Here is a 57,671-nt window from a genome sequence, read left to right as displayed (position 1 = left end):
GCTACCACTATATCCCAATCCTCGCTTTTGGCGTTTGGAATAAACTCGCGTAATTCTTCCATGCGCTTTTCATTCGATAACATAACTTGCTGGATCAGATATTTCGTCAATGCCATCTCTTTTACGCCTGCCGCCAACATAGTGAAGACATTATTCGGTTTTACGGAACCTATCAAATCAAAATTCGAACCCGTTTTTAAGAACTTTGGTGAGAAGCCGGCAAACGGTCCAAACAGCAATGTTTTTTTGTTGTCGATATATCTTGTATCAAGATGCGGAACAGACATTGGAGGAGCACCAACCTTAGCTTTACCGTATACTTTTCCATGATGCTGCGCTACAACTTCCGGATTGTTACATACCATAAATAGTCCGCTTACCGGGAACCCTCCAATATGTTTTGACTCAGGAATACCGGTTTTTTGTAGTAAAGGCAGACTTCCGCCCCCACCGCCGATAAAGACGAATTTTGCAGTATGGTATTCGATTTTACCGCTATCGATATCATGCACTTTCACTTCCCATGATCCGTCGCTAGTACGTTTAATATCCTGGACACTATGCTTGCAGTTTATATCGACCTTTTTACTCTGTAAGTGGTCAAATAACATGCGTGTTAAAGCACCGAAGTTGACATCCGTTCCAGAGTCGATTTTTGTTGCCGCTATCGGTTCATTCGATTTACGGCCTTCCATGATAAGCGGAATCCACTCCTTCAGTTTTTCAGGGTCATCGGAAAATTCCATCCCTTGAAACAGTAGATTGTTTGAAAGCGCTTCAAAACGTTTTTTCAAAAACGTTACATTTTTTTCCCCTTGTACCAAACTCATATGAGGTATTGGCATGATAAAGTCCTGCGGATTACGAATCAGATTACTGTTTACAAGATAAGACCAAAACTGTCTTGAAAGCTGAAACTGTTCATTAATTTTTATAGCTTTGCTAATATCTATAGATCCGTCAGATTTTTCGGATGTATAGTTAAGCTCGCACAGTGCAGAATGGCCCGTACCCGCATTATTCCATTCGTTAGAGCTTTCTTCACCTGCATTTGCGAGTTTCTCAAACACTTTGATTTCCCATTCAGGTGCTAACTCTTTCAGTAATGATCCCAAAGTCGCGCTCATGATTCCAGCACCAATTAAGATAACGTCTGTTTTTTGCTGCATGTTGCTCATGATAATCTCTCCATCCCCTATATTAGCAAAAAAGAGTAGGCGCTTCTGCTTAGATGTCACAAAAAGCAAAGCGTCACCTATTCCCCAAATACCTTTTCTGCCTCAATTATAACCATATCATAGTCTATTATAATAATTAATAGACTAAAATATCTAGTATTATCTGATAATTATTTATAGACTAAAATATATAGTATTATCTGACAATTAACAAGAAGCTTGTCCACAAGGCTTTAGGACACACAATAACCAAGGCCTTAACAGAAAAATAAAAAGGAAAAGCTGTTTTCAGCTTCTCCCTTCTTTATGATGCATGATCTTTTTTTTTCATTAATGCTCGTTTTTTCATAGCCTTTGTTAAATATCCACCTTTAAAGGAACGAATTTCATACGACGACATAAATGCTTTTGGCGCAATTCTATTAATAATCTCTAAAAGATCTTTCTCACGCGATCGTTTCGCAACAATATCTAAACGATATCGAATAGAATTTATCCCTTCTCCTTCAAAAACAGTTACTCCAAATCCTGAATGTCTTAATTCATCAACTAATTCATTACAACGGTCTAGTAAACTAACTTGGTACGTAATATATCCAATTGCCAATTTATTTTCTATATAACCACCTAGTAAAAGTCCAGCACTAAAGCCAATGACATAGGCTACAATGTTCATCCAATTTGATAAGTCTTGAAATACAATCCCTAAACTCACAATATAGATTGCACCTTCTAATAATCCCACACCCGCAGCGGATCTTGTTTGGTTCTTTACAAGCAAAATCGTCCGGATTGTTAAGATTGGAACATAAATAATTTGTAATACAAAAATAAGTAGTGCTTGCAACATTTTCATCCACCTCTTTCAAAAAGTCTTTTGTCATAATAACATATATCTCCTTTAGAAAGCGATGGGTTTTCTAAATTTTTTTAAGTTTTTCATGAAAAATAAATAAGAAATCCATAATAGATAAAATAGCTATATATATCTATATAAAAAAAGAGCCGTTTCCGGCTCTTTTTTACGCTATTATTTCGAATCCTGAGCAATCTTTTTCCTTTGTTCCTCTTCTTCTTTAACCAATTGCATATTTGCATACGCTAAATTCGCAATCATTAAAAAGTGGCCTCCTAAAATCCCCGTACCAAATGCCCACATTTCCATTTCATGCTCGATTTCATACATGATGATTGCACCTAATATAGCAGCTGCAAAACGATTTAAAACTCCAATACCAGGAACTTTCTCCTTAAGTACAATACTCCTTCCAATCTTTTCAACTCGACGAGCTAATAACCAAAGGCAATACGCACTTACAGCTAATCCAATGCCAAATCCTGTTACTTGTTTCGAAAACGGAGTAACACCCCACATAAGTAGTAAACCACTAAAAATTGTATACAATTGTAGTCGATATACACGTAAAGCTACTTGAATCAAAATATCCGCTCCTAATTTCAAGTTTTACTTTGAGTTAGAAAGAAAGCAGCAACTTACACAGTTGCTGCTTTCTCTTGTTGATGATCAATTTTTCGAATTTCAACGCGTTTGATTTGATAAGCATCTTTTTCAAGAACTTTAAACTCATAATTCTCAGCCTCAACGCATTGGCCTTCTTCAATTTCATGATTCTGCATCATAATCCATCCACCAATTGTATCCACATCATCTTCTTCAATGTGTAATCCAAATAGGTCTTTTACCTCTGTAATCAACACTTTCCCGTCAACAATTTTATGATATTCATTTACATGTTGAATTGGTGGATGCTCATCTTCATCATATTCATCACGAATTTCGCCGACGATTTCCTCCAATATATCTTCAAGCGTTACAATTCCAGCTGTCCCTCCGTACTCATCATATAAAACAGCCATTGGAATTCGCTTTTTCTGCATTTGCAGAAGTAAATCATGAATTGGAGTTGTTTCCATAACTTCAATAATCGGACGCATATACGTACGAATCGATGATAAATCTTCTTGATCGTTGTTCATATATCGAATAAAGAAATCTTTTACATTGACCATACCGATAATATCATCTTTATCTTCTCCAAAGATCGGATAACGTGTATATCGTTCACTTTGGATAACTTTCATGTGTTCTTCTACTGAATCTTCAAGATAGAAACCAACGATTTCTGTTCGTGGCACCATAATCTCTTTCGCGATGCGGTTATCAAATTCAAAGATATTATTTACATACTTATATTCTGCTTGATTAATTTCTCCACTTTCATAGCTCTCTGAAAGAATAAGACGTAATTCTTCTTCCGTATGTGCTACTTCATGTTCAGAAGCTGGTTTCAAGCCGAATAAGCCAGTTACGACACGCGCCGAACCATTCAGTATCCAAATAAACGGATACATCACTTTATAGAACATCATTAAAGGTCCAGCAAATAATAAAGTTACTCTTTCAGCCTTTTGAATTGCCATTGTTTTCGGTGCTAATTCACCTACTACAACGTGCAAATACGTCATTGTCATAAATGCAAGACCAAAAGTCAATACTTGTGAAATAGAAGGGTTTAGGTTCCATTTCTCAAATAATGGATGCAATAGCTTTTCTATTGTCGGTTCACCTAACCAACCAAGTCCCATTGCTGTAACTGTAATCCCTAACTGACAAGCAGATAAATATTCATCTAAATTCGTTGTTACCTTTTTTGCTGCTAACGCACCGCGTTTTCCTTCCGCAACAAGCTGATCAATGCGACTTGTACGTACTTTCACAATTGCAAACTCTGCTGCTACGAAAAATCCAGTAAATGCGATTAAAATCGCAACCATGACTAAATTAAATATTTCCAATGAATCCCCTTAGTTAAAAAACTAAGGTGTCCACCTCCTGTATACTATAATGTTTTCTGATTTCATTTCACTAGAAAACATAGCGCTATACAAAAATTAAAGAGGCCAGATACAATCCATTCTATAATAATAGAATAAGTGTTTGTATTAAAGCTGTCGTTTGACCAGATAAAGATTTCGATATTTTTTCACGTTGTGAATCAGTTAATCCATCTAGCAGAGGTTTCAATTCCGTTAACTCTGCTTCCAATCGATGAATATGGTCTGTCACTTCATTCATTTGTTTCGAAACGTGTTCATTGATACCGAGCAGCTTCTTCTTCTCCTCGATCCTCTCTTTAATCTCACAAAGCGGCATATGCATTTCTTTGCATTTCTCAATAAATTGTAGTGTTTCAAATGCTGTTTCGTCGTAATAGCGATAATTAGATTGAGATCGCTCCGCTTTTAAGATACCTAGATTCGTATAATAATCAATCGTTCGTTTCGACACGTGAGCCAAGTGAGCCAACTGTCCGATTCGATACACCTTCCCAACGATCTTCCCCCCTTGTTTATATTAAGAACATCATACAATACATAAACTGTACAGTCAAACGTGATGGTTTGCATTCAACTAAAATAAAGAAATCTGTATTACGCTACAGATTTTTTTACTCTTACATCCCTTTTTCTTTATTATATGTAGACTCTACACATTCTGCTAAACGTTCAATTTGATGCATATATAACCCTCGTGACATCCATCCTGTTAACTTATATATAATATTATAAAAAAGATTGCTAGGCTCATATTCTGCAATAAGTGTAAGTAACGTCTCATCTTCTTCTAAAATATATGTTGTGGTAGAATAACCTTGTTTCATCTCACCACCAACTGAAACGATGTATGGCGCTTCATATTCTAATAATTCCACTTCAAATTCATAAACTTTCTTTCCAATTTTTTGCACCGTAATATACTTATCCCCTACACGCGGATTTTCTTTTGCTACACTTGATGAATAACGATTTTCAATTACTAGCGTATTCCACTCTTTTATTTTTTCATCATCATTTACATAATCAAATACGACATCAATTGGTGCCCGAATTAATATTTCAAAAGCAAAGCTTATCCAACTTCTCCTCTCAAACACCCTTGTTTGTCTCTATTTATGTTGCAACAAAATGATTATTACATATTTTACATAATGAAATACAAATGTTATATTAAAATTATTTTTATTGTGCTTCATTTCACTATTTTTGTGCCTATTCTCCACACTTCGTAGTCAAAATATTCATTTAAGTTTATAAAGCAACCTTTTGTGGATAAGCATCATATAATTGAAATATTTTATTCATTTTTTAAAGGAGGGATTCTTATTACTACAACCTTAATTTCTCATTTTTATAACGAAGAATATTTGCTTCCTTGGTGGTTAAAGCACCATACACAATTATTCGATCATGGCATTTTGATTAATAGAGGTTCTACCGATCGTTCTGTTGAAATATGCCGTCAATTTGCACCTCATTGGGAAGTACGCGATTCGAAAGTACCAGTATTTGATGCAGTATTAGCCGATCATGAGGTTATGGAAATTGAAACAGAAGTGACTGGTTGGAAAATGGTATTAAACACTACTGAGTTTCTTTGCTGTTTTAATAAGGATGACTTTTTTTTATCACTTAACCTTTTGGGACAAAATATGTATGCAATACGAATGATTTTAATGATAGATGATCTTAATCACGGCTATACAGATCCTGTTTATCATCTTCCTTTAGTAAAGCAGCGACACCACGGGGTATTTCCTTACCATCCCCAACAAACCTATGCTTGGAGACTCATCCATAATTACGTACATGGCAACTATGTACCTGGTAGACATCGGTCTTCATACAAACATATTGTTTATAATTATCCTGTTTTCATTCTGAAGTTTTATTATAGTCCTTGGAATGATTCAATGCGAAAACGTAAACTCCAAATTGGACCCACTCTTTCACCCTACAGTATTCAAAGCGGTATGGGCCTTCACCATCTAACCTCATCAATACAACTAGATGAAACATTTTTACAACTTTCTAAAGCGACTCAAGATCTTCGTTTAATTCCAGAATATCAAGTATTACTTTCACATTTATAATAGTATGCATTCTTTATTTATAATAAATTAGAATAAACTTGAAATTCCCACAAACAAACTTCGATTCTTTTTACAGTATAATTTCTTCATAAAAATTGAAATATATTTTTTAAATACGAGATCATTTTAAATTTTTTCATTTTACAACTTTTTTGGATAAGCATCATATGATAATAGAGTTAATGTATTGAAATGTTTTATTCATTCTTAAAAGGAGGAATTCTTATTACTACAACCTTAATTTCTCATTTCTATAACGAAGAATATTTGCTTCCTTGGTGGTTAATGCACCATATACAATTATTCGATCATGGCATTTTGATTAATAGAGGTTCTACCGATCGTTCTGTTGAGATCTGTCGCCAATTGGCACCTCATTGGGAAGTCCGAAATTCAAGAGTTCCTGAATTTGATGCGGTAGAAGTGGATCGTGAAGTAATGGATATTGAAAAAGAGGTCACAGGTTGGAAAATGGCATTAAACACCACTGAGTTTCTTTGTTGTCAAAATAAAAGTGAGTTCTTTACATCCCTTATTAGTTTGAACAACCAGATACATGCAATTAGATTGATCTTAATGGTGGATCCCCTTGATTCTATTTATTCAAAACCAAGATACTCACTCCCATTAGTGAAGCAACGATATCACGGATATTTCCCCTACGATCCACACCCGGGATGTTCTTGGAGGCTTATTCATAATTATGAACATGGTAGCTATACACCTGGAAGGCATTCATCTTCATATAAGTTTACTGTTTATCCGTATCCTGTTTTCGTTTTAAAGTTTTATTTCAGTCCTTGGAATGATGCTATGCGAAAACGAAGACTCCAAATCGCTCCTACCCTTTCCGCACGCTGGAAGTGGTTAAAACCTCACTATACAACTTCATTAGAAGAATTAGAAACAAAATTTATAGAAGTTGCCCGCGGGACTCAAGACCTTCGATCCATTCCAGAATACCAATTATTATTTCCCGATTTATAATAACATTTTCCGTATATTTATTTCCTTTTATAATCATTACATTATTTAAAGAGCTTTTATGGATAAGCATCATATGCTACTAGAGTAAATGTTTGAAATATTTTATTCATTTTTTAAAGGAGGGATTCTTATTACTACAACCTTAATTTCTCATTTTTATAACGAAGAATATTTGCTTCCTTGGTGGTTAATGCACCATACAAAATTATTTGATCATGGCATTTTGATTAATAGAGGTTCTACCGACCGTTCTGTTGAAATCTGTCGACAGTTTGCTCCTCATTGGGAAGTCCGAAATTCAAAAGTTCCTGAATTTGATGCAATATTAGTCGATCAAGAGGTTATGGAAATTGAAACAGAAGTGACAGGATGGAAAATGGTATTAAACACCACTGAGTTTCTTTGCTGTTTTAATAAGGATGACTTTTTTTTATCACTTAGTCTTTTAGGAGAGAACATGTATTCAATCAGAATAATCGTGATGGTAGATGATCCTAATTATGGTTATAAAGATCCAATATATGAACTCCCTCTAGTTAAACAGCGCTACCACGGTTTATTTCCCAAAGATCTTACTTCACCTTATGTTGGTAGACTCATTCACAATCATGTACATGGCAGCTATACAGCTGGTAGACATTGGTCACCACATAAATTCATCATATACTTATATCCTGCTTTCATTTTAAAATTTTTTTACAGCCCTTGGAATGATGCTATGAAAAAACGGAAATTACAAATAGGTCCTACCCTTTCTGCACACAGTATTCAACATGGACTAGGAACTTACCATCTAGCCTTATCAAAAGAACTAGATGAAAGATTTCTAACATATGCTAGTGCCACTCAAGATCTTCGTTTAATTCCAGAATATAAAATTTTATTTCCTGATTTATAGCTCCTATTGAATATAAAAAAGAATATACTAAGATCCCCCTTCCATTCCTATAATCCATCCATTGCTGAAGCAAATTCTTTTATGAATACATTCATTTTTATTAGTTTCATTTTACAGTATGGTTTCCCATAAAAATGGAGAATCGTACTGTTTTTTTATCTTTTTACCTAAATACAACACCATTAAATAAAAAGTTGAATAATGTAAGAAGAGGAAATTCGTTCTAAAAATTCTTCTACAGTTATAGGAGGGAAAAAATGAAAGCCGTTATTCTTGCAGGTGGATATGGCACGCGAATTGGGGAAGAGACGCATCTAAAACCAAAACCGATGATTGAAATAGGAGCAAAACCAATTCTTTGGCATATCATGAAATTGTTTAGTCACTATGGAATTAACGACTTTATCATCTGTTTAGGCTATAAAGGACATGTAATTAAAGAATTCTTTTTAAATTATAACTGGTACATGTCAGATTTCACTATCGATATGAATAAAAACGAAATTACAAATCACTCAAGTAATACAGAACCTTGGAAGATAACACTCATTAATACAGGTGAAAATACAGAAACTGGTGGACGTATTAAAAGAATACAAAATTATGTTGGTGATGAACCGTTTTGTCTTACTTATGGAGATGGATTAAGCAATGTAAATATAAATGAACTCATTCAATATCATAAAAAACATGGAAAACTCGCTACCGTTACTGCTGTTCAACCTCCTGGCAGATTTGGTTCTCTTATACTTCAAAATCAAACGGTTTTGGAATTTAAGGAGAAACCTTTAGGAGATGGCGGCTGGATTAATGGGGGATTTTTTGTTTTAAATCCTGCCGTTTTTAATTATATTCTCGATGATAGCTCCGTTTGGGAAACTGATGTATTAGTTCAATTAGCTAATCATAAACAGTTACATGCCTATAAACATAATGGATTTTGGCAGCCAATGGACACATTACGTGATAAGAAAAAGTTAGTGGAGTTATGGGAAAATAAAAATGCACCTTGGAAGGTTTGGTAGTATGATCGATACATCTTTTTGGTATAAGAAAAAGGTTTTTATTACCGGTCATACCGGATTTAAAGGAACTTGGCTTACTTTATGGTTAGCATCACTAGGTGCAGATGTAAGCGGCTACTCTTTTCATCCGCCATCATCCCCTAATTTATTTGAATTAACACAAGCGACAACAGAATGTAAATCTATAAAGGGAGACATCACTCATTTCCCTTCTTTATTGCAAGCAATTAAGGATTACAAGCCTGAGATTATTTTTCACTTGGCTGCACAGCCCTTAGTGCAAACATCATACAAAAATCCGATTGATACATTTAAAACCAATGTTTTAGGTACCGTACATCTATTAGAAGCAGCAAAGAATGTACAAAGCGTGCACGTGATTATTAACGTAACAAGTGACAAGTGTTATGAAAATGATGGGTTTGGGAACCACTCCTTTGAAGAAAACGACCGACTAGGAGGACATGATCCATACAGTGCAAGTAAAGCCTGCGCAGAATTAGTTACAACCTCTTACCAAAAATCATTTTTTCATCTTAAAGACTCTTCTTCACCAAAGTTAGCCTCCGTACGAGCAGGTAATGTTATTGGCGGTGGAGATTGGGCTGAAGACCGACTATTTCCAGACATGGTGAGAGCCTATATAAATTCGAACAAACTTAGTATCAGAAATCCTAATGCAATTCGTCCATGGCAACATGTTTTAGACCCTTTACATGGTTATTTGCTCCTTGCTGAAAAAATATGGAAAACCCCTAAATATGCAGCAGCTTGGAATTTCGGTCCAGTCAATCAGCCTCATATGACAGTAAATGAGTTCGTCAATATGACAATGAAGCTGTGGAATAAAAAATTAGAAATTATCTCTCCTACTGACTCTTCCCCTTACGAATCATCTGTTTTAACACTTGATAGCAATAAATCGATGAAAGAATTAGGATGGGTTCCAAAATTATCAACTAAAGAATCTATTTCTTGGACTGTTGAATGGTATCAAAAATATGTCAATGAAGAGGATATTGCATCATTTACTCGTAAACAAATCGATACGTTTAAAACCATATAAGGAGTCTATAAAAAATGTCACATAAAAAATGTCGTTTTTGTCATTCATTGCTGACACATACCTTTTTAGATTTAGGTGTTTCTCCTCTTGCTAATTCATTTGTGCTCCAAAAAAATTTAGATAAAATGGAACCGTTTTATCCACTTCATACGTTTGTTTGTGACACTTGCTTGCTTGTACAATTAGATGAATTTGAATCACCACAGCACATTTTCAATGACTATCTATACTTCAGCTCTTACTCATCAAGTTGGCTATTACATGCAAAACAATACGTAGAAATGGCGATCAAACGGTTTAATTTAACGCCAAATTCACAAGTTATTGAGATTGCAAGTAATGACGGATATTTATTGCAATACTTCCAAAAACAAAAGATTCGTACGTTAGGGATTGAGCCGGCAAAAAATGTTGCAGAGGTTTCCATTCAAAAAGGCATTCCTACTAAAAGCGAATTTTTCGGAAGTGATTTAGCGAAACAATTACTATCCGAAAATTATCAAGGCGACTTAATTATAGCTAACAACGTATTAGCTCACGTTCCTGATTTACATGATTTTATTGCAGGTTTAAAAACATTGTTAAAACCAGATGGTGTAATCACAATTGAATTTCCACATGTATTAAACCTCATTTCTTATAAGCAATTCGATACAATTTATCACGAGCACTTTTCTTATTTTTCACTTATATTTCTTCAAAAAATACTGTCCCATCATAAATTACAAGTGATAGATGTAGAAGAACTTTCTACACATGGCGGCTCATTACGGTTATTTATCAAACATGAGAACAAAGATGAATTGATCCATTCTAATGTTACAAAATTGATTCAAAAAGAAACACACCATGGACTCCACAAATTAGATTGTTACCTTCTATTCTCTAAACAAGTAGAGCAGTTAAAAATAGATATTTTAAAATTTTTTATTACAGCAAAATCCTTAAACAAACAAATTGTAGGTTATGGAGCACCGGCCAAAGGAAATACGCTTTTAAATTTTTGTGGACTTGGTAAAGAGTTTCTTTCTTATACAGTAGATAAAAATCCTCATAAGCAAGGATTATATTTACCAGGTACTCGAATCCCTATTAAAGATCCTGAAGAAATAAAACAAACAAAACCAGATTACATTCTCATTTTACCGTGGAACTTAAAGGACGAAATTATGGAAGAATGCTCCTTTATTCATGAATGGGGCGGGAAATTTTTAGTTGTTATACCGAAAGTAGAAGTGATTTAAATATGAAAAAAATCCTTGTAACAGGTGGAAATGGCTGGATTGGTAAATACGTAGTAACGTCATTAATCAAAATGGGTTATGAAGTGCATGCCACTTATTACAGCAACAAACCTTCTAATATTTCATGTAATTGGCACAAAGTAAATTTACTTCATAATGAAGAAGTAAAAGACCTTATTTACGATATAAGACCTTCCCACCTCGTTCATTTGGCATGGGAAGCTGTCCCCCCACAATGTTATCAATCTATCAATAATTATTATTGGCTACAATCCAGCATTTCATTAATTCAATATTTTTCAAACTCTGGTGGCCAAAGAATAGTAGTAGCTGGTACAGGGGCCGAATATGAATGGATTAATGGTATCTTATCAGAAGATTCAATGCTCCTCTCCTATAAAACACCTTATTCATTGTGTAAAAACACATTACGCTCATGGTTACAATCTTATTCCGAACAAACTGGGCTAAGCATGTGTTGGGGAAGAATTTTTCATTTATATGGTCCTTATGAAGCTGGTAATCGTCTAGTATCTAATATTATCGTCTCTTTATTAAAAAATGAGGAAGCTTTGTGTACACACGGAAAACAATACAGAGACTTTCTCTATGTGAGCGATGTGGCTGACGCGCTCATTTCATTATTAAACAGTGATATACAAGGTACTGTAAACGTTGCTTCTGGTCACCCTGTTCAAGTTAAAGAACTGGCTTCTATTATTGCAAAAAAAATAGGGAAAGAACATTTAATAAAACTAGGAGCCATTTCTTTCCCAAAAAGTGAACCATTGTTTGTTGGCGCTAATATTGAACGGCTAAAAAACGAAGCAAAATGGACTCCAAAATATGATATAGATACGGGAATTAAAGAAACAATTTTGTGGTGGGATACTTTTTTGAATACTTCACATTAACAAGGTCAATATGTGATGATTAACTGTAACCTATGGAAAAATATTTTGATATTCAGTAGCGAATCGTAAATCTTTTGTACCTTTCGCTACGTTTCTATAAAGTTCTTCTAACTTGTCTGATGTAATTACATGATGTGTTCCCAGACCAGCACTTTTACTCGCCTCTGAAAGAGTTGGACCAATTTGTAATTTCCTCTTCCTTATCGCATCATTCCAAGGACTAAAACCGAACCGTAAAATAAAAGCAAGAGGTGGATATGACATAAATTCATGAGCTGCTAGATGCCTTTCTGCCATATAGTTACCATGTCCATGATTATGAATAAATCTTCCTCTTTTTCAAACTCCCCAATCGGCTGGTAAGTAACCATGATATCTTTGCTTTACTAAAGGCACTTCACACCGTGGCTCCTGATAACCATAGTTTGGATCGTCGACCATTATGATTCCTTCGATCCAATACATTTTTCCTCCTAATTTATTAAGAGATGCCTAAATTTTGTTTTGGAACCCATCCTTCTGCCTCCTTATCTACATTTTCACACCATATCCATCCATTCAACTCTTTAGAACCAACAAGAATCTCCCCTACATTGACATTCAATTCTTTCGCCGTATATCTTTCTATAATGAATCCTACACTCTTTGATTTACTATGTATGATTTGCTCTGGCACCCAGCCTTCCCGATTATTACGCTCTTCGTAGCAATATACCCAATTGTTCCAGTTTTCAGGGCCTACATATTTATTGCCGATTAAAACTGTATCCCCTTTTTCTAGAGAAATAGGATTGGGATAATTACTTACATGTGATTGAATGACAATATATTTCATAACACCCTCCATTAATCTGAAAATTAAGTTATAATCTTATTATATATTACTTCACACAGGAAGGAGAATACGTATGTACTTCAATCATTTATTCGAAAACGATCAGCCTGTTGGCCGTCTATAAACTAAGGCGGGCATTTGTATAACAATTAAAATATGCCTCGTCTTAGGGATCCTAATACAATCCTAAAAATAGACGGAGGTACTTCACTATGAAACAAACAATTTTTGGAGCTATATGTTTATCACTTGCAGCAAGTATTTGGGGTGGTATGTACGTTGTAAGTAAATATGTACTAGACTTTGTTCCCCCACTTACACTTGTCTGGCTTCGCTTTATCATCGCTTTTTTCGTTTTATATATGATTTTGAAAATAGCAGAACGAAAACATAAAAAGAAAATACGTATTCATAAACAAGACTGGTTACTTTTTGCTTGGATCGGTTTCATTGGTTATTTCATCTCGATCACATGTCAATTTATTGGGACGAAATTATCAGATGCCCACACAGGCTCTTTAGTTACATCAGCCACTCCAGCCTTTATGGTCGTATTCGCTACTTTGATTTTGAAAGAGAGACTAACTGCTCGTAGAGTATTCTCTACCATTTTAGCTACAATAGGTGTCATCATTGTCATTGGATGGGATATAGAAGTTGGTTCATATTTTATTGGAACACTCATTTTAGTTGGAGCTGCTATTACGTGGGCTTTACTATCTATTTATGTAAAAATTGCTTCTGCACGCTTTTCATCCTTAGTCATTACAACTTACGCAATTTTCTTTGCATTATTTTTCATTACGCCTTGTATGATTTGGGAATTACAATCAAATCCAGTTGAAAATTTGGATATCTATGTATTGTTAGGCGTACTATATTTAGGGATCATTTCCACTGCGGGTGCCTTTTTTCTGTGGAATAAAGGGCTAGAGCTCATGGATGCTAGCATTGGCTCACTATTTTTCTTTTTTCAGCCAATCGTTGGTTCCTTACTAGGATGGCTGTTATTAAATGAAACATTAAACCGCAACTTCTTTATTGGTGGTACTCTTATTATACTTAGCGTAATCATCACCACTCTCGAAAAGAAAAAGTAACATGAATAAAAACAACACGGGCCATGAAAACAGCCTGTGTTGTTTTTATTCTCTTCTACTAGAGAACCTATTTAATTTTCTCAAACAGACCAATGCGTTGGACGAGAAAGTATTTTGGGTAATTTCGTATGTGCATCACCCTTCGCTGCGTTAATTTGAACTTGAGTGAGAAAAATACTATCAGTAAAATTTGCTCCTCGAAGATCTGCATCTCGTAAATCCGCACCGATAAGATCAGCAGCTCTCAAATCGGCGTCTCGAAGATCAGCTGCAATCAGATATGTCCCTCTTAAATTCGCTCCCCTAAGATCTGCTTTTCTAAGCTTTGCACCCATCAAATTCGCTCCTCGATGATTAATCCTCTTATTCTTTTTCGAATTCTCATACTGCTGACACGACTCCTTCCATACTAGCTCACTTGTTTTTAGAAGAAGTTCATTTATACCAGCTCGATGTAATGGAACATTTACATCCATCAGTGAATCTGTGCTAAGCTGTGAAAGTCTCTCCGTCTCATCAATCGCAAGGCTAATCTCCCTATGAATTGTCCGTGTTGCTTTTAACATTAAAGCTTCATTCAAATACCAAAGCATCTCATGAAGCTGATGCATAATCGGAAAAACATCATACATTTTTTTCGCGTGTTCTGGGCTTTTACGCCAGTCGATACCTTCGAAGGTTACCTGTGAAACCTTTTGCCCTGCACCGAAACATTCGAAAACCGTACACCCTTTAAATCCTTTTCCTCTAAGATTTTTATGAATACTGCACCTAAAATCTGACTGAAGATTTGAACAAGGTTTCCCAGCATCCTTATTAACTGCAAAATCGACTGAAGCTGCGAAAGGTAGTGCAACGCAACATAAACCGAAGCATTTCTCACAATCAGCTCGTAGACTATTAAAACTCACACTATTTTTTGAATCTAAATACTTATTGTCTTCTAACAAAACATGGACCCCCTGTTGCTGTATTACTTGTGTAATTTTATATAGATAAGGATATAAAATAAATCGTTTTGTGTAAATTCACTTGTATTAAAAAATGTCTTTCATCAATTAAACATGAGCTTTTGTAAATATTTTAAAGAGTACTTTACCAATCTTTTCAGTTCTTGCAATCAAATAAATCGTTCTCTGTTTCTGAAAATCTCGAATTGGTATTGTACAAAGCGGCAAATGTTCAATACGCTCTGAAATCGTTCGTGGAACAATTGTAATTCCTGCCCCTGCAGCAACCATACCAAGAATAAAGTCTCGAAACGATACCTCAGAACTAATATTAGGTTCTGCTTTCAGTCTATCAAACTCTTCTGTAATCGCTCTTCGAATATCGCAACCAATCGGATACATAACTAGATTCTCTGATAATAATTCTCTTATAAATACATCTTCTCTTTTACTAAGCGGATGTGTCTTCTGGAAAACTACATCATACGGCTCTACAAATAATTTCCTATACCAAAGGTTTTTTGGCACCCATTTTTCATCTACTAAAGCAGCATCCAACTTCCCTGATAACATATCTTCCATAATTTCTTTAGACATATCGTACACTTTTGTTTCTATTTTAACTTTCCCATTCTTATCACCAACAAGTTTGTTAGGAAGATAAAACGCTGCAAGACTCGGTAGTAAGCCTAACATTACATGTGTGAATTCCCCCATAGCTTTCATTTCTCGCTTCATACCCTCCCATTCTTTAACAAATGGAATGATTCTTTTTCGAAAATAAATCCCTGCTTCTGTTAATTCTATACCTTGTGGGGATCTACTTAATAATTCTACTTCTAATTCAGCTTCTAACTTCTTTATTTGTTTACTTACTGCTGGTTGTGTCATATGAATATGCTCTGCTACTTTTGAAAAACTTTTATACTCTGAACAAAGTAAAAAACACCGTAACCATTCTATCTCCATCCTCTATATCCTCTATATCCCCTTGTTCAAACTTTTTGTTATACCCTTCAAAAATACTGGAAATTCTCTACTTTTGCAATAATTGATATCATTACCATATGGAAAATAAATCATTTTTGAAAAGGGGAATAACAAATGAATCGATTACCTAAAAATGCTGCACTTATTCTAGTTGACATTCAAAAAGGATTCGATGATTCTTACTGGGGACAACGCAATAATATACATGCTGAAACAAACATGGAGCTTATATTACAAACATGGAGAAAAACAAATCGTCCTGTAATTCATGTACAGCACATCTCAAATAAAGAAGATCACCCATTAAGAAAAGAAAGCAGCGGAAGTGAATTTAAAGATTTTGCTACTCCGCTTGTAGATGAACCAGTCTTTCAAAAAAATGTGAATAGCGCTTTTATCGGAACCAATTTAGAAATATATTTACGAGAACACAATTATGATACTGCCGTCATTATTGGTTTAACGACAGACTATTGTATATCCACTTCTGTACGTATGGCTGGTAATTTAGGATTTTTAACTTATGTTATTTCAGATGCCACCGCTACATTTGACCGTATTGCATACGATGAAAATTACTATCATGCAGAAGATATCCATAATATAGCATTAGTAAGCCTCCATGAAATGTTTGCTACCGTTTTAACAACCGATAAACTTATAGAATTGGTTTAAACTCCATTTAATCAATTAGTTCAAATTCACTTTATAAATAAAACATCACATTTCATTTCAAATGTTACTCTAACTTCCTAATATACTTTCATATGAAAAGGCGATATTCTCTCGTTTATATTATCATTAAATTATAAACATTCATACAACAGGAGGAACTAATATGGCATTAGAAATGAAAACGAACTGTCAAACATGCAATACTTCTCTTCAAACAAATTCAGAAGCTTACATTTGCACTTATGAATGTACATTCTGTGCACCATGCACAGAAAAAACGCATCAAGTTTGTCCAAACTGTGGTGGTGAATTAGTACGTAGACCGAAAAAGAAACAATAAAAGCAAAGCTATTCGTAGCTTTGCTTTTTTCTTTATAACATTTATTTTAAAATTCCTTTTAACTTATCTCCGATTAACTCTGATAAGTATTCATAGCCAACCACTCCAAAATGCAGTCCATCACGCTCTTCATTTTCTACAAATCTCTTATAGTTCAACTCCTGAATCATATGAGAATGTAAATCAAGAAAATAACTTCCTGTTTGTGTTGCTACTTCTTCCATCACTTTTACATAATGTCCTAATACTTCATTTGTTCTTGCATGCTGCCTTTCTTCATCCACTGGTGCCGGACTAATTAGAAGTACCTTTTCAGGAGAAATTTCATTCACAATTCCGATTAAATTTTCTTTATATTCTTGTAGCGATACTTGTTTATGGAAAGCCGCATCATTTGCACCAAAAAAGACCGTTACAAACGTCGGTTCAAAAGATAAAACATCTTCTTCTATTCTTTGCAAAGCATCAAACGTATTGTCACCAGAGACTCCCGCATTTACTACATTCCAATTTGGAAACTGCTCTTGTAAATGCGGTGTTAACCTTGGCTTCCCATCCCAAAATGTTTCACCAGCGGTAATACTGTCCCCAAAGCATACTAATGTATTCATTTACGTTTCTCCTTTTTATGTATAAAATAATTCACCTTCTAACGCAGCAATATAACGCTGTGCGGAACGCTGAACAGCTTCATTTGCATCCTCTTTAACTACTCGATGAAAAGCGTTGTATAAACGATTAAAAGGCAGTGACTTCACCCTTTTAGCCATCTCTTCGACCTTATTTGCTGGTAACGGAATTAAGTTTGGATAACTGTACATAAAGCTCACCCACTGCTGATCCGCTACAACTTGAATAATATCGCCTGTTAATAAAATCCCTTTCCCATCATTCCCTTGTGACCAATGTAAGACGGAACCACCTTTAAAATGTCCACCTAGACGATGTACAGTTAATCCATCAGATAATTGCAGTGATTCTCCTGACCAAAAAACAATATGTTTACTTGGACGCGTAACCCATTGTTTATCATCTTCATGTATATATATCGGTACATCAAATGTTTCTGCCCACTCTACTTGAGTAGAATAATAGTGTGGATGGGATAATGCAATTGCATTCAATCCTCCTAATTCTTTTACTTTCTCAATTGTAGTTTCATCAAAATAAGTAATACAATCCCATAACAAATTATACGATTCCGTTTTTACAAAGTAAGTTATTTGACCAATCGCAAATTCTGGTTTTGTTGTAATACTATAAAGCCCTACCTCTTCCTCGATTATTTCATTTTTATATGTATGACTCTCTTGTAAATCTTCCAGTGTCGTCCAAGATTGACCTTTCGGATTAATATATTGTCTCTCCTCATTGCAAATCATACAATTCATCGGTTCTTCTACACTCGCCGCATATTGCACACCGCATGTTGTACAAATAAAGTTTTTCATAATCATTCTCCTATCCCCATTTTGTTTTTTACTCTTTTAAGCTGTCATTTTATCATTCCGTTGATTTCCTACTTTTTTATTTTCAATAGATAAACCTACAATTATAATTACATAAACAGTTGTAACTGCAATCGGTATTGCCATAAACCCTTTTTCTACAAAGAAAACACCACATATGGATGTTACTAATACTGTACCAACTGACAGCAATCCATAACTCTTACTCTCATAGATCCAAACGTATGGTAAAAAGTGAACTCCTACTAAAACTGCTACTGTAAATGAAACGACTTTATTATTATTTGACAAATACAAGAAAAAACCTTTAAAAATCTTTATATTATAGAAAAAGCAATCTTCATCTTTCTGAAACCGATAATGCAGAAGCTAATATTTCATTATAAATCTCATTCCACTTTGGATAATATACTGTAACCTCGCTCGGCTTCACAAATATTCTTCTACCCGATTCATACTCTCCGCTAAAATCATGCACTTCTGTGATATCCATCCGATAAAAAGGTTGATATCCTATTTTAGGATACGGACCATCTTCATTCCAATTCGGATTTTCACTATGGTCTACAATAATATATCCAAGCAAGGTACATTCTCCCTTTACATACCCTTCTTCCCATACTTCCCTCTGCAAACATTCTTCTGATGTTTCATTCTTTTCTATATGTCCTCCAGGAAAATCCCAACTACGCTTAGGGTGGTCTATTAATACAATCTTACCTTTATAAAAACAAAAACCATGTACACTCGTAATCCTTGTATACTCCGGTAGTATATCTGCTTTTTTCCATGTTAACTTCACCCTTTCTTCTCCATAGTTTGTGTATATCATTGTCATACTTTTCCTCCCTTTTATTCCAAATATTTTTTAGATAATCTATTCTAGCTATACTTTATCTTCACAAAAATCCCTTTACACTTTCCAAATATCGATAGATTATACTCTCTTACATTCACAACGTTACCTTTTATATTTTATAAATAAGGGAATGCTATAAAAAATACCTATACATATAGGAGGACATATATGAAACCCGATTTTTTACAAGCTGTAAATGAAGCCATCGGTAATATTGAGCATATCCACATCGAAGAAAGTGGCGCAGATAGTTTACTTATCCATCATGATGATGCGAGGCAGTTAGAGAAAGTTGCTGAGAGACTAGAAAATAAAAAGTTTCATTCCGTAATTCGGCAAAATGAAAATGCATCTTTTATCGAAGTCATAAACAAATGAAAAAAGTTCGGTTGCGTGCCGAACTTTTTTATTTCATACTTTTAAATTTAAATTAAAATCTGAAACTCATCTACGTACACTGCATTTCATCATCTGTTAATCCTTCTGCATCTATTACAAGACCAGCTGGATTTCCCATGTTTGGCTTATTGCTAAATGCATCATAATGAAAAACTTTTATTCCCTTCATTTTCTCATCTCCTGAATTTATTTAAAAATTTTACAATGCAGTTCCGTTTCTGTCCTTATAGAGCATCCGTTTTTCCAAAAAATCTTTTTCATCTTTTCATTTATCATATGGGTACTTCCTATATAATAAGTAGCTCCCATTTGTTTTAACATGTATAAAGATTGAAGATGGATATGGATACTAAGTCCTTTTCCACGTTCCTCTGGCAATAGTCCAAAATAAAACAATCGCCCTTCATCTTTCGTTCCAGGTTCAATGTGTGGAATGGATATTCCAATTGGTTTGTTCTTTTCACAAAAAACAATACATGCTTTTTTCCAGCCCTCGCCTAATTCTGTTTGGATAGAATAAAAATGTTCATCGATATTGAGAATTGATGATTTATTATCCGAACCTGACATGCATCGCTCCCAAAGCAACTTAAATTCCTTTTCAGACAATGTCCCTTCGTCTATAGAGCGAAAATCATACTGTTTCTTTGGAGTTTCTATATTCATAATTTCTCGAAACACTTCTATTTTCGCTGCATAAAGCTCAAAGCCAAATTCACGTAACACTTTTGCACTCGGAGTATAACTGTTGAAACTTTTATCTAGTAAAATGCTTGCTCTTTTTATATTCCAACTTGAACAAACCTCTACAAATCTTTTTATCTTCTCTTTATAATTTTGAGCATTAAAAAAAGAATCTTCATCCATTTCTTCAATTGTTACTGCATTCGGCAAACCATTTAGTACTTTTTTCGAAGGGCCAAATATGTTTTGAACAATTGTAAGATTGTACATTATGTTCACGATAACCATCATCGTATTGATATCGGGATGGTAACCGATTATTAAATCCCTCATACCAATTTACATAGTCCTCTTCTCGAAAAGGTCGAATAATAAGTCTTTCTGTCTCTACTTGCAATAATGGTTGTTTCATTTTGTATCTCTTCCTTTACCTCTAGATACTTTCCTCCACAAATGCTATTCTCAATCAACTGTCCATATTTATTGTCAGAATATTATTTACTTTTTATATAAAATACGAAATTTAGTAAATCAATATTATTCATCTATTCCCTCTAAAACAATAAAGTCCAGTTATGTATAAAAACATAACTGGACTTTTTAACATAAATGAAGAACCAAACCTGCTATTTACTTTCCGTTTTTAGTTTACAAAAACACCGCTCTTTAACTCTCTTTTCAACACTTTACCTAGTGCATTTTTCGGTAAACTCTCAACAAACACTACTTGCGGTATTTTATAGCTTGCTAATTTTTGTTTACAGTACTGAATAACCTCTTCTTCTGTTAAAGATATTTGTAGATTTTTAACAATATAGGCCCTTGGAATCTCTCCCCAAAAGTCATCAGTGATTCCGACTACAGCGACTTCCAACACACCTTTTATTTCATGGATAACTTCTTCTACTTGATCTGGGTATACATTATCGCCGCCGTGTACAATTACATCTTTATATCTTCCCATTATGTATAAAAAGCCGTCTTCATCTAACATACCAGCATCCCCCATATAAAACCAACTGTCCTTCAAAACTTTATTTGTGGCCTTTTCATTATTCCAATAGCCTTTAAACATATAGGGGCTTTTCACAAGAATTTCTCCAACTTCCTTTTTAGGTAATTGGTCACCTGTGTCAGGGTGAATAATTTTTATTTCCACATTCTTAATTGGCTTTCCTACAGAAGACATTTTTTCTTCTCCCATGTCTGAACGCCATGAGCTAACAACCCATCCTTCTGTACTTCCATATGCTTGCACCATAAATATCCCTTTCTCTGCATAGCGCTGTATAATACTCTCAGATACTTTTGTACCACCACTCTGCGCTACTTTGAAAGAAGAAATATCTCGTTCTTTTTTATTTAACTCATCCAGCATATAACTATATACAGCTGGGAATGCAAGCATCGTTGTAATTTTCTCTTTTTCAATTGTATCCCAAATAAGAGCAGGGTCTGAATCAGAAAGAAAAATCATTGTAATACCATGATAAATACAATTTAATATAGAAAGGACACCGCTCATATGAAAGAGCGGATGTACAGAAAGGAATCGTTCTCCTACTGGAATTTCTCTTTGTCCGACAACCTCAGTAAAATAGTTATATAAATTTTTATGACCAATTACACAAGCTTTCGCATTTCCTGTTGTTCCAGAAGTGAATAAAAAAATAGCATCATCGTCTTCATGAACGATTACAGCTGGTTCAATTTTCGGCTGATCTTGTAATAATAATTCAAATGACTGTGATATCTCCATCTCAAATCCAGTTTCTATTGTCATATGAATCTCTTTTACTGCCTCAATTTCCAATAATATCTCTTGAAATTCAATATCATAAAATAACACTTTTAGTTTTGCTTCTTGTACAATCGTCTCTAATTCATACGAAGTAAGTTGACGATTAAACGGTATGAGTACCGCTCCGATTTTTAAGCTCGCCATCATAATTGTTGGAAACGGATGATTATTCTTGCACAAAATCCCTATGCGATCTCCCTTTTGAACGCCTTTCTCTAACAAATAATTTGCAAGTTGATTTACTCGTTCATTATATTCTTCAAATGAATATCTGTTTCCTCCTCCCACAAGTGCTTCTACACTCGCTGATTGTTTTACTCGTTTTTGTAAAAGTTGTTGCATTGTACGCAAGAAAAACGCCCCTTTTTCATTTTTTAGATTTTTATTTTACTACATTAACTATTAATTTACTAAAGATTAAACTTGATAAAATTAATTAAATACATAAAAAATCCCAATACCTATAAAGGAACCGGGATTTTTTCGACTCATATATGAAGACTACTTTTATTCATAACATATTTCACATACTGGGCTGCACTTTTTTCGATATCTTCATCCTTTAGTTGATACTCTGCTCCGTATAAAGTAAACATAGGTATAAACTTCATACCTGTGTATAAGCAAGTCGACTGGAATGGTTTTGTTAGTTCATCCATTGTAAACTCACCTTGATACTGAGATTCTAATCCGCCTATGGAAATTGCCAAACCGAATTCTTTATCACGTACTTTATCTCCTGTAGAGCCATACGCAAAACCATACGTCAGCACATCATCAAACCACTTCTTTAATAATGGTGGTGAACTATACCAATAGAACGGAAATTGAAATATGTAACGATCATGTTCTAATAATAGCCTTTGTTCATACTCAATATCAAATTCCCAATTAGAAGCTGTTTTATACAATTGGTGAACTGTTATCTCATCAGAATGTTTCTCCAATTCTTCTACCCATCTTTTATTAATCTGTGATTTTTCAATATCAGGATGTGCTACAATTACAAGTGTTTTCATTACTTCCCTTCCCCCTTATAAATAAATGAAATCCTTTAGTATAGTATGTATTAATTACATATAATTGAAAAGTACGTACTTTCAGGTGCTATAGGAACCTTGAAGTACCTATGGAGGTGTAATATGAATCAAAATAACGACTTCCCTATCTCTACTACACTTGAAGTCATCGGCGGAAAATGGAAGAGTAATATTTTGTGCGTTCTAATTGATGGAAAGAAACGGACAAATGAACTGAAACGTGCTATTCCAGATATTACACAAAAAGTTCTGACCCAACAATTGCGTCAACTTGAAGCTGACGGTATTATCCATCGTATTGTATATCAAGAAGTTCCACCAAAAGTCGAGTATGTAATAAGCGAATACGGAAAGTCTTTAATCCAAATTATGAATGAGATGTGTGAATGGGGAAAAGATCATCAAGTAAAAAAATCAACAAAGTAAAAAAAGCATACAAAAATGAAAGAACCCTTAAAAAGGGTTCTTTTCAATACATCTTTAATTCTATTTCGATTTCAATAAATCTAACGTATGAGAAAGTAAGCGGCTATCCCCTACCTCTCCATGCCCTGGTACAACTGATTTTATGTTTTTATATCGACTCATCACTTTTCCAACTGAATGTGACCATTCATCTACATATGCATCCGCAACATTTCCTAAATCTTTCGCATCTGCCGATTTTACTAAACAACCTCCAAATAGAATTTTATATTGCGGTAACCATACTGTAATATTGTCTTCCGTATGTCCTTTTCCAGGATAAAAGGCTTCTACTTTCATATTTCCAAACTTCATATTTGTAATTTCCTTCAAATCCGCAATTGGTTCTTCATAACCATACTTCTTTGCTAGTGTAGCCGTTAGAGCTGTACTATGTACTTTAACCCCTTTTTCTTTTAACGTTTTGATTCCTCCAATTCGGTCTGCGTGTGCATGCGTAATGATTGCATCTGTTATTGGTTTATGAAACTTCTTTTCAATCATTTCTATTAGCTCTTTTGTAAGTTTGTCATCCCAAGAGGATTCAATAAGCACTAGCCCTTTGGATGTATTAAGGATAAGACCATTCGAAGGCACTGTTTCCCCATTAAAATAACCCACTTCTGTATGAACCCATACATATGAATTTAACTGAGAGATTGAAATCGTACCTTCTTGGTTTTTAATTACGTTTCGCTCTTCATTTCCTACAGCTTGCGCTGGGAATGTCGCACTTGCAAATTGACTTACCCCTAATAAACTTACACATAGACCTACTTTTAACATCATTTTCTTTTTCATTATGACCGCCCCTTTCTTCATATCTTACTTCTTTAAAAATGCTATTACACTTAATAGACAACACGTATAATAAATTTGTTCCCGTATTTACAAAAAAATTAATAGATTTTAAGATAAGATGGAATCTAAGTAAGGGAGAATTTTATGGTACATATACAACAGAAAAGATGGATGATTTTAACGACCTTTTTTATGATAGGAGTTATATTAACACTTCTGTTTCAAACAGGCTTTATTTCTTTAGCTATTACAACTTCTCCAGCTGAAAGAGGTAAAATTATCGATCGAAATGGCATCATACTCGCTACAAATAAAAAAGGAAATTCTTTGTATTACTTGTGGAATAGCGAATGTCCAACTGCCAAAGAAACAACGGATCTAGTAAATTTCTTAAATCAGTTTTCGGCTACATTTCATCATGACATTCCTATAAATGAAATAAAAACACAATTACAAGAATCTTGTCAGCATCATAACGAAAAGAAAATACTACTATACTCGAACGTCACTGAAAGAGAATTAGCCTATATAAATAAAAATAAACTTCAAAATTTCATCGTAAAAAATGAATCGATACGTGTCTACCCACAACATGAAATTGGTTCACAAGTAGTTGGATATGTAGATAACATTAAAGAGAAAACTCATTCTAATTCTGTTCCTGTTGGTGCAAATGGAATTGAGCTTCAATATGAAAATGAATTAAAAGGTATCCCGAAAAAAAATATCATTCTTAAAATCAGTGATAAAAAATACTCCTGGAACATACAAAAAACAAAAAGCGGAAAAGATATTCAGCTATCACTAGATTCCAAGCTTCAACAGAAAACAGAAGAAGTACTAAAATCTCAAATTAACACTACCCCTAACGCAAATGATGGGTACGCTGTTGCAATGAATGTAAAAACAGGAGAAATATTAGCTATGGCTAACTCCTCTGTTTTTGATCCAAACATATTAAACACAAATATAGCTCTTACTAAAAGCAAGCAGTTGAAAATTCTTTCACAAAATAAAACGATTCAAAAACTAAAATATGGTGACTCCTATGTAAATATGGGATCCACAATCAAGCCGCTTACTATTTTAATGGGTTTAAATGAAAAGCTCATTCAGCCATCAGATACGTATTTAGATCAAGGGAGCTTTCATTATAATGATGAGAATAATATCAAAAACGATCCAGGTACCCCGACTGGTGAAATTACACCAAGTCAGGCCATTATGAATTCATCCAATACGTTTATGACAGCTAAAGTAGCCATTCCATTATTTAATCAAAATAATGGAAACTTGGAGAAGGTGTCTACCATTTGGACAAGTTATTTAGAAAAATTCGGCCTTCGTTCTAAAACTGGGATTGACTTACCTTTTGAAGAGGGCAGTAAATACGAATTACATAACGCTGGGGATTTTGAAAACGGGATTTCAGCTTTATTAAATGCTTCTTGGGGAGGAAATGAAGTACACACACCTCTTCAACTCGTTCAATATGCGGCAACCCTTGCAAATAAAGGCATAAAATACAAACCTCAAATCGTCAATGCTATCATAAACAATCATGGTACAATGCTAAAAGAATTTAAGCCTATCGCAGAAAGTTCAAATCATTACCCTACAATATTTTGGGATGTGCTGAGAAACGGTATGAGTAACAATATACAAGAGATTAAAGATTTACCGTTTGACGTTGCTGGAAAAACAGGTACCACAAGTTCTCCAAACAAACAAGATAAAATCGTCAACCATTCTCTATTTATTGCATATGCTCCTGCTACTAATCCACAGATTGCGATTTCTGTCATTATTCCTGGTGGTGATTTCGGTGGAAAGAGTGCCGCTCCCGTTGCTGCAAATATTTTAAGTGCTTGGGATATTCTTCAAAAAGAAAACAAAAGTAAAGAGACAGGTTCAATTCAATGAACCTGTCCCTTTTACCAAATAGAATCTATCATTTTTATTTTCCACATTCCATCGTTTTGTTTTTCGAAGGTAAATGAATATTCGATATCAGTTGAAATACGACTTTCTTCCACATAACCAGTATAACCATTCATCGTCGTTACCTTTATATAACCACTCCCCCTTATTTTTGCTGGCATCCATGCTTTCACCATTTCGTTAGACGCATGGTATACAACCCTCGAATTATTTTGAGGTTGAGCAAAAATCTTTGTTTTCTCCCCAACAACAGTTCCATATAAATAATGTTCGTTCTTATTCTGATTACTTTCTGCTAATCCACTAGGTATTTTATATAAACTTTTTGTATCATTTATAAATTCTCCTCCCATAGCAAGAGCAACTTGTAGATTATTTAAAATGCCCTCATAGGACTTCCGTTCATTTTTATTATATTTTTCCCCTTTAAAAATAATTTCTTCATTGATTATGTCATGTAAAACATTTGTATCCTTTACACTCAATTTTTGATTTAATTCATTCATAAATTGCTTTAATGATTGATCTTCAGTGGATTCATCTTTCATCTTAACTTCAATTTGTGTACTACTTTGTACAGATTGCTTATTACTACCAAACCAAGATTGTTGAAAATTCACTAGTACAATTGCAAAAGTACAAATAACTGTAGCAGCTAAAACGTTTATACGAAACGGTCTTCTGTATTTTTCTTGATACTCCCCTTCCGTTTTATGAATAGATTGTTTGATCTTACGAATAAATTCTTCTTTATCTCCACGTTTCTTCATCGGTCCATTTTGTAACTTTTTATACCAATCTGGTTTTCTATCAGTACTCATCATGCATCCTCCGCAAATATTTTTGAAACTCTTGCACGCGCCCTATGTATCCTAGACTTCACAGTCCCAATGGACACTCCTAAGGTTTCAGCAATCTCTTCATAAGATAATTCATATTTTGCATCTAATATTATTACTTCACGATACTTCTTAGGTAATTTCAATACAATATGCCAAACCTCATCTATGTTTTCTTTTTGAAAAAATTGCTGTTCTGCAGACGGATATTCCTTATCACTTCTAAATATACCCACTAAAGAAATTCTCTTAAAGTAAGCAGCTTTCAAGTAATTTAATGCTGTATTCCTTGTAATCTTTAGTAACCATGTCTTAATAGATGATTCATTTCGAAATGAATGCCAATTCTTAAATACCTTTATAAATACATCCTGTGTTATATCATCTGATAAATGTGCGTCTTTTGTAATAATAAAAGAATAATTCCACACATCTTGCCAATATTCTTCTATCACACAATCTATTTCATTATCATTATATTTTTGAATAACCTTATCTTCCATTCCAACACCTCAGCTTATACCAATAAGCATAAAGACCTTTCCTCACTATATTTTGCAATTTCCTCATAATATAGACAAGGTAACAGATTGTTTTGTTCCATTTTCTTTTGAAAATATTATTTCAATTTATTTCAAGAGGAAAAAGCGTACAAAAATCTGTACGCTTTTTTCTATCATTTATTATTTAAAAAGAATGCATGCATACAACTATTGCAATAACTGAAGGCACTTATTGACAAAAAAAAACTCAAAAGGCAACTTATCTAGTTGGCTCAACAAATGTTATAAATCTAATTATTGATGAAAAAGAACTTGGCATATTACCAAGTTCTTTTTCACTTTACTCTTCAAAAATAAATTGTTTAAACTGCTCTACACTCTCAAAATAATAATCTGATTCCTCTTCCATTTGCTTTTTAATCTTCGGAATATGATGCGACCAACCTGCTGCAGCAAATGCAACGTTACAGCTCTTCGCCATTTCCAGTGCAGGCTTTAAATCATCTAACACGATGACTTCGTCTTCATGCAAATTAAACATGGACAGAATCTTTTTCACTGGATATGGATGCGGTTTTCTTTGATCTTCTTCTAGCTCCCATCCAAATACTGCATCAGGAACGAACCCACAGTGTTTTTCATAATCTCTCTTAATACGACTACTCTCAGAGTGGGAAACAACTGTTACGATTCCACCTTGTTCTTTGAACGCTTGTACCAGTTCCGGAAACCCTTCATAAAAATCCGGAATCGTTGATTCTATATACTTCTTCCAAATTTTTTGTTGATGTTCTTGTTCTTCCGGAGTAAAACCAATCTTATCTTTACACAAACTCATGAACCCAGGATGAAAACAATATGTAACAAATTCTTCTAACGATAACGGCTTTTCATCTGGTCTTAAGTCTTGTAATGCTTCTACAAAAGATGGATAGTGTATATCCGGTGTACTTTTCACTGCTGTGTCATCATGATCTAATATTAAACATTTATATTTCAAATTCATTTTCTTCCTCCACTACAATCATTCATACTGAATTACTTTTTCTATTATCTCAGGCTAGACTGATACCATCCACATTCTTTCCAAATATCTTTCAAGAAAAAACATGGGTAAATTAAGATTTCTGGTTCTGTTGCAAAGTTTCTTAACCTCAAAACAGGTGCGGGAATTACGACTACATGTTATGCAACTGTTAATAGATTCTGTAATTCATTGTACGCTGAAAAACCGAAGTCTGTTTGAAGACTTCGATTTTGTTTATATAGAGCATGAATGATGAATGGTTTCTATACCTCTTTGCAACAGAGCCTATAGGTTCATAGATTATTGAATTTTTGAAAGAAACATCTTTGGGAATGGCATAACTATATCTACTTGCTCCATTTGAACTTTTTTGTTGCACCTTTATCACTTCATAGTTATTTTCGCACATCAACCTTACCTCATTTAGCTTATTACTTTAGAAGTTACATCCTCGTAATTTACCACTCATAGATAATTATAATTATTACAATTTAAAAACTAAGTAAATAACAAAATCCACTCTAAAAATTTTAATAGAACAAAAAACAATAGAATTTTATTAAGAAATAAATTTCTCGATATCTAAATATTTACAATTTCGATAAAATTATAAAAAATAGATTATTTATACTAGGAGGTTATTCCATAGGGGCTACAACTGTAACTCTAAGTGAAATTACTGGTTTATTAAATAAATGGCATGATTCAATACGTAGTCAAAACTTAGATATTTCACAAGAATTATACAATGAAGTAAAAATTAAAATCGAAAACATCCAAGAGAATCAAAACATCCTTTTATATTACTCACTCCTTGAATTTAGATTTAATATGCTAAATAAAGACTACGAGAATTCGAATACACTCCTAAAGAAAATTGAAACATTTAATAAACCAAGTGAAGAACTTTTAAATTATTATTATTATTTCTTTAAAGCGATACATGCTACAGAAACAGGGCAATATAATGATGCTGATTCTTATTTTAATCAGGCAAAAGGTTTATTAGATAACATTCCGGATGAGATTGAAAAAGCTGAATTTTATTACAAATCCGCTGCATTTTACTACCAAGTGCGTCGACCATTAATTGCTGTAAAATATGCTAACCGTGCAAAAAAATATTTTGAAACCAAATCAGGATACGAAATTAATGTAGCATCGTGTAGTAATATACTCGGTCTTACTTGTACTTCTTTAAAGCAATATGAAACTGCAGAAGAATACTTCCATGATGCCATCAATATTGTTACAAAGCAGCGTAATACAATATTAGGACTAAAAGTTAGACATAATTTAGGTTTCCTGTATGCCGAACAAAATCATTCAGAAGCAGCAATTAGGAACTTATCTAATGCTATTGATACTCCTGAAAAAAGCTTCAAAGCAATTTTCCTACTCGCAAGGGAAAACTACAAACTTGGTAATACCGAAGAAACTTCTAAGTTAATTAATACTGGTTTAGATGTTTGCAAGCGCATTAGTAATACAGAATATAAACACCATTTCTTAATTTTAAATGCTTTAAACACATCTGAATCCACCGAAAAATTTGAAAATATAATTTCAGAAGGAATTCAGTACTTTGAGCGAGAAGGTTTATTAGGGTTCGTACACGACTATTCTAAGCAATTGGCTTTAAAATTCTATTCTTCTAATCAACCAGACAAAGCAAGCCTATATTTTTATAAGTCTCACAAAGCCGAAGAAAAACTACAAGAAAAGGAGGCACTAAAATAATGAAAAAAACAATTCAATTTTTGGGAGTTACATTTGGATTAGTAGTGCTTTTTAGTTTCACTTCCACAAATACAACATCTAAGGCCTTAGAACATGGAGAAACATTTGCTCCAAATCTAGAAAACAATTCAATTCAGTATGTTTTAAGAGAACATGGAGAAACATTTTAATTCTTATAATAAAATATAAATAAAAGAAAAAGCGCTATCATTAATTGTGAACTGTACCTCGAATCGTGGACACTTAAAAAAGTCCATGATTCGGGGTACAGTTCATTTATATGCTTATCTTTTTTCATATTAATATACGCTACTATTTATGCTGTTATAAAGCATCCACATATTCCTTTGCTTCAAGCAATGAATAACCAAATGTTTCTCGTACTTTCTTAATCGCAGTGATCGTTTTTCCATCATTCATAAGTTGACGTAGTTCCTTATTAATTTCAGGTGCTGCTTCTATAATCCCCATTTGTTTTGTAATTAGCTCTAACCTATGCTCTATTCGCTTAAGTCTAGCATCATTTCTTTTTTGAATCCGATTTAGTTTCTCCCCAATATAAATCATACCAAACGCAATAAACGGTATCACAACTAAAAATTCCATATCCTCATCTCCTTACGTACGGGTCTATTCATGTTATACACAGCGAAATCGAATGATATAAACTATTAAAGTACCAAATAAAATCACTAAAAAACTCGTCAAAAACCAAACACCTAATCCATCAGCTTTACCTATTGCAGTTTGTACTTCCTTCCATGTACCAATGACGAAGAAGAAGGTAATTTCAATATTTAAAGCAATCATTAATCTTCTTCCTTCTACATATAATTTTGGTGCTTTTTCTTCTGGTACATTCGTAGAATAATTAAACATTTGGGAAGCCTTCCCTAACATAGTTAATAGAAAAAACAAAAACAACCCTATGATTGGCAAGATTAGAATACTTTCTTTTCCACTCCATCCATCAGGTCTCCCCATCCCATCAAAATGAGAAGGTATCCTCTCTGGTAGTTCAGACCACATATAAAATACATATACAAAAATACTGAATAATAAACAAAAAGAAAGTACTTCTATATATGTTTCAAATTTCGTTTTTGGAATTTGTACAACTTCTTTCATATCCGTACCCCCCTACATCTAAATTTTACCATATAATCATTTTCATGTATAATATGGATGGAAATACAACCAAGTCTTCAAAATATTTTTCAAGGAGAATCCACAACATGATTTGAATAGAATCTTGCAATCTCTAATAAAGGAATAAATGATAGTACTATAAATTGAAACTTTAATCAGCGGGCGTTTTACTGCCCGCAAATAGCGAGATAAAAATAGATTACGAGGAGAGCTTATGGACTATATTACATATTTAAGAAATTTTGTTGGTCACAATAAAGTCATTATGGTAGCTTCTGGTGTATTTATTTTTGATTCTAACAATCATCTCTTATTACAGCAGCGATCCGATAATCAATTATGGGGACACCCTGGAGGCTTTATGGAATTAGGCGAAAGTGTTCAAGATACAGCTAGACGAGAAGCTCTTGAGGAAACAGGTTTACATTTAGGGGAAATGGAACTACTAGGAATCTACTCTGGCAAGAACCTAGATTCTACATTACAAAATGGCAAGTTTCTTTAGTAAAAATTATGTTTACTTGTCGGGACTATACGGGGCAGCTACATGAAAATAATTCCGAATCACTCAAATTAAAATTCTTTCCAATTCATAAACTGCCTCCAATTTGGAAAAATCAAGAGCAAGAATTCAAAGATTTACTCTCTAAACAAAAGGCACCTTTTATTCGATAAACAGAGATTTATATAATCGGTAATCTACATTTCATATATAGTCATATAAATTTTTTTATCCAAGCCCCCTACATTTTTATGTGGCTTTTTAATTTTCATGTTTGAGCAACAGGATAATAATACTATTTCTCTCACTACGTCCCCCTTATTATACCTGCATTCACATCTTATCGATTTCCAAAATTAAACATCTACCACTTCTTTTTGTAAATGATTGAATCTTTAAAAATAAACACACAAAATTAGTACCAGGTGATATAATTAGATATAAATATAGAAAGGGAGGATTTACATGAACTCAAAAGCCCGAATCACCGCTGTAGGTACTTATGTTCCTGAAAAAGTACTATCAAATGAAGATTTATCAAATCTTGTTGAAACAACAGATGAATGGATCGTACAACGCACCGGTATGCACGAACGAAGAATTACTTCCTCTGATGAGTTTTCTACAACTTTATGTATCCGAGCAGTCCAAAATTTAATTGATCGATTCCATGTTTCCATCGATGACGTTGATTTAATTATTGTCGCAACTGCTACACCTGATTACATGTTCCCCAATACCGCAAGTCAAGTTCAAGCGCATTTTGAAATCCCTCATACAGGCGCAATTGATTTGAGTGCTGCTTGCGCAGGATTTGTATATGGACTCATCGTTGCTAACGGCCTTATTACGTCAGGTATAAACAAAAAAATACTTGTTATCGGTGCCGAAACACTTTCAAAAATTACAGATTATAGCGACCGTACGACTTGTATCCTTTTCGGAGACGGTGCTGGTGCAGCTCTTGTAGAATATGATGAACAGAACCCAAGTTTCTTAGGAACTCATATGGGATCTAAAGGTTCTGGTGGAATTAACTTATACCAGACTGCTCTATCAAAAACGATGAACGGAGAGGCATTACAAGATACCCCATACCTTGTTCAAAATGGCAGCGCCGTTTATAAATGGGCCGTAAACACGGTTCCTCAAGGTGTACAAGAATTACTAGAAAAAAATCATTTAAATATATCTAATATTGATTGGTTTATTCCACATAGCGTGAATTTAAGGATGATTGAATCCATCTGTGAACGAACTGGTTTTTCTCTTGATCGTACATTAATGAGTCTACAATATTGTGGAAACACTTCTGCTGCCTCTATCCCGTTAGCGCTTGATATTGGACTAAAGGATGGAAAAATCAATAATGGCGACACTTTACTTTTGTATGGATTTGGTGGTGGACTTGTACATGCGGGGCTAATTTTGAAATGGAATATATAAAATATAGAGGCTGATGTCTTATCACATCAGCCTCTATATCCAAGGAGATTTATGTATCCCCTAACTCTTTAAATCAAACTAACATTGTTTAACTACATCTGTGGTGGAATATACAAATTCAAAAATACATACACCGTCATATTTCCGATATCTACTAAAAAATGAGAAAAGACACTATATCTTAAACTATTTGTTTTAAAACGAATTACGCTCCATATGATACCCATTATAAAAAGTGATATGTACAATTGACTCGACCGATTTGCAATAGAAAACACCCCCCACATCATCGGGTGACTTACAACAAACAACACAGTCGAATACAGTATGATTACACTTTTCGGCAGCATTTTACCAGCCTCTATTATAAGCCCCCTCCAATATCCCTCTTCAATCCATGGATTGATACACGCAAATAAAAGCCAGTATAGAATATAAACGGGGTATGTTATCAATAAATCATAATTCAATAATAATTCAATAATAATATTCCTAGCATCGGAAAAACACCAATAAGAATTGCAAGTAAAAGCAACGGCTTACTCTGTTTTCCCTTTTCAAACCATCCTTTTATATCTTCTTTTGTACAAAAACTAAACAGCATACTCCCCATTAATGTCCAATATAGAATGGCAGTTACAATCCAAGTCCATTCTTTTAAATATGGATAACATAACTTTGTCCCTATATAACCTAATAGAATGATGATAATTGGCGAAATCAATGCAAGCATACGAGTTCTTCTTTGCTCTAACGACAAAAACAATTATTCTCTCTCCCTTTATACCTTAATTTTGAAATCTTACTCACAATCTATTTAAATACGACACCTCTCACTATATTCCTTTATTTAACATTTTATTTGTTATATAGTGAATATAATATTTAGTAGTAGCAAAGGAGAATTATCTATGGAACTAAAAACTCTAGATATATACGAAAGAATGAAGCAATATCCTGTAGCTGGGCTCAGTCTAGCTAGTATTCGTGACGGTAAATTGGAACGGACTAAAAGTTTTGGCCTACTTGAGGTGGGGACAATTAAAAAAGTTAACGTAAATTCCATCTTTAATGCTTGTTCCATAAGTAAACTTCTCACAGCGATGCTGGCACTAAAATTAGAAGGTCAAAGGATACTGGATCTGGATGAAGACGTAAATAATAGTCTTGTATCCTGGAAAGTTCCTGAAAATGAATTTACTCATAATAAAAAAATTACCTTAAGAAATCTATTAAGTCATCAATCGGGAATCATTGATCCTCCTGAAAGTTTTGATATATATAATCCCCTCCAACGCAAACCTACCATACTTCAGATTCTTAAAGGTGAAACACCTTATTGCTCAGTCCCTATCGAGGTTCGGTATGAACCTGAAAGTAGCTTCCACTATTCCGATGCAGGATTTTGCATCATAGAACAACTGATAGAAGACGTTTCCGGAAAATCTTTTGATTTATTATTAAAAGAGTTGATACTCGAACCTTTACATATGAAGAACAGTACACTAGAACTCCCTAAACAAGGAGTTACCAATGCCCACTTTGCTTGTGGTCACAATAAGGACGGAAATATAGTAGATGGAAAGTATCCGTTCTATCCATATTCGGCTGCTGCAGGGATTTGGTCAACTCCGACAGATTTAGCTGCCTTAGTTATAGAAGTCATCCATTCTTTACAAGGCTCTAGTAAACTCGGTCTTTCTCCCAAAATAATTAAAGAAATGATTTCTCCACAAGGTTGTTCAAAGTGGACTGGATTAGGAGTATTTCTTGATAACTCAGGTCAAGAAATAGAAATATCCTCACTTGGCTGGGGCGTTGGATTTCAATGTATGATGGTCGCATACCCACATAGAGGTACGGGCGCTGTAATCATGACAAATTCAGACTTAGGTGTTCATCAAACTAAAGGAATTATTGGAGAAGTTATTAAATTGCTAGATCTATAAGGAATTTACATATTTTATACTGTTGTAGTTTTGGATACAGGTGGATTTTGTTGTATTATCAAGACCTAAATTGTAAAAAGTCATAAAAAATAAAGTGTTGTAAATATTATAACATGACTAATATTTACAACACTTTTACTTCTTACTCAACAAACGTTCTGGTTGTTAAATAAGAAAATTATAAATTTTTTAAAAAAACAAATGATTACATTTTTATATCATGATAGCATTTGAAATGTATTAAATATTAATAGAGAAAGGAAAAAGAAACTATGAATATTAAAATCGAAACTCTTCCAAAATATCGCATTGCATATGTGCGACAAGTTGGTCCATATGGTCCTGCCAACATTCAAGCAATGGAAAAGTTAAAGAAATGGGCTGAGGAGAAAAATCTTGCTAGATCGGCGATAATACTCGGAATTCCACAAGATAACCCTGAAACAACACTTCCTGAAAATTGTAGGTATGATGCTTGTATTGTCATTTCAAAGGATTATCAACTTGATGATTCAATTTTCGAAAGTGAACTTTCTGGTGGAAAATATGTTATTTTCAAAGTAAAACATGCAGCGGAAGATATTCATAAAGCATGGGCTGAAATTTTTCCAGCTTTACAAAACAATGGATATCAAATTGACAACAAACCGATTTTAGAAAGATACACTAGTGATATGATTAACAACCATTATTGTGAAATATGTGTACCTGTAAAACCGTTATAGTTTGATTAGTACGTATTTACAATGTCCATCACCAGAAAATTAAACATAGAAAAAGAAGAACAAGTGGCTTATCAGTAACGATAACTTCTTGTTCTTCTTTCATTATTCTGCTTCGTTTGTTGAAGAAGGACATTGTCTTTTATTGCAAAATTTAATTGCCACCTGTTATATTTAAAAAGAAAAGGAATATATCTCCTGCTCCTTTTCCTTTCTTTTGCTATATGATATTTTTAGCCACAAGCTTTAAATGCTCCGGTGCAATAATCTCCTTTATACTTTCCTGGAGATCTTCATGAAGCATCTCTTCTAAATGCTCTAATAATACTTCAAGAGGTGTACACTCTAAAGTTTCAATATTTAACAATGAATAATGTTCTTTTTTCTTTATCACTAAATATTGATTTTCTTCCGTTACAAGTAAAGAACCTAAACGTATCCCTAGTAAACGTCGATCATCGAATTTCATATTATATCCCTTCTTCTATTGATGAAAATACAATTTAAATATATAAATTTTACACAATTTAACAAATATATATGTAATACAAATCTATCATAATTTTTTTCAAAAGAATACCAAATAAAACATTATCAGCTTTTGAAAAATCGACTAGCAAACTATACTAAATTACCACCATAAAGTTTATAGTACAACATTACTATACATTCCGTACTTAAAATCGCTAAATTCATATATACCTTGTATCAAAAAACTTTCTCAACATATCATCATCACTTTTCGGTTTCAGTATGCACTCAAATAGATTATACTAATGTTAATAAAAGTTTGGCCTCTCCTAATTCATGTACATATATTTGATCGGTACAAATTGTTACCGATCCCTTTTTTTGTGTTTTTATTGAAGCATTGAAAATAAAAACTCCGCATCTCGCCCTACACCGCAAAGAAGTGCCGATCCTCTTTGATACTGCCAAGGTAAGCCAATATAATATAATCCCTGCACTTGACTAATACCTCTTGTATGAATGGGAAATCCTGTTTTATCTATTGCACCTTCTATTTCAATCCATTGATAATCCGGTATGAATCCTGTAGCCCAAACGATACTCTGGGGATTGTATGTACTACCATCCGAAAAAACAACTTCATTTTGCATTGCACTTACTACCTTTGGCTTCACTGTTATTGTCCCACTGCGAATGAACTCTCTACATTCAAAACCAAAAATAGGATCTTTCTGTTTCTGAAACCACCTTCCCCGCCTTGTATTGGTTCCGGCATATAACAGTCCTATTTTTTCAAGCCAAGCAAAAATATTTTTCCCCATTACCTTCATTGGTAAGAATCTAAAAGGATGACTTATAGCTATCATGACATCATGAGTTTTCGCGAGCTCTACTGTAATTTGTGCACCGGAGTTTCCGCCCCCTACTACAAGAACTTGACCATCTGGAATTTGCATTGCTGATTGATATTGTGAAGAATGAATTTGAAGTATATCATTTGAAAGGTTTTGAGAAATTGCAGGAATAAAAGGTTGCTGAAAAGCACCTAATGCGATAATAACACGTTTAGATCGTAAAACTTCATTAGGAATATATACCTCAAACTCACTTCCTTGCTTCCTAACTTTTAAAACATTTGTATGTAGCCTAATTGGCAACGAAAAGCGCTCTGCATACACTTCTAAATAATTTGCGATTTCATCTTTAGTAGGCAATCCATTTTGCTTTCCTTCTAGGTTCATACCTGGCAATGCACTATAAGCTCTTGGTGTAAACAATTGCAAAGAATCGTATCGCTTTCTCCATGAATCGCCAATTCGTTTTTCTCCATCTAATAAGACAAAGTTATAATTTCCTTGCTGCAAGTAATATCCCATAGCTAGACCAGCTTGACCAGCTCCTACTATAATTACATCTAACATTTTCTCATCCCTTTTTTATCGGATTTCACATGAACAATTGTTCATATATTCATATGTTTGTTCAATCATATAAATTTCCTTTTTACAAATCAAGGGAAATGTTTCTCTTTCTAATCAACATGTAAACGTAAAAAAGCACAATCTTAGTGATAAGAAACTTTTCGTTATCATCGAGATTGTACTTTTGAAATACATATTTACTGCTTCAAAAAATCTTTAAACACCGTACTTACACTTTGTTTATTTATAAATATCCGCTGCAAGCTCCTTTAAAAGCCGTATGTTTGTCACTTCGTAATATCCGTTATTTTTTCTTATTACATTTTTATCACAAAAGGTATTTAATGTTCGCAGTAAATGTCTATAGCTTGTTCCTAATAGTTCCGATGTTTCAGTTAAATTCCCCTTAAATATAACCCTTTTGTCATTATGAGTCGCACTTTCTCCTGTCGCGAGAATATAGCTAGCTAATCTATTCTCAAGAGGGTATAGTAAGTTAATTGTGCTGTTTTTTGAAAGTCTATTTAATTTTTGAGCTAAAGAATCACAAATCCTCCTTAAAAAGGTTGCGTCATGAAGCAATTGTTCTCTAACTTTTTCTAAAGGAATACCAATACAATACGAATCTGCTATTACTTGTACATTTGTAGTTGTTTTTCTAGAGTGAATTAATTCTACATCCCCAAGCATTTGTAACCCATCGTAAAAACATAATAATAAAGATTTTCCATTACTTAATGTGTTATATGCCTTCGCCTTTCCCTCAACAAAGAAATACAGATAATGAATATCCTCATTTTCCTTACAAATATGTTCATTCTTTTTAAAAAGTACTAATTCCATACAGGATCTTATGTCGTCGCTAAAGAATGACTCAATATGATTTTGTTGCACATACTCCTCTAACTTATAAGAATTACATATCTTCTTCATACATCCCCCACCTTTATAGCTCTTTTCAATTATAAAGAAGATTTCTTTTCATCACTATGACATATGTCATAGTGATTTACAATTCACCCATGATACATTACAGATAAAAATGTAAAGGGGAAAACGCAATTGTATAATTTACTATCAATTATTATAGGCGCCTTCATCGCTATTATGATTCCACTCAATGGCATTTTATCTGAAATTACAGGGAACTATACGTCTAGTGTAATGATTCACATCGTTGGATTAGTTGCCATTATCATTGTTTTACTTGTTAGTAAATCTAAAATTCATATGCAGCAAGGGATACCACTTTATCTTTACAGTGCAGGGGCTATCGGAGTTTTTACTGTACTGTTTAGCAATATAAGCTTTTCAGCACTTGGTGTTTCTATTACAATCGCTTTAAGTTTACTTGGGCAATCTGTTTCGTCTATTATTATCGATCATTTCGGCTTATTAGGCATGAAAGTTGTCAAATTTGAAAAGAAAAAAATGATCGGATTAACGCTTATTTCTTCTGGAATCGTTGTAATGACTATATTTTAATGGAGGATGGAATCATGTTATATATTTGTATCGCCGTTTTAGTTGGGATTTCCATTGTAGTTGCCAGAATTATTAATGCTAACTTAGCAGCAAAAATCGGTATTTTCCAAGGTACATTTTTTAATTATATTACGGGACTGTTTTTTTCTTTTCTATTTTTAATCTTCAGCAACGAATCACTTCACATATCAACTGCAACATTGCATTCTATACCATTTGTAGTTTATTTAGGGGGCTTAGTAGGTGTTATTGTTATTGTATTATCAAACTATATTACTCCTAAAATATCATCTTTCTATTTAACGTTGCTGATTTTTGTAGGGCAACTATTTATGGGAGTTGTGATTGATTTTTTCACGTCAAATGATGTATCTATCGGTAAAATCATTGGTGGATTTTTAGTATTACTCGGACTTACTTATAATTTAATGCTAGATAAGACGTACGAACCTATGAAAAATAGTAGGATACATTCTTAACAGAATACTATAAAAGTATGCTGGAATAAGTCTTTTGACTTACTCCGGCATACTTTTATAGTTAACACATCAACTCTGAATCTTCCTGAACAGATTGATTTCTAAACACGAAGAACTTTAATATAACAGACATCATAATCATCCCTAGCCCACAAACGATAAAAATAACATTTGTAGATACAAATATGGACAGAATTCCAAACACGAAAAGAGATTGTATTTATCAATCCTCTATAGCCATTTTCACATCTATATTTTACACTCTTTCTACTCTACACTTTTGACCACAGATTAAAATGCCACAAAAAACGGTTGCTCTTTTTCATCTAAACTTTTAACGATTCTATCTTTAAAGTTCGACCATGTAACCATCTTTAATGCTTCATCAACTGTAAAAAATCCTACTTCTAAACTCTCACTACTTGTTGCTAATTTACCTCCTATCGATTTTGCTAACCAACAAGTAGCACAAACACCTGAACTTAGATTCTGATATATACCGCAGAATTTAGTCACTTTAATGTCAATTCCAGTCTCTTCTTTAACTTCCCTTATTACTGCGTCTTGAATTGATTCACCTTCTTCAACTTGTCCTCCTGGTTGCTCCCACCCTCTACGAGAACCACGAATTAGTAATATCTTTCCCTCATCATTTAGAACTACTACACCAGCTGAAACAAAGTGTTTTGGATCACTCATATTGGTCACCGACCTTTCTAAGAATCCTTTACCTATTCTTCGCTACACCATATTGACTTATTACAGCTTCTAATGAAACAGAAAAAACTAATTCCCTTCATATCTTCATACTACATACCTAAACAAAATCAAAAAACAGAGAGATTATAAGATACTCTCTGTTTCTTCCCTTGTATAATATTCATCTATCATACGTACTCAATATCTTAATTTACCGAATACAACATTAATATTTTCTACCTCTTCTTTTGTGCCATATCATGTTCAAAGAATATAATAGTTTTTTCATTCAGACCAATATCTTTTAAACATTTGATAGACCTTAGAGCCATTTCCGTATCAAATCCTGCTAATGAAATCCCATGCTCAAAATGCTTCTGCGTATAAAACTATTCTGTCCATAATCTCTTTGTATCAATGAATTGTTCCTCGTGAAATTTCATCCTGTATACATCCGGCTTTGATGTCTTCATTAAAAATTCAAATCCATATTGGCTATCGAAATATGCCATCATTAACGTCATGACAAGTCCATGAGTACCAATTACAATTCTATGACCTGTAAAATTCTTTACTATCTCTTTCAATACTGTCACAGATCGTCTCTGACAATCTACAATTGATTCTCCTCCAAGTAATGAAAGATCTGGATCGGAAAACAGCCTCTCTACGAGTGGATATAATTCCTTATTTGATATTATCTTATCTTCACCTGAAAACGTACATTCTCTAAGGTTTTCGTTTATGAGTATTTCTTTATCATAAAATTGAGCTAACCCCTCTATTGTCAACACAGCTCGACTATATGGACTTGAAATGAACGTGTCTACTCCTTCTTCTTTCAATAATTCAGTTACTCTACACGCATCAAGCTTTCCCTTCTCAGTTAAACCACGAGTTCTTTCGTTTCCGTTTGTTTTAGGCGATTCACCATGTCTAACCATGTAAATGTATGTATACATAAACTCCTCCTAAAAATACTTATGAATCATAAACTAGTGTGATTTCATATCGACCATACTATGCTTTATTACAAAACCATTATTCACATATCTACAGAATTAAGATTAGAACTGAGGATGCCTACCTTCCAACATTCCACAAAATCCCCATATAATCTTCACTATTTTTTTCTTTTACAAAATGAATCATCTATAAGTATTCAGGGAATGTTTTACAATTTTTCTCTTGTTCCATATCATGCCCAAAGAAAATAATAGGTTTTTCATCCAAAACAATTTCTTTTAATCGTTTAATAGACTTTGAAGCCATTTCTGAATCAAATCCTGCAAACGGGACTCCCTGCTCAAAATTCTCTTGTGTGTAAGATGCATCGATGGTAAGTAAAACAGGCCCAGATTTTTCTGTCCTAATTAGTACTGATTGATGTCCTGGTGAATGACCCGGCGTATATAACAGTTGAACACCTGGCATTACTTCATAATCTCCCTCAATAATTTGATAGTTCAAATCTGGTAATATGCATTCCTTTAAATATTCTTCCCTATGCAGAGCAGCTTCATATTCGGTTCGTTGCACAATAATTGGTGTCTTGGCAAAGCTTCCATTCCCTCCAGCATGATCAAAATGTAAATGAGAGCTAATAATACAAAGAAGATCATTAGGTTGATACCCCGCACATTCCAAAATATTTATGATTCTATCATTTCCCTTCATCTTAGGAAGGATCTGCCCTTCAACGTATGTACCCTTAAAAAGATCCTCATTTTCTACTGCACTTTCTGGCATCCCTGTGTCTATCAAAATCGGGCCTTCTGTTGTTTCTAGAAGATAGCACCATACCGGCAAATTTAGGAGTTTACCAGGAGTAAGTGTACTATTAACAGAAGAATGATCCAACATACAGCGTCCTGCTGGTAAAAAGTAAAGTTTTTTTACTGTCATTATATATCCACCTTTACATATGATTTTGGACAAAACAATACAGTAAAACTTCCATTAATAGGAGACTTTCTCCTTCTCACTCTTTTGTATTTCACCATAAATTTACTGTTCATACATATTTAAATGCCAAAACCTTATTGCAAATTGACATTATAAGCTTTTCTTTACATTTTCTTTTACCCATCTTTGCATAGTTTGTAATTCTTCTTTTGAAGCATCTCCTTCCCCATATCTTACTTTTTCATAGATAGGGATAATATCATTGTTCTTATGAATCCGAGAAAACCATTGCTGCATTGTCTCTTGTAGTCTCCTCTTCTCGAATTTTGGCAATGTACGCTCCCAGTTTACTAGCATTGCTCTTATTTCATTTGCTGGAAAAGACACTACCTCATCGGTTTCATCGTGAACCTTTTTATCGTCATCCCTTTCCGTCTTTTTCATAACACTTTCATTGGAAATTTGTCTTTTTTTCTGGATACGACGGAAAACTAAAAATAAAATTAGCATCGTTATAAATAATATACTCAATAATACTCCATTACTTCTCACAAACGATAGAAATTGTTCTATTGCTTCTTGTATCGTATTATCCTTTTGTTTCTTCTTTATCGGTTTCCCTTTCTTATTAAATTCTTCTACTTCCTCCAAATCCCCCCTCTTATCCTCAAGTAGCGTCTCCTCACCTTTGAAGCGTTTTGCATGCTTAGATTCTTCAAATTCCCTCTTCGAATTTAAAAAACCAAACACCTTCTCTTTTGTAAAAAAGGTTCCTTCGGCTATTCCAATCGCTAATCCGAAACAGATACTAATGGTTAAGAAACAAAATATAATTTGTGGTCCCCGTTTAATTTTCTCCATACTCTCCTTCCTTTACTTCACGATTTGTCTCCAGCCTTTTTGGTTTTCAGGTGGATACCCAATAATTAATGGAATACAACCTGCTTCTTGTCTTCGAAATCCTGTTTGATAGAAGAAATGCGCATTAAGTGGTGTATCCTTTTCTGTTAACGAAGACAATAGATCCATTGCTTTATAGAGTTGTTTTCGATGCTTTCCTCCCTTTAAGTGAATGACACCTTGTTCACGTACTCCATTAATCCATAGTTCAAAAGAGCAATCTTGTGCGATCAACTCTCGGCATACTCCGGCAGCTACTCGAATTAAATTTTCCATATCTGTCCGAAGTGTATATCCTGTTTTTCCTAATATATTTACATACACTGCATACCGGTCTCCTTGTACATATTCATACTTTTTCACACTTATAACCCCCGTTTTTGCAGTAGCTCCCCAATGAATCGAACGGAATGCTTCTCCTTCATAATCCTTCACACCTACTATTTTCGTTTCATCATACAATGGAGAAACAGCCGCTCTGCGAAATCCATGTTTCCATGTTGTCATTTCCGGTATTGTTACTTTAGACATTTGCGAAAGAATATGAAATTCAGGGAGTTTCTTTCGTTCAATAGGCAAATAATAAGTTAGAAGACCAAATGGATCTGATATTACAAGTTCCGCTGCTTGCCATCCTTGTTTCCCTCTTCCATTTGAATTTCCCTCTAACATAATTGTCATCATATCCCTCCCTTCTATTTGGAGAGGAATTTGATACGAGTGGTGCGAACGCTGCATCTTCTGACCAATTTCCCACTGCATCTGTTCATCAGAGCGAAACTGAAGAATTGCTTTAAAAATCGGAAAGCGTGCCTCATTTATAATTTGCACTGCACACTCTCCTCTTTCTCCAATAAACAACCTCTTTTGGTCTTGAGAAATATCCCATCTTACTTTCATGACCGCTTTCATATACATGGATATAAATCCAACTAGCAACAAATAAAACAAACAAGCAGCCACAATTAGAATTTGATTCGTAAATACAACCAGTATAAGAGAAAAAATCCCTATACATCCTATAAAGAGTGGCTCCAACATTGGATTTTTCCTTTTTATTATTTCATTCATACACTTTCCACTGGAACTGCAATTTTTTCTACAATCTCATTCAGTACATCTACTTTTGTTGTTTTCATATCCCCTTCAATTGTTAGTGTTAATCGATGTGCACAAACCGAAGATGCCAAAACTTTCAAATCATCAGGCGTTACATATTCTCTACCTTTTAATAAAGCTCTTGCTTGCGCAGCTCTCATAAATGCTAAAGAACCACGAGGACTAACTCCAATTTCTACCAAGCTATGATTACGCGTTGCTTCCACGATATCAAGCAAATATTCTTCCACCTCATCGTGTATATGAATTTTCTTGGCTTGTTCCTGCATATCCAATATATCTGAAAGAGCTACAACACTTTTTAAATGGTTAAATGGATTGCTTTCTTTAAATCGTTTTAGCATTTCTTTCTCATACTTCCGATTTGGATACCCTTGTCGAATTGTTAATAAAAATCGATCTAGCTGTGCATCCGGGAGCGCAAATGTTCCTGCTGATTCTAATGGATTTTGTGTGGCTAATACAATAAACGGATTTGGTAATGTATGAGTTACTCCTGCAATTGTCACTGTACGTTCTTCCATTACTTCCAATAACGCTGATTGTGTACGTGGAACCGCCCGGTTAATTTCGTCTACTAAAACTAGGTTTGCAAAAATAGGACCCTTTCTTGTTTTAAAATCACTCTCTTTCATATCAAAATATTCTAATCCTACTACATCACCAGGCAGCGTATCAGAGGTAAACTGTATACGTTGAAAGGCTCCATCAATACTTTTAGCAAGTGTTTTAGCAAGCATTGTTTTCCCTGTTCCTGGTACATCTTCTAATAAAACGTGCCCGTTTGCGACTAACGCAATCATTGCTAAATCAATTATCTCTTCTTTTCCTACAATAACTTTTGAAACATTTTCTTTAATTTTATTTAATATCGACATATACCGCATCCACCTTTCTTGTTTTTGGATTTCTCTGACTTTTAACAGTATTTTAGCACATAAAGTTTTTTCTATAAACTGGAAATAGAAGTATCGAACTTATTATAAGAAACTTTATTACATTTCAGCTCTCCTCCCGAGGGTAATTCAAAACATCGTACACACTATACATAGTTTGATGAATAGCCATATCTAGTTAAATCTGATTCTTACACTACCTCTTTGTTCACACAAAGTTCGATTATTTTATATAATCGAATACCCTATAATTATGATAAAATAATTTTAAATCTGTTATACCATGACTCCTGGGAACCTAGGAGTTTTTGCTATATAACATTTAAAAATACAATAGGAATTTACGAATCAAAAATCAACATTACAGATTCTGCATCAGGAGGTATATAATGAAAAAATTATATTATGCATCGCTTACGTATTTAATTATCGGTTTATTAACAGGTGTATTCGCTAGAGAATATGCAAAATCAAAGGGTATTCTAGGATCTACTCTGCTGAACCTTTTGCACACACATACGCTAGTACTTGGATTTTTATTTTTTTTAATTGCCTTAGCACTAGCAAAATCATTTGCATTTCATAAGGTGAAGGGTTTTAATATGTGGTTCATTGTCCATAATATTGGATTAATTTTAACACTTTCTTCAATGGCAACTCGAGGACTTCTTCAGTTAAATGGGGCTGACTTTAAAGAATTAACCTATATAGTCGGAATCTCTCATTCTATCATCGGTCTCAGCCTTGTTTGGTTTATGATCCTATTAAAAAAATCATATAAAATGTAGCTTTATAAAAGTGATATTTTGTGTAACAAAACATCAACAAAAGCAAAAAATAGAAAGAGGCTGTCCTGAAAGGTTGTTAAAAACAATCTTTTGGAGACAGCCCCTTTTCTATACTGATACTATATTGATTATTCTCCCGTTTCAGCGAACTTCTTAATACGTATACCAACCTCATCACGAACTTGTTGGAACTTAGTCCATTCTTGTCCCGCTGGATCATCAAATCCCCAGTGAACACGTTTTACATGCGGAGGTGTCACTGGGCATACATCATTTGCATGGCCACAAAGGGTAACAACAAGATCTGCTTTATCTAAAATTTCACGATCAATGATATCAGATGTTTGATCCGTGATATCGATCTCTACTTCTTTCATCGCTTTAATTGCATTTGGGTTAACTCCATGTGCCTCGATACCAGCAGAATGCACATTCCATTTGTCACCTAAATATATTTTCCCCCAAGCTTCTGCCATCTGGCTACGACAAGAGTTTCCTGTACATAAGAAGTAAATTGTTTTTTTGTTTTCCATGTGAATTCCACCTTTTTATCAATATTTATTTTGATTGTGTTTGAAAGTATTTACGCCCAAACCATAGTGCTACATTTACAAGAGCAATCATAACGGGAACTTCTACTAAAGGCCCAATAACCGCTGCAAATGCTGCTCCAGATTGAATTCCAAATACCCCTACAGCTACAGCAATTGCTAACTCAAAGTTATTGCTTCCTGCCGTAAATGCCAATGTTGTTGTTACTCCATAATTTGCACCAATCTTCTTTCCCATGAAGAAAGAGACAAAGAACATTAGTATAAAATAAATAAGTAATGGAATCGCAATACGTACGACATCAAGTGGTACACTAACAATGACCTCTCCTTTTAATGAGAACATCACAATGATTGTAAATAATAATGCAATTAATGTAATCGGGCTAATCTTCGGAATGAATACTTTTTCATACCATTTTCGCCCTTTTGCTTTTACAAAGCTCAAACGTGTTAGTATTCCAGCGATGAACGGAATTCCTAAATAAATAAAAACTGATTTAGCAACCTCTCCCATTGTAATATCGATGACAGCACCTTCAATCCCTAGCCATTCTGGAATGACTGTTACAAATACATAAGCATACACTGAGAAAAATAACATTTGAAATACAGAGTTAAAAGCAACTAATCCTGCCGCATATTCTGTATCACCTTTTGCTAAGTCATTCCAAACGATAACCATTGCAATACAACGTGCTAAGCCGATCATGATTAATCCTACCATATATTCTGGCTTATCCTGTAAAAAGATAATGGCTAAAGCAAACATGAGGACAGGTCCAATAATCCAGTTTTGTACGAGTGATAATATTAATACTTTTACATCTGTAAAAACGCGCCCCATCTCTTCATAACGCACTTTTGCAAGCGGTGGATACATCATCAGAATTAAACCAATTGCAAGCGGAATAGAGGTTGTTCCTACCTGCAAACGATTCATTCCATCAACAAATCCAGGTGATAGATACCCGATTCCAATCCCTACTGCCATCGCGAGGAAAATCCAAATGGTTAAATATCGATCTAAAAATGATAATCGTTTCATGTTATTCTCCTTTTCGTTTTAGCAACATGAGGTTGAATTGGTAATTTCCCTATCGGAATCTACACAACAACTAGACGTTTCTACTTTGTGAACTTCACTATCAGCCTTCGTATAGAAAAACTCCCATTCATTCCCGTCAGGATCTGTCACCCAAAACTTATCTTGCACAGCATAGCAACAAGTTGTATCCATTTCCTCACGAGCAAAGAACCCTTCTTTTTCTAAACGCTCTTTATGCATGATTATTTCTTCTTGATTCTCTACTTGGAAACCAAAATGATTTACCTGGTTTCCCTTTACTTCATCTCTTACATTTAAAGTAAAATTTAATCCTGGAATTTCTAATAAAAACTTCGCATAATCTTCTTTTACTTTCACTGGTATTACTCCAAATACCTTACTGTAAAACTCGATTGATTTTTCCAAATTCGTCACATTTATCCCAACATGTACATATTGCATATCCTATTCCTCCCTCAATTTTATTAATCAATTTTTTTTGATTTATGTAGCACAAAAAACTTAGCAGCAACTTCCTCTGCCACTTTTTCGGAACACACAACAAAGCTCTTCGGATAACAAATTATTTACTTCTTCATCATTTAAATCATAATAGCTCCACGTTCCCTTTGTTTCTTTTACAATTAAATTTGCATCAAGCAATATTTTTAAATGATAGGAAAGTTTAGATTGCGAAATTCCAAATACCTCTGTTAAATCACACACACACGTTTGTCCACGCTGGCACAGCTCATACATAATTTCTAGTCTTTTTTGATCAGCAAGGGCTTTAAATTTCTTTTCAAATTGTCCAAAGTTTTCTTTCATACTTCCACTCCTTTCATCAACTTTTTTTGATATTTATATTATATGCACTGTTTCATTATAAATTCAACTAATAAATCAAAAATAATTGATTTATTAGTTACATGAATACTAAATACTAGCCTTAAAGTGAACGGCTGTTCAAAAATCCTCCTTTCCCTTTCTTTAATCTTCTCCTAACAATGCGCATTCATAATTTCACACAAAGCAAAAAAGAGTCCCATTTCATCTATGGGACTCCTTTCACCTTATATATTTGTAGTTTTATATTTAAACAGATTTTTTAACCTTACTATTATAAATAAACATCCGACTTAGAACCATCATGACAACTACAAGAATGAGAAAATATAATGGCATGACAAGTAAAGAACCTGTATGCAACTGACTCATTCCCCAAATCGTAACAGTAACGATAATATAGTAGCCTAAGCTAAATAAAGCACCGGCTGTTCCTATAACGTCCTGGAAATTTACTAATGCTAAGCTGAGACAATTGGGCAAGGCAATCCCTATTCCTAATAGCAATACAAATACAGCTATAAGAAACGCTATCATATATTTCATATTTGCAATCGTTCCAGTAAGTACGATAACAGATAGAATAGTAGCTCCCCCTGTCATTACAATACAGCCCATGTAGATAATTTTCTCTGGCTTATAAACCGATAGTAACTGTTTTGAAATTTGCGCTCCAATAACTGAAGCGAAAGCTACAACTATACCTAAAAAACCAAATACACCAGGTGATAGCTTAAAATACTTAATAAAGATAAACGGTGCTTCAGCGTAATAGCTAAATAATATACCGTTTGTTCCTCCAATCAGCACTCCAAATATCATTACTTTTGAGTCGCTTATTATTCGCTTTATGACAGAGAAAACATTTATTTTATTTGTTGTTACATTTGTTCGAGTTTCTGGTAGCGTTATAAACGTACATACTAATATCCCGATACTCATAACAACTAAAGTAAGAAAAACACTTCTAAATCCAAATATTTGATCAATCCAGCCACCGATTAATGGACCAACAGCTGGTGTGAATGCAATAACCGCTGAAATTTGCGCGAACATTACATGACGTTTATGTCCACTTACACTTTCACGAAGAATTGTTTGCGTAACAACTGATCCTGTACTTGCTCCAAATGCTTGTACAAAGCGACTTAATAGCAATACTTCAATTGAATTTGCAAAGTAGCATAATAAACTACCAAGCCCATAAGTTGCAATTCCCCAAAGCATCGCCGGACGACGCCCGATTATATCAGACAACCATCCCCAGCAAAATACACCTAAAGCAAATCCAGCAAAATAGATACTAAGTGTTAGCTGCGTAGCATTATTACTTACATGCAAAGCATTGGAAATATCGGGTAAAGACGGTGTGTAAATTGTTTCACTAATTTGCGGAAATGCCACAAGAATAATCATTAACCATAGCGATGGTACTGAGACTTTTTTCATTTCTAACACCCTCCTATAACTTAGAAAATCTCAGATATTTAGAGCTTTCTTTCGCTACGGAACTGGAGGGGCCATTATAGAAATTCGATCATAAAACAACAAAACAAACACCTCGATTACTTCATGTTAATACCTATAGGAGGGTATGAATTAACATTTATTTTATTAATTCTAATTATACAGGATAAATTGTATTATACATTTCTTTTTTATTTGCTATGTTAAATATTATTGTTGATTTTCATACAAAATTAAGAGAACTTCCGTTGCTTAGAAGTTCTCTTGCTTATTCTATTAAAGCCCCGTTTAATGAATAGATGTTTGTGAAATTTTTTTGTATTTCTTATGAACTTCATTCTCTGTGATTTTAGAAGTCGTATAATCTAAAATATTATGTACATCGTAAAGAAAAGTATGTTCTAAATCATATTTACCTTCTAAAATTAAAGGTAAGTAACATTTCAAGTGGCTAATAATTCCCATATTGTCTTCATCCAATATCCACTGTATCGATTTCCAATCTAACGTCCCTTCTTCAGTATTTACAGGAGTTTGGATACTCGAATGCTCTGGCATTTCTACAATAAAAATGTATATACCAGAATTACCAACTTCACTTTTTAATACAACATTTCCTGCGTAAGTCACATCTTTTATCCGGATGCTAGTTTCTTCATAAATCTCTCTAATTACACCTTCAACTGGAGTCTCATTCTCTTCAATTTTTCCTCCAACCCCATTCCAGGCTTTTTACTTCTATTTAATAGTAATAGCTTGTCATCTTTTTTTATCAAGCAAATTGTGTATTTAAACATTTTATCCCCCTTAAATATGACGATTTCTCTTATTCTATTAAACTGCCCGCTTGTTGAACAGACTATTTTATTCATTCGGAATATTACAACAATAAAAACATATCATATGTTGCATTCGTTGAGAATAAATAACTCTCCACTATCATCTTACTTACTAACAGTAGAATCGTTGCTTCGATGCCTAATAATATCCAGGAATTGGAACTATCTCAAATAATGGTCGAGGTACTTTGTTGCCACGCCATTGAATCGGTCAAATAGTTACCGAATTAGAATTCAAAGGCTTACTAAAAGTGAAAAATACCGTGACTGGTGATATAAAATTCAATCCAGTCTATTTCACTACGATAAAAGAACTACAACCCTTTAAAGAAAATGACGAAACATCAGAAATAATACTATGGGACTTACAGAAAGGAATAGGATATATAGATGGAGTCGATATAAAAATATTAGATTACATCTAAAATGAAAGAACAATTCTCAAACTACTACATATTTAAACTTAAAGATACATTTATAGTACACTCATAAAGTTAAAAACACCCTTCTAAGCTTAGAAAGGTGTTTTTAGCTATTTAATATTACACTTTGTTTTCCTTAATTACTCCGGCTTAACCCATACAATTTGCTGCACTCGAACAAACATAGGCGTTTCTTTTTCCTCTAATACAATATGATCTAATTTTACACTTCGCAACGTACCATTTACACTACCACGTATCGTTTCAACTACAATCTTTTTGCCAACAATAGATTGCAGTGTTTGTACAACGTATGGATCAACTAACGCGACCACTTCACCATTGATCTCATAACCATCTCGAAAATAGCCGTACAAATCTTCATATGAATCGTACATAAGGTCCCCCTCTTTTCAAGATTTGCTGTAGTGTATGTGCTGTTCATGTAAGAAGTGCCTATCTAACAGAAAAAGCGACGCCACAATGTGACATCGCTTTTGTATGTAAGGAGTACTAGAAATCTATCTTCTAGTCTACTCCCACTTATAAGTCCAAAATTGTTCGAGTTGTAACCATTTTAATGTTGCTGCATCTTTGTTTTGCAGTTTCACTTGTGTTTCTTCAAGCATTGCTTCTGTTTGTGAACGATGTGCACGTAAAGCAGCTAACTTTTGTTCAAATACTTCACTTACATTATTTACAACATCCGGCTCACCTAGTACTTCTTCACGATTTTTCGTAATCGCAACTGCATGAATGACCGGACGGGTTTCTTTTGGCATACGTGATACTGCACGAACTACAGCACGGCCAAATGCATCGTGATCTGGATGAACGCCGTGTTCTGGATAAAATGTAATAATTCGAGATGGCTGCACATCGCGCATTACTGCTTCGATTTTATCTGCTACAAAATCTATATCTTCAAACTCTAACGTTTTATCATGGAAACCGAGCATACGTAAATCTTCAATGCCCATCGCTTCACATGCATCTTTTAATTCCTTTTCACGGATATTTGGAATCGTTTCACGGTTAGCAAAAACATTTTTCCCCATATTGCGTCCCATTTGTCCAAGTGTTCCGCACGCATATGTTACAGGTACTCCTTGCTTTCTTAATAAACTAATTGTTCCTCCCGCTGCAAATGATTCATCATCTGGATGCGGAAATACAACAAGTACATGTCTCTCCATACTTTTCCCTCCTTCTTATTTAAATGGCGTCAAGCTTAATTCAAGTGCTACTGCTAAACGACCTTTGTTGTCATGTCCTGCTAGTAATAAACGATCTTTCTCGTCTACTTCCCAATGCGTAATACCTTCTGCATATACCCAGCCGTGGTCCATTTTCAGGCCCACTCGGTATGGATTTGTTCCTGTTATTTTACCGCGTTCAAAACGAATAATTGCATTTCGAATAAACGCTCCGACCGTCATCATTTTTTCATTAAAATGTGAAGCGTATGCTCCATTTGTCGTTTCTAAATGAATATATACATCTTTATTTACAAAACGTTCGATTTCATGTTGAATAACAGCACTATCTTTTACTATTTCCATCGGATTTCACCTCTTTAAACCATTTTACGCAAAAACAATGTAAATTGCTATCTCTATAATAGAGGACAATGTTTACTTTGCATAATAATTTGCATTTTTATTTTTTATTTTTAATTTAGTACGTGAAATTTAATGTTCTTTTCACTTTTGCATATCGTTTTCTTTCTCGTACTGAATTTGCTACAATAGAGTTTACGCGGAGGGATATTTTTCGACAATTTAATACACATTTTAAAGAAGGTGACATGTTGGAACATTCAGCACATGAAGTAGCAAATTGGCAATATTACTTTGCAATTGCCGTATTTTTAGTGACATACGGATTTATTATTTCCGAGAAGTTGAATCGTGCTGTAATTGCACTTTTCGGCGCTGCCATTATGATTATTTTTGGAATTGTAGACTTACATGCTGCCTTTACATCGCATATTCAATGGGAAACGATCACCCTTTTAATTGGAATGATGATTCTCGTTCATATTACGAGCCAGTCTGGTGTATTTGAATATGTAGCCATTAAAGCAGCAAAAGCAGCCGGCGGAAAACCCATTCGAATTTTATTATTTTTATCCCTATTAACCGCAGTCGGTTCTGCATTTTTAGATAACGTAACGACCGTTTTATTAATTGTTCCTGTTACATTATCCATCACGCGTATTTTAAAAGTACAACCTGTTCCTTATTTAATTTCTGAAGTATTGTTTTCAAATATCGGTGGTACCGCAACGCTAATTGGGGATCCTCCTAACATAATGATTGGATCTGCTAATAAACACTTAGATTTTAATGCCTTTTTACTTAATTTGACACCAATTGTACTTATTATTTCTATTGTTACATTAGGCATTATTTACCTTATGTATCGAAATAAATTAAAAACAACATCTGAACAAATCGCCAAACTTATGGCCTTAAATGAAAAAGACTATATTCGTGATCGAAGTTTACTCTTAAAATCCCTTTCCATTTTAGGACTAACAATTCTCGGCTTTGTTCTTCATTCTATTATTCATGTCGATGCGGCAGTTATTGCGATGACTGGTGCTACACTCCTCATGTTAATCGGTGTGAAAGAGCACGAATTAGAAGATGTATTCGCTCATGTAGAATGGGTAACAATCTTCTTCTTCGCTGGATTGTTTGTTCTTGTTGGTGGGTTAATTGACATTGGCCTTATTTCATCACTTGCAAAAGAAGTACTTGATGTGACAAATGGTGATATTGGTTTTGCAGCGATTCTTATCTTATGGGTATCAGGTGTGGCATCAGCTACTATTGATAATATTCCATTTGTCGCAACAATGATTCCACTGATTCAAGATTTAGCATCAGGTCTTGGACTTTCTGTTGACTCTCCGCAAATTGAAGTATTATGGTGGGCATTATCACTTGGTGCTTGCTTAGGAGGAAACGGAACGTTAATCGGGGCATCTGCCAATGTAGTTGTTGCAGGAATCGCGAATCGTGAAGGGCATGGATTTTCTTACCTTGATTTCTTAAAAATCGGCTTACCTTTAACAATTCTCGCATTATTATTATCACATGCTTATATATATTTACGTTATTTAATGTAAAAAAAGGTTTGCAGCTTCATGCTGCAAACCTTTTTTACCGCCAAAATATCCCGATAATTGCAAGTGCTCCTAAAATCATACCACCAATTTGCCCAACGATTGTTGGTGACAATTGAACGCCTTTTTTAACTTCAACAACTGGCCTTTCATGCCTAAGCTGTTGAACCTCACTTTGTAACTGATGCACGCTACCATGTAATTCTTTTACAAGCTCCTTTAAATCCGCTAATTCTTCATTTACTGGTTTTGGCTTTTCTAAATTCATTTAACACGACTCCTTATTCCATTCCATATGTTGTAAAAATTCGACATGAATTATCCCTTCTCCTGCAAATCACATGCATGTTATTGAATATATTTATAGCAGAGTTTTCACTCTTAACGAATCTATATATAGGGTAGCACCACATCGCCATCAACTTAAGGGTACTAAGAGGGTATATGTGAGAGTTATTTTTTAAAATTTAATTGAACTTGATTAAAGTCTGCATATTTATATTCAATTAAAATATTATCTCTAATTTCAGAATGAAACTTTTTATTTTGTCCATTTTCTAAAAGAATATATAAATCTAAATCGAAGTCTGCATAAGCATCTCTTCTTGCAATGGAACCAATAAGCATTAACCCAATAATTTCATCCTTAGCCGAACAATCTTATCGTGATAACCGAAGCGATTCCATAAAAAAGAAATCTAACAAGCTATAAAGCCACTAGATTTCTCTTTTGTTTTTCTTTATATTTCGCATGAATGGTCAGTTCACTTTATTAACCTTATTCAAATTATTTGTGCATTGTTATCCATTCGTTTCGCAATATACCCATTATAATACGATCAAAGCTCTTCCCATCTCGCTGAACAGCTTCTCTCATACATCCTTCCACCTTAAAGCCAACCTTTTTATACGCTTCAATTGCAGGCTTATTGTATGAAATAACATCGAGACCTACACGATGTAAGTTTAATTCGTGGAAAGCATATTTCAGAATAAGACGTAATCCTTCCGTACCATATCCCTTACCTCTATATTTCTTATCACCTATACCAATTGCTAGCAAACCCGTTCTATTATTCCACTCTATGCTATGAAGTGCCACAAAGCCAATTAAAGTATCATCTTGAATCGTTCTTAGCATGAAAGAAACACTATTTGACTGTCGTCCTTTTAATAGCTCAGATTCCTTTATTTCATGCAAAGATTGCAGAACTGCTACATCCGTATCTACATTTCTTAAATACTCACTATCTTCTTGCCAAATAGCCATTTGTTCAATATCTTCAGCTCTAATTGCTGATAATTTAATTCTTTCACCTAGAAAAAGATTATTCACTGTCTTGTTCATTTCAAAAATCCCCCTTTTCAGTTATGGGGATAGTTCTGTAATTTATCAGACTTACGTATCCCCTTGTTCTATAGTTTTCAATAATAATGGGATACTTACAATAAGCGCTAACATTGGCACATCTCCTTTTCATAAGATTACATTCATTGTATAATTTCCAGATTATTCATTCAACAGTTATTTCAACTAGACCTTCTTTATAACCATGATACCCTCAAAAAATCTTGTCCACTTTGGAACATGATGCTCTTGTCACATTTATAAATTGTTGTAACGGCGAAGTCATCCATTTATCTTTATGCCAAGCAATTTGCGTAAAAATAGGAGCGATTGTATTCCTCAAAACTAACTCCTTCATCGTGCCTTCTTGTATATCTTTTTCTACTACCATTGCTGGTAAAATCGCTATACCTAGTCCCGCAATTACACATTGTTTAATTGCTTCTACACTAACAAATTCTATTTTATTTGTAGGATATATGCCTTCTGCACGAAATAATTCTTCAAATATAGTACGATACGAACAACCAAGTTCCGTTAATAAAAGCGTTTCGTTTTCGAAATCTTTTGTGGAAATTATAGATTTCTCACATAAAGGATGATTAGGAAAAGCGACTATTTTTAATTCCTCTTGGATAAGTGACTCTACATACAAAACATCTTCAGTTTTACATTCATCTAAAATAAATGCTAAATCCACTTTACCTTCCATCAATTGTTCTTTCGCATCTTCATTTGAATGAGCTGGTTTAAATATAAGCTTTATTTGAGGAAACTTTTCCTTAAACTCTTTTAAAATAATAGGAAGCCGATATGTACATTGACTTTCTTGTGCACCAATCACTAACGTACCAGATATTTTTCCCTCATCTTTCACAGCCATCTTCGCCTCATAATTTAACGCAATCATCTTGTCTGCATATAACTGAAACTTTCGTCCTGCTTCAGTCAAAAATAGCCGCTTACCTAACCTCTCGAATAATGGTGTATCAAGTTCCGTCTCCAATGCTTTTATTTGAGCGGTGACACTTGATTGAGCAAAATTCAATTTCTTTGCAGTCTGCGTAAAGTTCAAATTTTCTGCTGCTGTTTTAAATGTAATTAATTGTTTTATTTCCAATATCCTCCTTACCTTTCAATCGTCATTTCCGATTGATTCCATCGAAATAATCTTCTTTGTCTATTGATATATATATTGTATGATAAGAACCATTAACAAACAATATTAATACACCTTACAAATTGGAGGTATTCCATATGAAAGCACTTTGTTTCGAGGCATTTGGAAATGCTGATGTATTAAAATATCAAGAATTGTCAGATCCAACTATAAAATCGAATGAAATTCTTGTTCGCACAAAAGC

At 34.0% G+C, this 57,671-nt stretch carries 68 protein-coding genes and 7 pseudogenes (2 of these 75 running past the window's edge); 24 read left to right on the top strand and 51 right to left on the bottom strand.

Annotation, left to right across the window (positions count from 1 at the left end):
- The 6 genes from AZF08_RS24370 to AZF08_RS24345 form a co-directional block, all read right to left on the bottom strand.
- A protein-coding gene (locus AZF08_RS24370; protein WP_265182916.1) for a malate:quinone oxidoreductase crosses the window boundary here: on the bottom strand, positions 1-1,199 show its 5' portion. Its footprint begins 325 nt before the window's first position; 1,199 of the gene's 1,524 nt are visible here — the first part of the coding sequence; it begins with the start codon at positions 1,197-1,199; its stop codon lies off the left edge, out of view.
- 283 nt (positions 1,200-1,482) lie between these two features.
- Positions 1,483-2,028 (bottom strand): DUF2179 domain-containing protein, encoded by a 546-nt coding sequence (locus AZF08_RS24365; RefSeq protein WP_033675934.1) that lies wholly within the window; start codon positions 2,026-2,028, stop codon positions 1,483-1,485.
- Between the two features lie 180 nt (positions 2,029-2,208).
- A complete protein-coding gene (locus AZF08_RS24360; protein ID WP_033675936.1) occupies positions 2,209-2,619 on the bottom strand; it encodes an ATP synthase subunit I in 411 nt (136 codons plus the stop codon).
- Between the two features lie 53 nt (positions 2,620-2,672).
- Positions 2,673-3,995, bottom strand: a complete 1,323-nt coding sequence (locus tag AZF08_RS24355) for a hemolysin family protein (protein WP_033675939.1) — start codon at positions 3,993-3,995, stop codon at positions 2,673-2,675.
- Between the two features lie 121 nt (positions 3,996-4,116).
- Positions 4,117-4,524, bottom strand: coding sequence for a MerR family transcriptional regulator (locus AZF08_RS24350; protein ID WP_033675940.1), 408 nt, complete (start codon positions 4,522-4,524; stop codon positions 4,117-4,119).
- A gap of 130 nt (positions 4,525-4,654) precedes the next feature.
- Entirely contained in the window at positions 4,655-5,113 is a 459-nt protein-coding gene (locus tag AZF08_RS24345) for an SRPBCC family protein (RefSeq protein WP_033675951.1), read from the bottom strand.
- Positions 5,114-5,362: 249 nt separating this feature from the next.
- On the opposite strand from AZF08_RS24345, the gene AZF08_RS24340 reads away from it, so the two are divergent.
- The 7 genes from AZF08_RS24340 (at position 5,363) to AZF08_RS24310 (ending at position 12,264) form a co-directional block, all read left to right on the top strand.
- The gene (locus AZF08_RS24340) at positions 5,363-6,130 is read left to right on the top strand and encodes a glycosyltransferase family 2 protein (RefSeq protein WP_063177397.1); all 768 of its coding nucleotides are present in this window, start codon (positions 5,363-5,365) and stop codon (positions 6,128-6,130) included.
- Positions 6,131-6,355: 225 nt separating this feature from the next.
- A complete protein-coding gene (locus AZF08_RS24335; RefSeq protein ID WP_153019595.1) occupies positions 6,356-7,117 on the top strand; it encodes a glycosyltransferase family 2 protein in 762 nt (253 codons plus the stop codon).
- 88 nt (positions 7,118-7,205) lie between these two features.
- The gene (locus AZF08_RS24330; RefSeq protein WP_063177392.1) at positions 7,206-8,015 is read left to right on the top strand and encodes a glycosyltransferase family 2 protein; all 810 of its coding nucleotides are present in this window, start codon (positions 7,206-7,208) and stop codon (positions 8,013-8,015) included.
- 257 nt (positions 8,016-8,272) lie between these two features.
- Positions 8,273-9,040 carry a glucose-1-phosphate cytidylyltransferase gene (rfbF, locus tag AZF08_RS24325; protein ID WP_033677002.1) on the top strand — a complete coding sequence of 256 codons (768 nt, stop codon included), beginning with the start codon at positions 8,273-8,275 and terminating at the stop codon, positions 9,038-9,040.
- A 1-nt stretch (position 9,041) separates the two neighbouring features.
- Positions 9,042-10,106 carry a CDP-glucose 4,6-dehydratase gene (gene rfbG, locus AZF08_RS24320; RefSeq protein WP_033677004.1) on the top strand — a complete coding sequence of 355 codons (1,065 nt, stop codon included), beginning with the start codon at positions 9,042-9,044 and terminating at the stop codon, positions 10,104-10,106.
- A gap of 14 nt (positions 10,107-10,120) precedes the next feature.
- Complete coding sequence (locus tag AZF08_RS24315) at positions 10,121-11,350, top strand: class I SAM-dependent methyltransferase (RefSeq protein ID WP_033677005.1); 1,230 nt, start codon at positions 10,121-10,123, stop codon at positions 11,348-11,350.
- Positions 11,351-11,352: 2 nt separating this feature from the next.
- Complete coding sequence (locus AZF08_RS24310; RefSeq protein ID WP_033677007.1) at positions 11,353-12,264, top strand: NAD-dependent epimerase/dehydratase family protein; 912 nt, start codon at positions 11,353-11,355, stop codon at positions 12,262-12,264.
- A gap of 30 nt (positions 12,265-12,294) precedes the next feature.
- On the opposite strand, the pseudogene AZF08_RS32290 reads toward AZF08_RS24310, so the two are convergent.
- Positions 12,295-12,753: pseudogene (locus tag AZF08_RS32290) on the bottom strand (hypothetical protein); the annotation flags it as partial.
- The gene (locus AZF08_RS24300; RefSeq protein ID WP_033677011.1) at positions 12,746-13,099 is read right to left on the bottom strand and encodes an SH3 domain-containing protein; all 354 of its coding nucleotides are present in this window, start codon (positions 13,097-13,099) and stop codon (positions 12,746-12,748) included. The gene AZF08_RS24300 and the pseudogene AZF08_RS32290, both read right to left, overlap by 8 nt.
- A gap of 212 nt (positions 13,100-13,311) precedes the next feature.
- Between AZF08_RS24300 and AZF08_RS24295 the strand changes: the two genes are divergently transcribed.
- On the top strand, positions 13,312-14,199 hold the full coding sequence (locus AZF08_RS24295; protein ID WP_033677013.1) for a DMT family transporter: 888 nt from the start codon (positions 13,312-13,314) through the stop codon (positions 14,197-14,199).
- An 80-nt stretch (positions 14,200-14,279) separates the two neighbouring features.
- Here AZF08_RS24295 and AZF08_RS24290 read toward each other — a convergent pair whose 3' ends face one another.
- Together AZF08_RS24290 and AZF08_RS24285 are read right to left on the bottom strand one after the other, a co-directional pair.
- Entirely contained in the window at positions 14,280-15,149 is an 870-nt protein-coding gene (locus AZF08_RS24290; RefSeq protein ID WP_033677014.1) for a pentapeptide repeat-containing protein, read from the bottom strand.
- A 108-nt stretch (positions 15,150-15,257) separates the two neighbouring features.
- Entirely contained in the window at positions 15,258-16,118 is an 861-nt protein-coding gene (locus tag AZF08_RS24285) for a LysR family transcriptional regulator (protein ID WP_033677016.1), read from the bottom strand.
- Positions 16,119-16,253: 135 nt separating this feature from the next.
- Between AZF08_RS24285 and AZF08_RS24280 the strand changes: the two genes are divergently transcribed.
- On the top strand, positions 16,254-16,814 hold the full coding sequence (locus AZF08_RS24280; RefSeq protein ID WP_033677018.1) for a cysteine hydrolase family protein: 561 nt from the start codon (positions 16,254-16,256) through the stop codon (positions 16,812-16,814).
- A 163-nt stretch (positions 16,815-16,977) separates the two neighbouring features.
- Positions 16,978-17,154: a DUF1272 domain-containing protein gene (locus tag AZF08_RS24275; RefSeq protein WP_033677019.1), complete on the top strand. Its 177-nt coding sequence runs from the start codon at positions 16,978-16,980 to the stop codon at positions 17,152-17,154.
- A gap of 41 nt (positions 17,155-17,195) precedes the next feature.
- Here the strand turns inward: AZF08_RS24275 and AZF08_RS24270 are convergent, their stop codons facing one another.
- The 4 genes from AZF08_RS24270 to AZF08_RS24255 are packed head-to-tail and all read right to left on the bottom strand — an operon-like array spanning position 17,196 to position 19,461.
- Positions 17,196-17,765: an SGNH/GDSL hydrolase family protein gene (locus tag AZF08_RS24270; RefSeq protein ID WP_033677021.1), complete on the bottom strand. Its 570-nt coding sequence runs from the start codon at positions 17,763-17,765 to the stop codon at positions 17,196-17,198.
- Between the two features lie 15 nt (positions 17,766-17,780).
- Positions 17,781-18,605 carry an MBL fold metallo-hydrolase gene (locus AZF08_RS24265; RefSeq protein ID WP_033677023.1) on the bottom strand — a complete coding sequence of 275 codons (825 nt, stop codon included), beginning with the start codon at positions 18,603-18,605 and terminating at the stop codon, positions 17,781-17,783.
- A gap of 36 nt (positions 18,606-18,641) precedes the next feature.
- The gene (locus AZF08_RS24260; RefSeq protein WP_407639509.1) at positions 18,642-18,944 is read right to left on the bottom strand and encodes a DUF7010 family protein; all 303 of its coding nucleotides are present in this window, start codon (positions 18,942-18,944) and stop codon (positions 18,642-18,644) included.
- A 19-nt stretch (positions 18,945-18,963) separates the two neighbouring features.
- Positions 18,964-19,461 (bottom strand): NUDIX domain-containing protein, encoded by a 498-nt coding sequence (locus AZF08_RS24255; protein ID WP_033677025.1) that lies wholly within the window; start codon positions 19,459-19,461, stop codon positions 18,964-18,966.
- A 189-nt stretch (positions 19,462-19,650) separates the two neighbouring features.
- Here AZF08_RS24255 and AZF08_RS24250 point away from each other — a divergent pair, with 189 nt between their 5' ends.
- Positions 19,651-19,860 carry a hypothetical protein gene (locus AZF08_RS24250; protein WP_033677027.1) on the top strand — a complete coding sequence of 70 codons (210 nt, stop codon included), beginning with the start codon at positions 19,651-19,653 and terminating at the stop codon, positions 19,858-19,860.
- A 79-nt stretch (positions 19,861-19,939) separates the two neighbouring features.
- On the opposite strand, the pseudogene AZF08_RS29325 reads toward AZF08_RS24250, so the two are convergent.
- The 5 genes and pseudogenes from AZF08_RS29325 to AZF08_RS24235 all read right to left on the bottom strand — a co-directional run.
- Positions 19,940-20,050, bottom strand: a pseudogene (locus tag AZF08_RS29325) (PhzF family phenazine biosynthesis protein); the annotation flags it as partial.
- 17 nt (positions 20,051-20,067) lie between these two features.
- Entirely contained in the window at positions 20,068-20,835 is a 768-nt protein-coding gene (locus tag AZF08_RS24245) for a GNAT family N-acetyltransferase (RefSeq protein ID WP_082246164.1), read from the bottom strand.
- Positions 20,836-20,839: 4 nt separating this feature from the next.
- Positions 20,840-20,977: pseudogene (locus tag AZF08_RS30940) on the bottom strand (GNAT family acetyltransferase); the annotation flags it as partial.
- A gap of 231 nt (positions 20,978-21,208) precedes the next feature.
- Positions 21,209-22,717, bottom strand: a complete 1,509-nt coding sequence (locus tag AZF08_RS24240; protein WP_033677029.1) for a class I adenylate-forming enzyme family protein — start codon at positions 22,715-22,717, stop codon at positions 21,209-21,211.
- A gap of 137 nt (positions 22,718-22,854) precedes the next feature.
- Positions 22,855-23,385 (bottom strand): NAD(P)H-dependent oxidoreductase, encoded by a 531-nt coding sequence (locus AZF08_RS24235; RefSeq protein ID WP_033677031.1) that lies wholly within the window; start codon positions 23,383-23,385, stop codon positions 22,855-22,857.
- Between the two features lie 123 nt (positions 23,386-23,508).
- Between AZF08_RS24235 and AZF08_RS24230 the strand changes: the two genes are divergently transcribed.
- Entirely contained in the window at positions 23,509-23,832 is a 324-nt protein-coding gene (locus AZF08_RS24230) for a winged helix-turn-helix transcriptional regulator (protein ID WP_033677033.1), read from the top strand.
- Between the two features lie 60 nt (positions 23,833-23,892).
- Here the strand turns inward: AZF08_RS24230 and bla are convergent, their stop codons facing one another.
- Positions 23,893-24,672 (bottom strand): subclass B1 metallo-beta-lactamase, encoded by a 780-nt coding sequence (gene bla / locus AZF08_RS24225; RefSeq protein WP_033677034.1) that lies wholly within the window; start codon positions 24,670-24,672, stop codon positions 23,893-23,895.
- Positions 24,673-24,816: 144 nt separating this feature from the next.
- On the opposite strand from bla, the gene AZF08_RS24220 reads away from it, so the two are divergent.
- A complete protein-coding gene (locus AZF08_RS24220) occupies positions 24,817-26,595 on the top strand; it encodes a peptidoglycan D,D-transpeptidase FtsI family protein (RefSeq protein WP_033677036.1) in 1,779 nt (592 codons plus the stop codon).
- Between the two features lie 11 nt (positions 26,596-26,606).
- Here the strand turns inward: AZF08_RS24220 and AZF08_RS24215 are convergent, their stop codons facing one another.
- The 4 genes and pseudogenes from AZF08_RS24215 to AZF08_RS31615 all read right to left on the bottom strand — a co-directional run.
- On the bottom strand, positions 26,607-27,434 hold the full coding sequence (locus tag AZF08_RS24215) for a hypothetical protein (RefSeq protein ID WP_033677038.1): 828 nt from the start codon (positions 27,432-27,434) through the stop codon (positions 26,607-26,609).
- Positions 27,434-27,955, bottom strand: coding sequence for an RNA polymerase sigma factor (locus AZF08_RS24210; RefSeq protein WP_033677040.1), 522 nt, complete (start codon positions 27,953-27,955; stop codon positions 27,434-27,436). Before AZF08_RS24210 ends, AZF08_RS24215 begins: the two co-directional genes overlap by 1 nt.
- 340 nt (positions 27,956-28,295) lie before the next feature.
- On the bottom strand, positions 28,296-28,961 hold the full coding sequence (locus tag AZF08_RS24205) for an HAD family hydrolase (protein WP_033677041.1): 666 nt from the start codon (positions 28,959-28,961) through the stop codon (positions 28,296-28,298).
- Between the two features lie 179 nt (positions 28,962-29,140).
- Positions 29,141-29,233, bottom strand: a pseudogene (locus tag AZF08_RS31615) (IS6 family transposase); the annotation flags it as partial.
- A 337-nt stretch (positions 29,234-29,570) separates the two neighbouring features.
- On the opposite strand from AZF08_RS31615, the gene AZF08_RS24195 reads away from it, so the two are divergent.
- On the top strand, positions 29,571-30,722 hold the full coding sequence (locus AZF08_RS24195) for a Rap family tetratricopeptide repeat protein (RefSeq protein ID WP_321141630.1): 1,152 nt from the start codon (positions 29,571-29,573) through the stop codon (positions 30,720-30,722).
- Positions 30,722-30,892 carry a hypothetical protein gene (locus AZF08_RS30935; RefSeq protein WP_167332927.1) on the top strand — a complete coding sequence of 57 codons (171 nt, stop codon included), beginning with the start codon at positions 30,722-30,724 and terminating at the stop codon, positions 30,890-30,892. Before AZF08_RS24195 ends, AZF08_RS30935 begins: the two co-directional genes overlap by 1 nt.
- Before the next feature lie 154 nt (positions 30,893-31,046).
- Here AZF08_RS30935 and AZF08_RS24190 read toward each other — a convergent pair whose 3' ends face one another.
- Entirely contained in the window at positions 31,047-31,328 is a 282-nt protein-coding gene (locus AZF08_RS24190; RefSeq protein WP_033677047.1) for a hypothetical protein, read from the bottom strand.
- A 33-nt stretch (positions 31,329-31,361) separates the two neighbouring features.
- Positions 31,362-31,850: a DUF1648 domain-containing protein gene (locus AZF08_RS24185; RefSeq protein ID WP_033677049.1), complete on the bottom strand. Its 489-nt coding sequence runs from the start codon at positions 31,848-31,850 to the stop codon at positions 31,362-31,364.
- Between the two features lie 235 nt (positions 31,851-32,085).
- Here AZF08_RS24185 and AZF08_RS32060 point away from each other — a divergent pair, with 235 nt between their 5' ends.
- Positions 32,086-32,376 (top strand): NUDIX domain-containing protein, encoded by a 291-nt coding sequence (locus AZF08_RS32060; protein WP_321141629.1) that lies wholly within the window; start codon positions 32,086-32,088, stop codon positions 32,374-32,376.
- 462 nt (positions 32,377-32,838) lie between these two features.
- On the top strand, positions 32,839-33,819 hold the full coding sequence (locus tag AZF08_RS24175) for a ketoacyl-ACP synthase III (protein WP_033677051.1): 981 nt from the start codon (positions 32,839-32,841) through the stop codon (positions 33,817-33,819).
- A gap of 92 nt (positions 33,820-33,911) precedes the next feature.
- Here the strand turns inward: AZF08_RS24175 and AZF08_RS32285 are convergent, their stop codons facing one another.
- Positions 33,912-34,274 carry a CPBP family intramembrane glutamic endopeptidase gene (locus AZF08_RS32285; protein WP_161486807.1) on the bottom strand — a complete coding sequence of 121 codons (363 nt, stop codon included), beginning with the start codon at positions 34,272-34,274 and terminating at the stop codon, positions 33,912-33,914.
- Between the two features lie 11 nt (positions 34,275-34,285).
- Positions 34,286-34,585, bottom strand: a complete 300-nt coding sequence (locus tag AZF08_RS24165) for a hypothetical protein (protein ID WP_033677055.1) — start codon at positions 34,583-34,585, stop codon at positions 34,286-34,288.
- 145 nt (positions 34,586-34,730) lie between these two features.
- Here AZF08_RS24165 and AZF08_RS24160 point away from each other — a divergent pair, with 145 nt between their 5' ends.
- Both AZF08_RS24160 and AZF08_RS24155 read left to right on the top strand, forming a co-directional pair.
- Positions 34,731-35,768, top strand: a complete 1,038-nt coding sequence (locus AZF08_RS24160; protein ID WP_033677057.1) for a serine hydrolase domain-containing protein — start codon at positions 34,731-34,733, stop codon at positions 35,766-35,768.
- 272 nt (positions 35,769-36,040) lie between these two features.
- Positions 36,041-36,493, top strand: a complete 453-nt coding sequence (locus AZF08_RS24155) for an AraC family transcriptional regulator (RefSeq protein ID WP_033677059.1) — start codon at positions 36,041-36,043, stop codon at positions 36,491-36,493.
- A 217-nt stretch (positions 36,494-36,710) separates the two neighbouring features.
- On the opposite strand, the gene AZF08_RS24150 is transcribed toward AZF08_RS24155, so the two are convergent.
- The 3 genes from AZF08_RS24150 to yeiL form a co-directional block, all read right to left on the bottom strand.
- Positions 36,711-36,959, bottom strand: coding sequence for a hypothetical protein (locus AZF08_RS24150; RefSeq protein ID WP_033677061.1), 249 nt, complete (start codon positions 36,957-36,959; stop codon positions 36,711-36,713).
- 391 nt (positions 36,960-37,350) lie between these two features.
- A complete protein-coding gene (locus AZF08_RS24145) occupies positions 37,351-38,382 on the bottom strand; it encodes a flavin-containing monooxygenase (RefSeq protein ID WP_033677062.1) in 1,032 nt (343 codons plus the stop codon).
- Positions 38,383-38,622: 240 nt separating this feature from the next.
- The gene (gene yeiL / locus AZF08_RS24140; RefSeq protein ID WP_033677064.1) at positions 38,623-39,315 is read right to left on the bottom strand and encodes a transcriptional regulator YeiL; all 693 of its coding nucleotides are present in this window, start codon (positions 39,313-39,315) and stop codon (positions 38,623-38,625) included.
- 129 nt (positions 39,316-39,444) lie between these two features.
- Here yeiL and AZF08_RS24135 point away from each other — a divergent pair, with 129 nt between their 5' ends.
- On the top strand, positions 39,445-39,867 hold the full coding sequence (locus tag AZF08_RS24135) for a DMT family transporter (RefSeq protein ID WP_033677066.1): 423 nt from the start codon (positions 39,445-39,447) through the stop codon (positions 39,865-39,867).
- Positions 39,868-39,881: 14 nt separating this feature from the next.
- Entirely contained in the window at positions 39,882-40,346 is a 465-nt protein-coding gene (locus tag AZF08_RS24130) for a DMT family transporter (protein WP_033677067.1), read from the top strand.
- A gap of 291 nt (positions 40,347-40,637) precedes the next feature.
- Here the strand turns inward: AZF08_RS24130 and AZF08_RS24125 are convergent, their stop codons facing one another.
- The 6 genes from AZF08_RS24125 to AZF08_RS24100 all read right to left on the bottom strand — a co-directional run bounded on the left by AZF08_RS24125 (position 40,638) and on the right by AZF08_RS24100 (position 45,847).
- Positions 40,638-41,045, bottom strand: a complete 408-nt coding sequence (locus AZF08_RS24125) for an NUDIX hydrolase (RefSeq protein WP_033677068.1) — start codon at positions 41,043-41,045, stop codon at positions 40,638-40,640.
- A 389-nt stretch (positions 41,046-41,434) separates the two neighbouring features.
- Positions 41,435-42,007, bottom strand: a complete 573-nt coding sequence (locus tag AZF08_RS24120; RefSeq protein WP_033677070.1) for a histidine phosphatase family protein — start codon at positions 42,005-42,007, stop codon at positions 41,435-41,437.
- 190 nt (positions 42,008-42,197) lie between these two features.
- Positions 42,198-42,950: a quorum-quenching N-acyl homoserine lactonase AiiA gene (gene aiiA / locus AZF08_RS24115; RefSeq protein ID WP_033677072.1), complete on the bottom strand. Its 753-nt coding sequence runs from the start codon at positions 42,948-42,950 to the stop codon at positions 42,198-42,200.
- Positions 42,951-43,100: 150 nt separating this feature from the next.
- Positions 43,101-43,811 (bottom strand): hypothetical protein, encoded by a 711-nt coding sequence (locus AZF08_RS24110; protein ID WP_033677074.1) that lies wholly within the window; start codon positions 43,809-43,811, stop codon positions 43,101-43,103.
- A gap of 12 nt (positions 43,812-43,823) precedes the next feature.
- Positions 43,824-44,921, bottom strand: a complete 1,098-nt coding sequence (locus AZF08_RS24105) for a DUF58 domain-containing protein (protein WP_033677075.1) — start codon at positions 44,919-44,921, stop codon at positions 43,824-43,826.
- A complete protein-coding gene (locus AZF08_RS24100) occupies positions 44,918-45,847 on the bottom strand; it encodes an AAA family ATPase (protein WP_033677078.1) in 930 nt (309 codons plus the stop codon). Before AZF08_RS24100 ends, AZF08_RS24105 begins: the two co-directional genes overlap by 4 nt.
- Positions 45,848-46,254: 407 nt before the next feature.
- Here AZF08_RS24100 and AZF08_RS24095 point away from each other — a divergent pair, with 407 nt between their 5' ends.
- Positions 46,255-46,653, top strand: coding sequence for a DUF2871 family protein (locus AZF08_RS24095; RefSeq protein WP_033677081.1), 399 nt, complete (start codon positions 46,255-46,257; stop codon positions 46,651-46,653).
- 128 nt (positions 46,654-46,781) lie between these two features.
- Here the strand turns inward: AZF08_RS24095 and arsC are convergent, their stop codons facing one another.
- The 10 genes and pseudogenes from arsC to AZF08_RS24045 form a co-directional block, all read right to left on the bottom strand.
- Complete coding sequence (arsC, locus tag AZF08_RS24090; protein WP_033677084.1) at positions 46,782-47,186, bottom strand: arsenate reductase (thioredoxin); 405 nt, start codon at positions 47,184-47,186, stop codon at positions 46,782-46,784.
- Positions 47,187-47,211: 25 nt separating this feature from the next.
- The gene (gene arsB, locus AZF08_RS24085) at positions 47,212-48,252 is read right to left on the bottom strand and encodes an ACR3 family arsenite efflux transporter (RefSeq protein WP_033677087.1); all 1,041 of its coding nucleotides are present in this window, start codon (positions 48,250-48,252) and stop codon (positions 47,212-47,214) included.
- An 18-nt stretch (positions 48,253-48,270) separates the two neighbouring features.
- Complete coding sequence (locus AZF08_RS24080) at positions 48,271-48,714, bottom strand: ArsI/CadI family heavy metal resistance metalloenzyme (RefSeq protein WP_033677088.1); 444 nt, start codon at positions 48,712-48,714, stop codon at positions 48,271-48,273.
- A gap of 60 nt (positions 48,715-48,774) precedes the next feature.
- Complete coding sequence (arsR, locus tag AZF08_RS24075; protein ID WP_033677089.1) at positions 48,775-49,080, bottom strand: arsenical resistance operon transcriptional regulator ArsR; 306 nt, start codon at positions 49,078-49,080, stop codon at positions 48,775-48,777.
- Positions 49,081-49,347: 267 nt separating this feature from the next.
- Entirely contained in the window at positions 49,348-50,547 is a 1,200-nt protein-coding gene (locus tag AZF08_RS24070; protein ID WP_033677091.1) for a multidrug effflux MFS transporter, read from the bottom strand.
- Between the two features lie 306 nt (positions 50,548-50,853).
- Positions 50,854-51,362: pseudogene (locus AZF08_RS24065) on the bottom strand (NUDIX hydrolase).
- Positions 51,363-51,445: 83 nt separating this feature from the next.
- A pseudogene (locus tag AZF08_RS30260) lies at positions 51,446-51,614 on the bottom strand (IS1595 family transposase); the annotation flags it as partial.
- A 352-nt stretch (positions 51,615-51,966) separates the two neighbouring features.
- Positions 51,967-52,224 carry a YuzF family protein gene (locus AZF08_RS24055; protein ID WP_051725879.1) on the bottom strand — a complete coding sequence of 86 codons (258 nt, stop codon included), beginning with the start codon at positions 52,222-52,224 and terminating at the stop codon, positions 51,967-51,969.
- 135 nt (positions 52,225-52,359) lie between these two features.
- Positions 52,360-53,022 (bottom strand): bacillithiol biosynthesis deacetylase BshB2, encoded by a 663-nt coding sequence (gene bshB2 / locus AZF08_RS24050; RefSeq protein WP_033677095.1) that lies wholly within the window; start codon positions 53,020-53,022, stop codon positions 52,360-52,362.
- A gap of 15 nt (positions 53,023-53,037) precedes the next feature.
- On the bottom strand, positions 53,038-53,388 hold the full coding sequence (locus AZF08_RS24045) for a YojF family protein (RefSeq protein WP_033677097.1): 351 nt from the start codon (positions 53,386-53,388) through the stop codon (positions 53,038-53,040).
- 248 nt (positions 53,389-53,636) lie between these two features.
- Between AZF08_RS24045 and AZF08_RS24040 the strand changes: the two genes are divergently transcribed.
- A complete protein-coding gene (locus AZF08_RS24040) occupies positions 53,637-54,962 on the top strand; it encodes an ArsB/NhaD family transporter (protein ID WP_033677098.1) in 1,326 nt (441 codons plus the stop codon).
- Positions 54,963-54,996: 34 nt separating this feature from the next.
- Here the strand turns inward: AZF08_RS24040 and AZF08_RS24035 are convergent, their stop codons facing one another.
- From AZF08_RS24035 to AZF08_RS24025, 4 genes and pseudogenes are all read right to left on the bottom strand, one after another.
- A complete protein-coding gene (locus tag AZF08_RS24035; protein ID WP_033677100.1) occupies positions 54,997-55,227 on the bottom strand; it encodes a hypothetical protein in 231 nt (76 codons plus the stop codon).
- A gap of 191 nt (positions 55,228-55,418) precedes the next feature.
- Positions 55,419-55,592 (bottom strand): annotated as a pseudogene (locus AZF08_RS29310) (DNA polymerase subunit beta); the annotation flags it as partial.
- Positions 55,593-55,746: 154 nt separating this feature from the next.
- Positions 55,747-56,307 carry a GNAT family N-acetyltransferase gene (locus AZF08_RS24030; protein WP_033677103.1) on the bottom strand — a complete coding sequence of 187 codons (561 nt, stop codon included), beginning with the start codon at positions 56,305-56,307 and terminating at the stop codon, positions 55,747-55,749.
- Positions 56,308-56,521: 214 nt separating this feature from the next.
- On the bottom strand, positions 56,522-57,427 hold the full coding sequence (locus tag AZF08_RS24025; protein ID WP_033677104.1) for a LysR family transcriptional regulator: 906 nt from the start codon (positions 57,425-57,427) through the stop codon (positions 56,522-56,524).
- Positions 57,428-57,564: 137 nt separating this feature from the next.
- On the opposite strand from AZF08_RS24025, the gene AZF08_RS24020 reads away from it, so the two are divergent.
- On the top strand, positions 57,565-57,671 hold the 5' end (the start) of the coding sequence (locus tag AZF08_RS24020) for a quinone oxidoreductase family protein (protein ID WP_033677107.1). It continues 859 nt past the right edge of the window; the window shows 107 of its 966 coding nt (coding positions 1-107); the start codon lies at positions 57,565-57,567; its stop codon lies off the right edge, out of view.

This window comes from Bacillus gaemokensis (assembly GCF_001590835.1).
Lineage (GTDB): Bacteria > Bacillota > Bacilli > Bacillales > Bacillaceae_G > Bacillus_A > Bacillus_A gaemokensis.
The sequence above is the reverse complement of the archived record's forward strand: the minus strand, read 5'-3'. Positions and strand labels throughout refer to the sequence as shown.

Coding starts and splice junctions, on each gene's coding strand:
- AZF08_RS24365 (WP_033675934.1), bottom strand. CDS start 2,028: ATGTTGCAAGCACTACTTATTTTTGTATTACAAATTATTTATGTTCCA.
- AZF08_RS24330 (WP_063177392.1), top strand. CDS start 7,206: ATGTTTGAAATATTTTATTCATTTTTTAAAGGAGGGATTCTTATTACT.
- rfbF (WP_033677002.1), top strand. CDS start 8,273: ATGAAAGCCGTTATTCTTGCAGGTGGATATGGCACGCGAATTGGGGAA.
- rfbG (WP_033677004.1), top strand. CDS start 9,042: ATGATCGATACATCTTTTTGGTATAAGAAAAAGGTTTTTATTACCGGT.
- AZF08_RS24315 (WP_033677005.1), top strand. CDS start 10,121: ATGTCACATAAAAAATGTCGTTTTTGTCATTCATTGCTGACACATACC.
- AZF08_RS24310 (WP_033677007.1), top strand. CDS start 11,353: ATGAAAAAAATCCTTGTAACAGGTGGAAATGGCTGGATTGGTAAATAC.
- AZF08_RS24300 (WP_033677011.1), bottom strand. CDS start 13,099: ATGAAATATATTGTCATTCAATCACATGTAAGTAATTATCCCAATCCT.
- AZF08_RS24295 (WP_033677013.1), top strand. CDS start 13,312: ATGAAACAAACAATTTTTGGAGCTATATGTTTATCACTTGCAGCAAGT.
- AZF08_RS24285 (WP_033677016.1), bottom strand. CDS start 16,118: ATGGAGATAGAATGGTTACGGTGTTTTTTACTTTGTTCAGAGTATAAA.
- AZF08_RS24280 (WP_033677018.1), top strand. CDS start 16,254: ATGAATCGATTACCTAAAAATGCTGCACTTATTCTAGTTGACATTCAA.
- AZF08_RS24275 (WP_033677019.1), top strand. CDS start 16,978: ATGGCATTAGAAATGAAAACGAACTGTCAAACATGCAATACTTCTCTT.
- AZF08_RS24270 (WP_033677021.1), bottom strand. CDS start 17,765: ATGAATACATTAGTATGCTTTGGGGACAGTATTACCGCTGGTGAAACA.
- AZF08_RS24265 (WP_033677023.1), bottom strand. CDS start 18,605: ATGAAAAACTTTATTTGTACAACATGCGGTGTGCAATATGCGGCGAGT.
- AZF08_RS24255 (WP_033677025.1), bottom strand. CDS start 19,461: ATGACAATGATATACACAAACTATGGAGAAGAAAGGGTGAAGTTAACA.
- AZF08_RS24250 (WP_033677027.1), top strand. CDS start 19,651: ATGAAACCCGATTTTTTACAAGCTGTAAATGAAGCCATCGGTAATATT.
- AZF08_RS24245 (WP_082246164.1), bottom strand. CDS start 20,835: ATGTACAATCTTACAATTGTTCAAAACATATTTGGCCCTTCGAAAAAA.
- AZF08_RS24235 (WP_033677031.1), bottom strand. CDS start 23,385: ATGAAAACACTTGTAATTGTAGCACATCCTGATATTGAAAAATCACAG.
- AZF08_RS24230 (WP_033677033.1), top strand. CDS start 23,509: ATGAATCAAAATAACGACTTCCCTATCTCTACTACACTTGAAGTCATC.
- bla (WP_033677034.1), bottom strand. CDS start 24,672: ATGAAAAAGAAAATGATGTTAAAAGTAGGTCTATGTGTAAGTTTATTA.
- AZF08_RS24220 (WP_033677036.1), top strand. CDS start 24,817: ATGGTACATATACAACAGAAAAGATGGATGATTTTAACGACCTTTTTT.
- AZF08_RS24215 (WP_033677038.1), bottom strand. CDS start 27,434: ATGAGTACTGATAGAAAACCAGATTGGTATAAAAAGTTACAAAATGGA.
- AZF08_RS24210 (WP_033677040.1), bottom strand. CDS start 27,955: ATGGAAGATAAGGTTATTCAAAAATATAATGATAATGAAATAGATTGT.
- AZF08_RS24205 (WP_033677041.1), bottom strand. CDS start 28,961: ATGAATTTGAAATATAAATGTTTAATATTAGATCATGATGACACAGCA.
- AZF08_RS30935 (WP_167332927.1), top strand. CDS start 30,722: ATGAAAAAAACAATTCAATTTTTGGGAGTTACATTTGGATTAGTAGTG.
- AZF08_RS24190 (WP_033677047.1), bottom strand. CDS start 31,328: ATGGAATTTTTAGTTGTGATACCGTTTATTGCGTTTGGTATGATTTAT.
- AZF08_RS24185 (WP_033677049.1), bottom strand. CDS start 31,850: ATGAAAGAAGTTGTACAAATTCCAAAAACGAAATTTGAAACATATATA.
- AZF08_RS32060 (WP_321141629.1), top strand. CDS start 32,086: ATGGACTATATTACATATTTAAGAAATTTTGTTGGTCACAATAAAGTC.
- AZF08_RS24175 (WP_033677051.1), top strand. CDS start 32,839: ATGAACTCAAAAGCCCGAATCACCGCTGTAGGTACTTATGTTCCTGAA.
- AZF08_RS24160 (WP_033677057.1), top strand. CDS start 34,731: ATGGAACTAAAAACTCTAGATATATACGAAAGAATGAAGCAATATCCT.
- AZF08_RS24155 (WP_033677059.1), top strand. CDS start 36,041: ATGAATATTAAAATCGAAACTCTTCCAAAATATCGCATTGCATATGTG.
- AZF08_RS24150 (WP_033677061.1), bottom strand. CDS start 36,959: ATGAAATTCGATGATCGACGTTTACTAGGGATACGTTTAGGTTCTTTA.
- AZF08_RS24145 (WP_033677062.1), bottom strand. CDS start 38,382: ATGTTAGATGTAATTATAGTAGGAGCTGGTCAAGCTGGTCTAGCTATG.
- yeiL (WP_033677064.1), bottom strand. CDS start 39,315: ATGAAGAAGATATGTAATTCTTATAAGTTAGAGGAGTATGTGCAACAA.
- AZF08_RS24130 (WP_033677067.1), top strand. CDS start 39,882: ATGTTATATATTTGTATCGCCGTTTTAGTTGGGATTTCCATTGTAGTT.
- AZF08_RS24125 (WP_033677068.1), bottom strand. CDS start 41,045: ATGAGTGATCCAAAACACTTTGTTTCAGCTGGTGTAGTAGTTCTAAAT.
- AZF08_RS24120 (WP_033677070.1), bottom strand. CDS start 42,007: ATGTATACATACATTTACATGGTTAGACATGGTGAATCGCCTAAAACA.
- aiiA (WP_033677072.1), bottom strand. CDS start 42,950: ATGACAGTAAAAAAACTTTACTTTTTACCAGCAGGACGCTGTATGTTG.
- AZF08_RS24110 (WP_033677074.1), bottom strand. CDS start 43,811: ATGGAGAAAATTAAACGGGGACCACAAATTATATTTTGTTTCTTAACC.
- AZF08_RS24105 (WP_033677075.1), bottom strand. CDS start 44,921: ATGAATGAAATAATAAAAAGGAAAAATCCAATGTTGGAGCCACTCTTT.
- AZF08_RS24100 (WP_033677078.1), bottom strand. CDS start 45,847: ATGTCGATATTAAATAAAATTAAAGAAAATGTTTCAAAAGTTATTGTA.
- AZF08_RS24095 (WP_033677081.1), top strand. CDS start 46,255: ATGAAAAAATTATATTATGCATCGCTTACGTATTTAATTATCGGTTTA.
- arsC (WP_033677084.1), bottom strand. CDS start 47,186: ATGGAAAACAAAAAAACAATTTACTTCTTATGTACAGGAAACTCTTGT.
- arsB (WP_033677087.1), bottom strand. CDS start 48,252: ATGAAACGATTATCATTTTTAGATCGATATTTAACCATTTGGATTTTC.
- AZF08_RS24080 (WP_033677088.1), bottom strand. CDS start 48,714: ATGCAATATGTACATGTTGGGATAAATGTGACGAATTTGGAAAAATCA.
- arsR (WP_033677089.1), bottom strand. CDS start 49,080: ATGAAAGAAAACTTTGGACAATTTGAAAAGAAATTTAAAGCCCTTGCT.
- AZF08_RS24070 (WP_033677091.1), bottom strand. CDS start 50,547: ATGAAAAAAGTCTCAGTACCATCGCTATGGTTAATGATTATTCTTGTG.
- AZF08_RS24055 (WP_051725879.1), bottom strand. CDS start 52,224: ATGTACGATTCATATGAAGATTTGTACGGCTATTTTCGAGATGGTTAT.
- bshB2 (WP_033677095.1), bottom strand. CDS start 53,022: ATGGAGAGACATGTACTTGTTGTATTTCCGCATCCAGATGATGAATCA.
- AZF08_RS24045 (WP_033677097.1), bottom strand. CDS start 53,388: ATGGAAATAGTAAAAGATAGTGCTGTTATTCAACATGAAATCGAACGT.
- AZF08_RS24035 (WP_033677100.1), bottom strand. CDS start 55,227: ATGAATTTAGAAAAGCCAAAACCAGTAAATGAAGAATTAGCGGATTTA.
- AZF08_RS24030 (WP_033677103.1), bottom strand. CDS start 56,307: ATGAACAAGACAGTGAATAATCTTTTTCTAGGTGAAAGAATTAAATTA.